Source organism: Streptomyces sp. NPDC002867 (genome assembly GCF_053591895.1).
On the sequence record NZ_JBSFUR010000042.1, the window covers coordinates 1 to 54,124 of the forward strand.

45 protein-coding genes and 2 pseudogenes are annotated in these 54,124 nt (G+C 70.4%); 18 read left to right on the plus strand and 29 right to left on the minus strand.

Annotated elements, in window-relative coordinates; genetic code table 11:
* A pseudogene (locus ACWD0A_RS27975) lies at positions 1 to 250 on the plus strand (MarR family transcriptional regulator); the annotation flags it as partial.
* Between the two features lie 7 nt (positions 251 to 257).
* On the opposite strand, the gene ACWD0A_RS27980 reads toward ACWD0A_RS27975, so the two are convergent.
* Entirely contained in the window at positions 258 to 575 is a 318-nt protein-coding gene (locus tag ACWD0A_RS27980; protein WP_451302506.1) for a hypothetical protein, read from the minus strand.
* A 346-nt stretch (positions 576 to 921) separates the two neighbouring features.
* On the minus strand, positions 922 to 1,872 hold the full coding sequence (locus ACWD0A_RS27985) for a LysR family transcriptional regulator (protein WP_451302508.1): 951 nt from the start codon (positions 1,870 to 1,872) through the stop codon (positions 922 to 924).
* A gap of 62 nt (positions 1,873 to 1,934) precedes the next feature.
* Here ACWD0A_RS27985 and ACWD0A_RS27990 point away from each other — a divergent pair, with 62 nt between their 5' ends.
* The 4 genes from ACWD0A_RS27990 to ACWD0A_RS28005 all read left to right on the plus strand — a co-directional run bounded on the left by ACWD0A_RS27990 (position 1,935) and on the right by ACWD0A_RS28005 (position 5,988).
* Positions 1,935 to 3,209, plus strand: coding sequence for an MFS transporter (locus ACWD0A_RS27990; RefSeq protein ID WP_451302510.1), 1,275 nt, complete (start codon positions 1,935 to 1,937; stop codon positions 3,207 to 3,209).
* Between the two features lie 189 nt (positions 3,210 to 3,398).
* The gene (locus tag ACWD0A_RS27995; protein WP_451302581.1) at positions 3,399 to 4,046 is read left to right on the plus strand and encodes a L,D-transpeptidase family protein; all 648 of its coding nucleotides are present in this window, start codon (positions 3,399 to 3,401) and stop codon (positions 4,044 to 4,046) included.
* 136 nt (positions 4,047 to 4,182) lie between these two features.
* Positions 4,183 to 5,184: a sigma-70 family RNA polymerase sigma factor gene (locus ACWD0A_RS28000; protein WP_451302512.1), complete on the plus strand. Its 1,002-nt coding sequence runs from the start codon at positions 4,183 to 4,185 to the stop codon at positions 5,182 to 5,184.
* A gap of 369 nt (positions 5,185 to 5,553) precedes the next feature.
* Positions 5,554 to 5,988, plus strand: coding sequence for a subtilase-type protease inhibitor (locus ACWD0A_RS28005; protein ID WP_451302514.1), 435 nt, complete (start codon positions 5,554 to 5,556; stop codon positions 5,986 to 5,988).
* A 106-nt stretch (positions 5,989 to 6,094) separates the two neighbouring features.
* Here ACWD0A_RS28005 and ACWD0A_RS28010 read toward each other — a convergent pair whose 3' ends face one another.
* Complete coding sequence (locus ACWD0A_RS28010) at positions 6,095 to 6,217, minus strand: hypothetical protein (RefSeq protein WP_451302516.1); 123 nt, start codon at positions 6,215 to 6,217, stop codon at positions 6,095 to 6,097.
* A gap of 151 nt (positions 6,218 to 6,368) precedes the next feature.
* On the opposite strand from ACWD0A_RS28010, the gene ACWD0A_RS28015 reads away from it, so the two are divergent.
* Positions 6,369 to 7,367, plus strand: a complete 999-nt coding sequence (locus tag ACWD0A_RS28015) for an anion permease (RefSeq protein ID WP_451302518.1) — start codon at positions 6,369 to 6,371, stop codon at positions 7,365 to 7,367.
* Between the two features lie 18 nt (positions 7,368 to 7,385).
* Complete coding sequence (locus tag ACWD0A_RS28020; protein WP_451302520.1) at positions 7,386 to 8,009, plus strand: hypothetical protein; 624 nt, start codon at positions 7,386 to 7,388, stop codon at positions 8,007 to 8,009.
* A gap of 74 nt (positions 8,010 to 8,083) precedes the next feature.
* On the opposite strand, the gene ACWD0A_RS28025 is transcribed toward ACWD0A_RS28020, so the two are convergent.
* The 12 genes from ACWD0A_RS28025 to ACWD0A_RS28080 form a co-directional block, all read right to left on the minus strand.
* Positions 8,084 to 8,542, minus strand: coding sequence for an STAS domain-containing protein (locus ACWD0A_RS28025; RefSeq protein WP_451302522.1), 459 nt, complete (start codon positions 8,540 to 8,542; stop codon positions 8,084 to 8,086).
* Between the two features lie 96 nt (positions 8,543 to 8,638).
* Complete coding sequence (locus ACWD0A_RS28030) at positions 8,639 to 9,916, minus strand: thymidine phosphorylase (RefSeq protein ID WP_451302524.1); 1,278 nt, start codon at positions 9,914 to 9,916, stop codon at positions 8,639 to 8,641.
* Between the two features lie 110 nt (positions 9,917 to 10,026).
* A complete protein-coding gene (locus tag ACWD0A_RS28035; protein WP_451302526.1) occupies positions 10,027 to 10,425 on the minus strand; it encodes a cytidine deaminase in 399 nt (132 codons plus the stop codon).
* Positions 10,422 to 11,690, minus strand: coding sequence for an ABC transporter permease (locus ACWD0A_RS28040; RefSeq protein ID WP_307713821.1), 1,269 nt, complete (start codon positions 11,688 to 11,690; stop codon positions 10,422 to 10,424). Before ACWD0A_RS28040 ends, ACWD0A_RS28035 begins: the two co-directional genes overlap by 4 nt.
* Positions 11,687 to 12,793, minus strand: a complete 1,107-nt coding sequence (locus ACWD0A_RS28045) for an ABC transporter permease (protein ID WP_451302528.1) — start codon at positions 12,791 to 12,793, stop codon at positions 11,687 to 11,689. Before ACWD0A_RS28045 ends, ACWD0A_RS28040 begins: the two co-directional genes overlap by 4 nt.
* Positions 12,790 to 14,352 (minus strand): ABC transporter ATP-binding protein, encoded by a 1,563-nt coding sequence (locus ACWD0A_RS28050; RefSeq protein ID WP_451302583.1) that lies wholly within the window; start codon positions 14,350 to 14,352, stop codon positions 12,790 to 12,792. The genes ACWD0A_RS28045 and ACWD0A_RS28050 overlap by 4 nt, the downstream gene beginning before the upstream one ends.
* Positions 14,353 to 14,558: 206 nt before the next feature.
* Positions 14,559 to 15,608, minus strand: coding sequence for a BMP family lipoprotein (locus ACWD0A_RS28055; RefSeq protein ID WP_451302530.1), 1,050 nt, complete (start codon positions 15,606 to 15,608; stop codon positions 14,559 to 14,561).
* A gap of 232 nt (positions 15,609 to 15,840) precedes the next feature.
* The gene (locus ACWD0A_RS28060; protein WP_451302585.1) at positions 15,841 to 17,109 is read right to left on the minus strand and encodes an amidohydrolase; all 1,269 of its coding nucleotides are present in this window, start codon (positions 17,107 to 17,109) and stop codon (positions 15,841 to 15,843) included.
* A gap of 182 nt (positions 17,110 to 17,291) precedes the next feature.
* On the minus strand, positions 17,292 to 18,338 hold the full coding sequence (locus ACWD0A_RS28065; protein ID WP_451302532.1) for a hypothetical protein: 1,047 nt from the start codon (positions 18,336 to 18,338) through the stop codon (positions 17,292 to 17,294).
* 429 nt (positions 18,339 to 18,767) lie between these two features.
* Positions 18,768 to 19,691: an N-acetylneuraminate synthase family protein gene (locus ACWD0A_RS28070; RefSeq protein ID WP_307713824.1), complete on the minus strand. Its 924-nt coding sequence runs from the start codon at positions 19,689 to 19,691 to the stop codon at positions 18,768 to 18,770.
* 13 nt (positions 19,692 to 19,704) lie between these two features.
* Positions 19,705 to 20,979, minus strand: a complete 1,275-nt coding sequence (locus tag ACWD0A_RS28075) for a cytidylyltransferase domain-containing protein (protein ID WP_451302534.1) — start codon at positions 20,977 to 20,979, stop codon at positions 19,705 to 19,707.
* 127 nt (positions 20,980 to 21,106) lie between these two features.
* Entirely contained in the window at positions 21,107 to 22,453 is a 1,347-nt protein-coding gene (locus tag ACWD0A_RS28080) for a DUF6716 putative glycosyltransferase (RefSeq protein ID WP_451302536.1), read from the minus strand.
* 187 nt (positions 22,454 to 22,640) lie between these two features.
* On the opposite strand from ACWD0A_RS28080, the gene ACWD0A_RS28085 reads away from it, so the two are divergent.
* Positions 22,641 to 23,624, plus strand: coding sequence for a glycosyltransferase family 2 protein (locus ACWD0A_RS28085; RefSeq protein WP_451302538.1), 984 nt, complete (start codon positions 22,641 to 22,643; stop codon positions 23,622 to 23,624).
* Positions 23,624 to 24,940 (plus strand): alpha-2,8-polysialyltransferase family protein, encoded by a 1,317-nt coding sequence (locus ACWD0A_RS28090; protein WP_451302540.1) that lies wholly within the window; start codon positions 23,624 to 23,626, stop codon positions 24,938 to 24,940. The genes ACWD0A_RS28085 and ACWD0A_RS28090 overlap by 1 nt, the downstream gene beginning before the upstream one ends.
* Before the next feature lie 173 nt (positions 24,941 to 25,113).
* Here ACWD0A_RS28090 and leuE read toward each other — a convergent pair whose 3' ends face one another.
* Positions 25,114 to 25,767 carry a leucine efflux protein LeuE gene (gene leuE, locus ACWD0A_RS28095; RefSeq protein ID WP_451302542.1) on the minus strand — a complete coding sequence of 218 codons (654 nt, stop codon included), beginning with the start codon at positions 25,765 to 25,767 and terminating at the stop codon, positions 25,114 to 25,116.
* A gap of 66 nt (positions 25,768 to 25,833) precedes the next feature.
* Positions 25,834 to 27,414, minus strand: coding sequence for an acyl-CoA mutase large subunit family protein (locus ACWD0A_RS28100; protein ID WP_451302544.1), 1,581 nt, complete (start codon positions 27,412 to 27,414; stop codon positions 25,834 to 25,836).
* Positions 27,415 to 27,678: 264 nt separating this feature from the next.
* Here ACWD0A_RS28100 and ACWD0A_RS28105 point away from each other — a divergent pair, with 264 nt between their 5' ends.
* Complete coding sequence (locus ACWD0A_RS28105; RefSeq protein ID WP_451302546.1) at positions 27,679 to 28,530, plus strand: L,D-transpeptidase family protein; 852 nt, start codon at positions 27,679 to 27,681, stop codon at positions 28,528 to 28,530.
* A 244-nt stretch (positions 28,531 to 28,774) separates the two neighbouring features.
* Here ACWD0A_RS28105 and ACWD0A_RS28110 read toward each other — a convergent pair whose 3' ends face one another.
* Positions 28,775 to 29,821, minus strand: coding sequence for a hypothetical protein (locus ACWD0A_RS28110; protein WP_451302548.1), 1,047 nt, complete (start codon positions 29,819 to 29,821; stop codon positions 28,775 to 28,777).
* The gene (locus ACWD0A_RS28115) at positions 29,821 to 30,549 is read right to left on the minus strand and encodes an RNA polymerase sigma factor (protein WP_451302550.1); all 729 of its coding nucleotides are present in this window, start codon (positions 30,547 to 30,549) and stop codon (positions 29,821 to 29,823) included. Before ACWD0A_RS28115 ends, ACWD0A_RS28110 begins: the two co-directional genes overlap by 1 nt.
* 447 nt (positions 30,550 to 30,996) lie before the next feature.
* On the opposite strand from ACWD0A_RS28115, the gene ACWD0A_RS28120 reads away from it, so the two are divergent.
* On the plus strand, positions 30,997 to 31,719 hold the full coding sequence (locus tag ACWD0A_RS28120) for an SMI1/KNR4 family protein (protein WP_451302551.1): 723 nt from the start codon (positions 30,997 to 30,999) through the stop codon (positions 31,717 to 31,719).
* Between the two features lie 53 nt (positions 31,720 to 31,772).
* Here the strand turns inward: ACWD0A_RS28120 and ACWD0A_RS28125 are convergent, their stop codons facing one another.
* The 6 genes from ACWD0A_RS28125 to ACWD0A_RS28150 form a co-directional block, all read right to left on the minus strand.
* On the minus strand, positions 31,773 to 32,669 hold the full coding sequence (locus ACWD0A_RS28125) for a L,D-transpeptidase family protein (protein ID WP_451302553.1): 897 nt from the start codon (positions 32,667 to 32,669) through the stop codon (positions 31,773 to 31,775).
* A 664-nt stretch (positions 32,670 to 33,333) separates the two neighbouring features.
* Complete coding sequence (locus ACWD0A_RS28130; protein ID WP_451302555.1) at positions 33,334 to 33,630, minus strand: hypothetical protein; 297 nt, start codon at positions 33,628 to 33,630, stop codon at positions 33,334 to 33,336.
* A gap of 40 nt (positions 33,631 to 33,670) precedes the next feature.
* Positions 33,671 to 34,579, minus strand: a complete 909-nt coding sequence (locus tag ACWD0A_RS28135; RefSeq protein WP_451302557.1) for a hypothetical protein — start codon at positions 34,577 to 34,579, stop codon at positions 33,671 to 33,673.
* A gap of 105 nt (positions 34,580 to 34,684) precedes the next feature.
* Positions 34,685 to 35,623 carry an SMI1/KNR4 family protein gene (locus ACWD0A_RS28140; RefSeq protein ID WP_451302559.1) on the minus strand — a complete coding sequence of 313 codons (939 nt, stop codon included), beginning with the start codon at positions 35,621 to 35,623 and terminating at the stop codon, positions 34,685 to 34,687.
* A gap of 29 nt (positions 35,624 to 35,652) precedes the next feature.
* Positions 35,653 to 36,105 (minus strand): ATP-binding protein, encoded by a 453-nt coding sequence (locus ACWD0A_RS28145; RefSeq protein ID WP_451302561.1) that lies wholly within the window; start codon positions 36,103 to 36,105, stop codon positions 35,653 to 35,655.
* On the minus strand, positions 36,105 to 36,308 hold the full coding sequence (locus ACWD0A_RS28150) for a hypothetical protein (RefSeq protein WP_177153161.1): 204 nt from the start codon (positions 36,306 to 36,308) through the stop codon (positions 36,105 to 36,107). The genes ACWD0A_RS28145 and ACWD0A_RS28150 overlap by 1 nt, the downstream gene beginning before the upstream one ends.
* Before the next feature lie 176 nt (positions 36,309 to 36,484).
* On the opposite strand from ACWD0A_RS28150, the gene ACWD0A_RS28155 reads away from it, so the two are divergent.
* Both ACWD0A_RS28155 and ACWD0A_RS28160 read left to right on the plus strand, forming a co-directional pair.
* Complete coding sequence (locus tag ACWD0A_RS28155; protein ID WP_451302563.1) at positions 36,485 to 37,339, plus strand: helix-turn-helix domain-containing protein; 855 nt, start codon at positions 36,485 to 36,487, stop codon at positions 37,337 to 37,339.
* Positions 37,320 to 37,610, plus strand: a complete 291-nt coding sequence (locus ACWD0A_RS28160) for a DUF397 domain-containing protein (protein WP_451302565.1) — start codon at positions 37,320 to 37,322, stop codon at positions 37,608 to 37,610. The genes ACWD0A_RS28155 and ACWD0A_RS28160 overlap by 20 nt, the downstream gene beginning before the upstream one ends.
* 22 nt (positions 37,611 to 37,632) lie before the next feature.
* Here the strand turns inward: ACWD0A_RS28160 and ACWD0A_RS28165 are convergent.
* Positions 37,633 to 38,980 (minus strand): annotated as a pseudogene (locus ACWD0A_RS28165) (SMI1/KNR4 family protein).
* A 211-nt stretch (positions 38,981 to 39,191) separates the two neighbouring features.
* Between ACWD0A_RS28165 and ACWD0A_RS28170 the strand changes: the two are divergent.
* From ACWD0A_RS28170 to ACWD0A_RS28185, 4 genes are all read left to right on the plus strand, one after another.
* Complete coding sequence (locus tag ACWD0A_RS28170; protein ID WP_451302567.1) at positions 39,192 to 40,412, plus strand: FG-GAP-like repeat-containing protein; 1,221 nt, start codon at positions 39,192 to 39,194, stop codon at positions 40,410 to 40,412.
* Positions 40,413 to 40,520: 108 nt separating this feature from the next.
* Positions 40,521 to 40,751, plus strand: a complete 231-nt coding sequence (locus ACWD0A_RS28175) for a FitA-like ribbon-helix-helix domain-containing protein (protein WP_451302569.1) — start codon at positions 40,521 to 40,523, stop codon at positions 40,749 to 40,751.
* A gap of 119 nt (positions 40,752 to 40,870) precedes the next feature.
* On the plus strand, positions 40,871 to 41,179 hold the full coding sequence (locus ACWD0A_RS28180; RefSeq protein ID WP_451302571.1) for a type II toxin-antitoxin system VapC family toxin: 309 nt from the start codon (positions 40,871 to 40,873) through the stop codon (positions 41,177 to 41,179).
* Between the two features lie 320 nt (positions 41,180 to 41,499).
* Positions 41,500 to 41,931, plus strand: a complete 432-nt coding sequence (locus ACWD0A_RS28185) for a VOC family protein (protein WP_451302573.1) — start codon at positions 41,500 to 41,502, stop codon at positions 41,929 to 41,931.
* Positions 41,932 to 42,236: 305 nt separating this feature from the next.
* On the opposite strand, the gene ACWD0A_RS28190 is transcribed toward ACWD0A_RS28185, so the two are convergent.
* The 3 genes from ACWD0A_RS28190 to ACWD0A_RS28200 form a co-directional block, all read right to left on the minus strand.
* Positions 42,237 to 42,500 carry a hypothetical protein gene (locus ACWD0A_RS28190; RefSeq protein WP_451302575.1) on the minus strand — a complete coding sequence of 88 codons (264 nt, stop codon included), beginning with the start codon at positions 42,498 to 42,500 and terminating at the stop codon, positions 42,237 to 42,239.
* Between the two features lie 228 nt (positions 42,501 to 42,728).
* Positions 42,729 to 43,256: a hypothetical protein gene (locus ACWD0A_RS28195; protein ID WP_451302577.1), complete on the minus strand. Its 528-nt coding sequence runs from the start codon at positions 43,254 to 43,256 to the stop codon at positions 42,729 to 42,731.
* Entirely contained in the window at positions 43,253 to 50,950 is a 7,698-nt protein-coding gene (locus tag ACWD0A_RS28200; protein WP_451302587.1) for a golvesin C-terminal-like domain-containing protein, read from the minus strand. Before ACWD0A_RS28200 ends, ACWD0A_RS28195 begins: the two co-directional genes overlap by 4 nt.
* A gap of 1,519 nt (positions 50,951 to 52,469) precedes the next feature.
* On the opposite strand from ACWD0A_RS28200, the gene ACWD0A_RS28205 reads away from it, so the two are divergent.
* Positions 52,470 to 54,083 (plus strand): N-acetylmuramoyl-L-alanine amidase, encoded by a 1,614-nt coding sequence (locus ACWD0A_RS28205; protein ID WP_451302579.1) that lies wholly within the window; start codon positions 52,470 to 52,472, stop codon positions 54,081 to 54,083.
* Positions 54,084 to 54,124 lie beyond the last annotated feature (41 nt).

Consider the following 54,124-nt stretch of genomic DNA (forward strand, 5'->3'; position numbering starts at 1 on the left):
CGTGGAGCGCCGGCCCGACCCCCGGGACCGGCGGGCCAAGCTGATCGTCCCCACTCGCCGCGGCCGGGACCAGATGGAGAAGTCGGACGCGATCATGGCCGCCATCGAGCAGCGGCATGCAGAGGCGATCGGCGAGCGGAAGTACGCGGTGTTCAAGGGCGCCTTCCGGGAGATCACCGCACAGCAGCTGGCACAGTTCGACGAGGTCGCGGCCGGCAGGCGGGAGCCGCGGAAGGGCACCGGTCGCTGATCCCTCCTCACAGCGGGACCTCGAAGGCGACTGCCGGCGGCACTCCCGCGCGGCGCCCGGCGTCAGCGGCCTGGCGGCGCAGGAACCGCTCAGGGTCGAGGCCTCCCGCGAGGTTGCGGAGGTACGTCTCGTGCGCCGCCAACGACGCCGCGCCCCGGTCCAAGTGCGCCGTGACGTCGACGCAGTGCTCAGCCCCGACGATTCCGGCGGCGGCGACCTGCGCGAGGGCGGCCTTCTCCGTGGCCTTCGTCCCGCAGCGGCCTGGCGGCGCAGCCCTCGTTACGTGAAGGGCCCGGCGGCGCGAGGCCGCCGCAGCCGGGGGCACGGGGCGGCAGCCCCCTTGACCTCCCCCTGCAGAGGCCTCAGGGCGGAGCCCCCTGGTTACGGGGAGCGGCGGGCCGGCAGCGCTCGAGGCCTCTGCCCCGGCAAGGGGCCTGACCGCGGGAGGCCCGGCGGCGCGAAGCTGCCGCAGCCCGGGGCAGGGGGCGGCGCCCCCCATGGCCTCCGCCCCCGCGAGGGTCTGGGCGCGTAGCCCCAGTTACGGGAAGGGACATCACCGCGGCGCGAAGCTGCCGCAGCCCGGGGCGGGCGGCAGCCCCCAGCGCCCGAGGGGGGCTGGGGGCGGAGCCCCCAGCCACGGGAAGGGGCGGGGTGGGGGAAAGGCCCCCGGGCTACGCCAGCACGTTGCCGCGGCGGGAGAGCAGGAAGCGTTTGAACGCTGCCACCGGTGGCGTGTCCGGGTGGCCGTCCAGCCACGCCACGCCGATCTCGCGGACCGCCCTCGGCGCCGTGACCGTCAGTTCGACGACGCCTGGGCGGGCCACCGCGGGCGGCGGGAGGAGGGCGACTCCCAGGCCCGCCGCCACCAGTCCGCGCAGCGTCTCCGCCTCCTCCCCCTCGAACGCGACGCGCGGCGTGAAGCCCGCCTGCGCGCACAGGTCGTCGGTGATGCGGCGCAGTCCGTAGCCCGGTTCGAGCGTGACGAAGGCTTCTTCCGCGGCCTCCGCCAGGCGGACGCGCCTGCGCGCGGCCAGGCGGTGGTCGTCGGGGACGACCAGCCGCAGGCGCTGTTCGTCGAGGCGGCGCGCGACCAGGTCGGGCGCGTCCGGGACCGGCGAGGTCAGGCACAGGTCGAGTTCGCCGGCCCGGAGCCGTTCGATCATGGCCTCGCCGTAGTTCTGGACCAGGGTGAAGCGGATCCCGGGGTGGTCGGCGCGGAAGGCGCGGATCAGGCCCGGCACCGTCTCGGAGCCCATCGTGTGGAGGAATCCGAAGGCGACCTTGCCCGCGCGCGGGTCGGCGTCCGCCCGGACCGCCTCGGCCGCCCGCTCGATCTCGGACAGCGCCCGTTCCGCCGAGGCGAGGAAGGCGCGGCCGGCCGGGGTCAGCGACACCGTGCGGCCCTTGCGCGCGAACAGCGTGACTCCCAGGTCCTGTTCGAGCCGGACCATGGCGCGCGAGAGCGTCGACTGCGGCACACCCATCTCCTGCGCGGCCCGTGTCACATGCTCCTCCCGCGCGACCCCCGCGAAGTACGCGAGCCGTGGCGCGAGCACCAGCGCGACGTCTTCTTCGTAACTGCCTCGTGACAGGCGAGCCCCTGAACTGTGGTCATGCACCATGGGAACGATTATCGCCGTTTCATGCATTGGACGCATGAAAAAGAGCGGCCTACCTTCGACATATGCCTCCTGCCAGTACCAAGGCGCCCACCACCGTGGGCGCCGCCTCGCCGTCCCCCGCCACCGACACCAGGCTCTCCCCCGGCGCGCCCGGCTACCGCCGCATGAGCTTCGCGCTCTTCGCCGCCGGAATGGCGACCTTCGCCCTGCTCTACTCCACGCAGGCACTGCTCCCCGCCGTCTCCGCCGATTTCGGCGTGACCGCCGGCGCCGCCAGCTGGACGGTGTCCGCCGCGACGGGCGCGCTGGCCCTGTGCGTCCTGCCGCTGAGCGCCCTGTCCGAGCGCTTCGGCCGGCGCACGGTCATGACCGTGTCGCTCGCGGTGGCGGTCGTCCTCGGTCTGCTGGTGCCGTTCGCGCCGAACCTGGAGTGGCTGGTTGCGCTGCGCGCCCTGCAGGGCGCGGCACTGGCGGGACTGCCGGCCTCGGCGATGGCGTACCTCGCGGAGGAGGTCAGGCCCAAGGCGCTGGTGGCGGCGATCGGCCTGTTCGTCGCGGGCAACAGCATCGGCGGCATGAGCGGCCGCATCCTCACCGGCTGGGTGGCCCAGCTCGCGGACTGGCGGGTCGCGCTCGCCGCGGTCGGCCTGATGGCACTGGCGTGCGCGCTCGTCTTCCGGGCGCTGCTCCCCCGGGCACGGCACTTCACGCCGGGTTCCCTCAGCCCCCTCGCCCTGGCGAGGACGGTCCGCGGCCATCTGTCCGACCCGCTGCTGATGCGGCTGTACGCGATCGGCGCGCTCTTCATGACCGTCTTCGGCGCGGTCTACACGGTGATCGGCTACCGGCTGGTGGAGGCTCCCTTCGACCTCCCCCAGGGCGTGATCGGCTCGATCTTCCTGGTCTACCTCGTCGGCACGGTCTCGTCCGCGGCCGTCGGGAAGCTGGTCGCGCGGCTGGGCCGGCGCGGCGCGCTGTACCTCGCCGTCACCACGACGGCCGCCGGCCTGCTGCTCTCGCTCGCCGATGCGCTGGCCGCCGTGCTGCTCGGCCTGGTCCTGATCACCGCCGGATTCTTCGCCGGCCACGCCGTCGCGTCGTCCTCGGTGAGCCGTACGGCGAAGACGGGCCGCGCCCAGGCGTCGGCGCTGTACCAGTCCGCGTACTACCTGGGCAGCAGCGCGGGCGGCACGCTCGGCGCCATCGCCTTCCACGCCGGCGGCTGGTCCGCCACGGTGGCCCTGGGGCTCCTGGCCGTGTTCGGCGTCGTGTCGGTCACGCTGTACGGGACGCACGCCGCGCGGGCGCAGCAGCGGCGCCTCGCGACGGCCGCGTAACGGCGCCGGTCACACCTTTCGGGGTACCGGCCGGAATACGTCGCGAATACGTCCCCCGTCCGTGCAACTACCGCCCCCCTTCGCGTGTCTCAACCGGCAGACCATCCCAACCGGAAGGGATGCGAAGGGGAGTTGGGGGACATGAGGGGCAGAATAGGACGTACGGGAGTGCTGCTCGGGCTGACCGGCATGCTGCTCCCGCTCGGCGTGGCGCTCGGCAGCGGCACCGCGCACGCCGCGTCGTGCACCACGTCGACGGGTCCGTACCAGAAGCAGGTCGAGAAGTTCCTCGGCCGCCCGGTCGACGGGCGCCAGTCGGCAACCGACTGCCAGGCGATCCGCGCCTTCCAGGCCAAGCACGGCATCACGCCCACGATCGGTTACGCGGGCCCGATCACCTGGCGCACGATGAACACGATGCTCGCGCAGCGAGCGGCGGGGACCAACCCGAACAAGGCGGGCAAGTGCCCGACCGACAAGGGCCGTATCGCGTGCGTCGACCTGACCCGGCAGCTCAGCTGGATCCAGGACGGCCGGACGCTCAAGTACGGCCCGGTGCCGGTGCGCACCGGCAAGAACGGCACCGAGACCCGCACCGGCGCGAAGAAGATCTACTGGCGCAACATCAACCACTGGTCGACGCTCTACAACGTGCGGATGCCGTACTCCCAGTTCTTCGACGGCGGACAGGCGTTCCACTCCACGACGAAGTCCATGTGGAACCCGCCCGGCTCCGGCGGCTGCGTGAACATGCGCTCCGCGGACGCGAAGGCATACTGGAACCTGTTGAAGAACGGCGACGACGTCTACGTGTACGGGCGCAAGCCCGGCACCTGAGCCCGTCGGTCACACGCCCCTCCACGGTCCCACGGGAGCGGCCCGGCCGCTCCCGGATTCACCGGCTCGGGCCTGATTGTCAGTGGGCTGCGGTAGCTTTCGAACCGCTGGTGCCGATGGGTGACAGGGTGGACCGATGAGTGACCTCGCTACGCAGGATCTCGACGCGCGGCTGGAGCAGCACCGCAGGGAGCTGACCGGCTACTGCTACCGCATGCTGGGCTCGTCCTTCGAGGCCGAGGACGCGGTCCAGGACACGATGGTCCGCGCCTGGCGCAACATCGAGAAGTTCGAGGGTCGCTCCTCACTGCGCTCCTGGCTCTACCGCATCGCGACCAACGTCTGCCTGGACATGCTCAACGCGGGCAACCGCCGCGCGCGGCCGATGGACCTGACCGACCCCACCCCGGTCGCCCAGGCCCAGCTCAACGCCCGTCCGGAGATCACCTGGCTGGAGCCGGTGCCGGACGGGCGCGTGCTGCCGTCGGTCGTGGACCCGGCGGAGACCGCCGTGGAGCGGGAGACGATCCGGCTGGCGTTCGTCGCGGCGCTCCAGCACCTGCCGCCCAAGCAGCGCGCCGTGCTGATCCTGCGCGAGGTGCTGGCCTGGAAGGCGAGCGAGGTGGCCGAGCTGCTGGGCACCACGGTGGCCTCGGTGAACAGCGCCCTCCAGCGCGCCCGCGCCACGCTCGCCGAGCAGGAGCCGACGGCTGCGGACGCGGCGGCCCCGCTCGACGAGGAGCAGCAGGACCTGCTGAACCGCTATGTCGCGGCCTTCGAGGGGTACGACATGAAGGCCCTGACGGCGCTGCTCCACGAGGACGCGACGATGTCCATGCCGCCGTACGACCTGTGGCTGCGCGGGCACGACGACATCGTGGGCTGGATGCTGGGCGTCGGCGAGGTCTGCCGCGGCTCCCGGCTCGTCCCGACCGTGGCGAACGGCGTCCCGGCGTTCGCGCACTACCACCCGAGCCAGGACGGCGAGGGCTACGAGCCGTGGGCCCTGATCGTCCTGGAGCTGCGGGACGGCAAGGTCGGCGGGATGGACTTCTTCCTGGACACCAAGCGCTGGTTCCCGCTGTTCGACCTGCCGGCGCGACTGGACAAGTCCGGGGCACCGATGACCGACCGGTAAGCCGCCGCCGGACTGCAGCCGGCGTCCACGGCCGGGGCGGCTCTCCGCACTTGGGCCTCGCACGGCCGTCGGGCAGCGGCCGGCAGGGCGAAGGGGGACTTTTCGGCCGAGGTGAGGCAGCCGGTGCGCGAGCATGTGCCCCTTGCGCTGCTGGTAGGAAGAACGCGGCGGCAAGGCGTCAGGCGGGTGGTGCGGTTGTGGCCCCGTGGATCGAAGGAGCCGGCTGTGCTGGTGAGCTGCACCGATGCGCGAATCAGACAGGGCATACCCACAACGCGCGTCCGAAATAGTTGCCTACGGTGTGCTTTTGACTCATGCGTACGCAACGCTGCTCGTATCGGCAGACGCCTTCGAGCAAAGGAGTGCTCCATGCGACACCTCGCAGGAAAGGCCATGGCAACCGCAGGGCTGGTGGCGTGCTCGACCGTCCTCCTTGCGGGCCCGGCCCACGCCGAGTCGGCACGACCGAGCAGCTTGTACGCTCCCTCGGCGATGGTGCTGGCCGTCGGGAAGGGAGAGAACGCGGCGGCAGCGACGATGCAGCGGGCGGTGACGCTGCGGTGCAGTCCGGCACCCGGCGGGGACCACCCCGACGCACGTGCCGCCTGTGCCGAGCTGCGCAGCGTCGACGGCCGGCCGGCTCTGCTCGTCGAGGACAGCAACGAGCGCCTGTGTCCGCAGATCTACGACCCGGTGACCGTCACGATCGACGGCGTGTGGGAGGGCCGCCGCCTCTCCTACGAGGAGACCTTCGCCAACCGCTGTCTGATGGAAGGAAAGGTGCCGCAGCTCTTGCAGTTCTGAGGCGGTCACCTGCCCGGGCCCGGTCTCCACGATCGTGGGGACCGGGCCGCTGTTGTCCAACCGTCGTGATCCCGGTGGTGATCCGCACCGAGCCGCCGCCATGGCGTTACCGGGGCAGCCGCTCCAGCATGCGGAGGAAGCCCTGGTCGACCTCGCCGATCCCATGGGCGCCCGGCACCCTCGCGTCGTTGCAGAACAGCTCCGCGGTGTCGGACTCGGTCTGGCCCACGTGGTGTCCGGGTCGTCGAAGCCGCTGATGTGCGTGTCGCGTGTCCGTGCCCGGCTCCCGGGGGGCTTTTCACGGCAGGATGGAGACAGGGCGAGGGCGCCTGCGGCCGTCCGGTGCCGTGACCGTGTGCGTGGCGAAAGGTGATCCGGCCATGGAGCTCACTCTGGTGGTGCTGATCATCATTGTGGGGCTGACGTTCGACTTCACCAACGGCTTCCACGACGCCGCGAACGCGATTGCCACCTCCATCTCCACCCGGGCCCTCACTCCCCGCATTGCCCTGGCCATGGCCGCCGTGATGAACTTCCTCGGCGCTTTCCTGGGCACCGAGGTCGCCAAGACCGTCGGCAGCGGCATCATCGGTGCGCCTGAGGAACTGTCGGGCCTGCTGCTGGTGATGTGCGCGCTCCTCGGCGCGATCGGCTGGAACATCTTCACCTGGTGGCGGGGGCTGCCGACCTCGTCCTCGCACGCCCTGATCGGCGGACTGGTCGGTGCCGCCCTCGCCGCCTCCGCTACCGTGCACTGGACCGGCATTGTGGACAAGGTCCTGCTGCCCATGCTGCTGTCCCCGCTGGTCGGCGTGGCCCTCGGCTACACACTGCACACGATCATCCTGTGGACGTTCCGCCACTCCGCCCCGCGCCCCACCACCCGCCGCTTCCGTATGGCGCAGACCGTCTCAGCCGCCGCCATGGGCCTCGGACACGGGCTGCAGGACGCGCAGAAGACCATGGGCGTCATCGTCCTCGCGATGGTCACGGCGGGATGGCAGGACGACTTCTCCGTACCCCTTTGGGTGATCGCGGCCGTGGCCGCGGCGATGGCCGCCGGCACCTACAGCGGCGGACGTCGCATCATCACCACCCTCGGCCGGCGCATCGTCCACCTCGACCCGCCGCGCGGCTTCGCCGCCGAGACCGCCGCCACGGCCGTCCTCTACACCACCGCGTTCGTCTTCAAGGCCCCGATCTCCACCACCCAGACGATCACCGCGGCCATCCTGGGCGCCGGCGCGACCCGGCGTATCTCGGCCGTACGCTGGCAGGTGGCCCGTTCCATCGGCACCGCGTGGATCCTCACCTTCCCCGGAGCCGGGCTGCCCGCCGCCGCCCTCTACCTGATCCTGGACGCCATCACTGGCCTGTGACCTCAGCGGAGGCCCACGATGCCCACCCCACCCGCTCCCAAGCCGGGCAGGCCACCACGCGCCGGACTCCCCGACGGCCTCCCCGTGCCAGGCCGCTTCACCCATCTGCACCCCGACGACGGCGCCTGCCTGATGGAGGCGACCTCCCTGCTGGCCACCGGCCGCTTCACCGACCGCCCGCCCGGCACCCATCCGGTACTCGCCGCGCTCGCCCGTGCGGTCAACGACGCCGTCGACGACACGACCCGCCATACGCTGTGGCCGCTGGCCGCCGATCTCGCCGACGCGGACCCCGCCGACCGCGCCTACGGTCCGCTGCTGGTGGGCACGGTCGTGGACGCAGCCCGCCGCGTGCGGCCCGACTCCCGGCGCCTTGAACGCCGCAGCGCGGCCTGCCACGCCCGGGCCCACCGGCTCGCCCGAGCCCGGACCGCGACGACACCCGCCCGCATCGCCGACATGCTGTGGTGGCACGGCCCCGGCCACCACCACCTCGAACACGCCCTCCGCGTCCTGCTCACCGCCCCCGAAGCCGACCAGCGCCTGTCCCGGCTCCTCCATCGGGCCGTGACCGAGGCCCGGGTCCGGACCACCAGGGAACAGGCGCCGACCCGCGCGGAGACCTCCTCGCAGCGCGGATGAATCCCGGCCTGCGAAGCCAGGCCGGCCGACCGGAATCGGGACTGAGGCATTCACTGACCGGCCCACCTGGCAGCTCATCCGCCGCTGTGAAAGGACCCGCCCCGGCGAGACCCGGCCCGCACGGTGGACTCCCCCAGCCCGGCGGGCCCGGACAGCCCGACGACGTCGAGCAGGGCGACGAGGTCGGGCGGGGCGTTCCGCAGGCGGATGCGGGCGCCGTGGCGGCGGGCGGTGAGCTGGAGGCGGGCGAGGGCGTCGACGACGGCGAGGCTTGTCCGGGCGAGCCCGCCGACGTCGCACACCACCTCGGCCGGGCAGCGCCGCGCCGCACCGTCTCCAGCCGCCGTGTCCGGGTCCGGCACAGAGTCCGCCGCCGCTGCGCTGCCGGCCGGCGCCGGGTCGTCTTCCCACGCCGTTCCAGGGGACGACGCCGTCGTGCCGAGGTCCCTCAGGAGAGCGCTCAACTCCTCGCACAGACGTGGCGCATCGCCGGGGGCGACCCTCCCGGCGATGCGCATGACGATCGGCTGCATGGCGTCCACATGGGGATGACCGGCACCGCGGCGGGAACTCATCGCCGCGGCCCGCGCGGACTCGCCCCCCTGCCGGGCGCCGGTGGCTCCCCGGGCTCAGGCGATGCGGTCCAGGATGATCGGGGTCGCCGAGAACTCCGCGCCCGGCGGGGCGATGTCGAACGCGCCCTCCAGGGACTCAAGGGCGTAGTCGAACTTCTCCGGGGTGTCCGTGTGCAGGGTCAGCAGGCGCTGGCCCGCGGTCACCGGCTCGCCGGGCTTGGCGTGGATCTCGATGCCGGCACCCGCCTGGACCTGGTCCTCCTTACGGGCACGGCCCGCGCCGAGGCGCCAGGCGGCCACGCCGACGTCGTACGCGTCCAGGCGGGTCAGGACGCCCGAGGACGGGGCCGTGACGACGTGCTGCTCGCGAGCGACCGGCAGGGTGGCGTCCGGGTCGCCGCCCTGCGCAGCGATCATGCGGCGCCAGACGTCCATGGCGGAGCCGTCGGCGAGTGCCTTCGCCGGATCGGCGTCCTTGATGCCGGCCGCAACGAGCATCTCCTGGGCGAGGGCCACGGTGAGATCGATGACGTCCTGGGGGCCGCCGCCGGCCAGGACCTCGACGGATTCGCGGACTTCGAGGGCGTTGCCCGCGGTGAGGCCGAGCGGGGTGGACATGTCGGTGAGCAGCGCCACGGTCTTCACCCCGCTGTCGGTGCCCAGTGCCACCATGGTGGAGGCCAGTTCGCGGGCGTCCTCGATGTTCTTCATGAACGCGCCGGTGCCGACCTTCACGTCCAGGACGAGCGAGCCGGTGCCCTCGGCGATCTTCTTCGACATGATCGAGGACGCGATCAGCGGGATCGCCTCGACGGTGCCGGTGACGTCCCGCAGCGCGTAGAGCTTCTTGTCCGCGGGGGCGAGCCCGTCGCCCGCCGCGCAGATGACGGCGCCGGTGGTGTCGAGGACGTGCAGCATCTCCTCGTTGGACAGCAGCGCGCGCCAGCCGGGGACGGACTCCAGCTTGTCGAGTGTGCCGCCGGTGTGGCCGAGGCCGCGGCCGGACAGCTGCGGCACGGCCGCGCCGCACGCGGCGACCAGCGGGGCGAGCGGGAGCGTGATCTTGTCGCCGACGCCGCCGGTGGAGTGCTTGTCGGCGGTCGGGCGGCTCAGCGAGGAGAAGTCCATGCGCTCACCGCTGGCGATCATCGCGGCGGTCCAGCGGGCGATCTCCGTGCGGTTCATGCCGTTCAGCAGGATGGCCATGGCGAGCGCCGACATCTGCTCGTCGGCGACCTCGCCGCGCGTGTACGCGTCGACGACCCAGTCGATCTGCTCGTCGCTCAGCTCGCCCCGGTCCCGCTTGGTGCGGATGACGGAGATGACGTCCATGGCATTCCTCCAGAGTCGCTCCACGCGGCCGAGTCGGCTCTAGACGCACAGAGCAAGGGTATGGGAGCGGCCCTCCCACCGGAGCGGAAGGGCCGCGGGGAACAAAGGGGTTACGACAGATGGCCGGGGCCGAAGGCGTGCGGCAGCATCTCGGAGAGCGGCAGGACACCCGCCGGCGTGTCCAGTAGCAACTCCGGCCCGCCGAACTCGTACAACAGCTGACGGCAGCGCCCGCACGGCACGAGCAGCGCGCCCTCGCCGTCCACGCACGTGAAGTGCGTGAGCCGGCCGCCGCCGGTCGCCTGCAGCTGCGAGACCAGCCCGCACTCGGCGCACAGCCCGAGCCCGTACGAGGCGTTCTCGACGTTGCAGCCCGTGACCGTGCGGCCGTCGTCGACGAGGGCCGCCACCCCGACCGGGAAGCCCGAGTACGGGGCGTACGCGTGCGACATCGCCTCGCGCGCCAGCACCCGCAGGGCCTCCCAGTCGAAGCCGTCGGCCGCCGTCACTTGCCCTGGCCCCTGAAGTACGGCTGACCGTTGGCCCTGGGCATGCGCAGCCGCTGTGCGGACACCGCCAGCACGAGCAGCGTGGCGACATACGGCGCGGCGTCGACGAACTGGCTGGGCAGCTCGTCCGTCAGCGCGTACCAGGTGAACAGCAGCGCGGAGAACGCAGCAGAAACCACGGCCTGGACGTACTTCTTCTTGTAGAGCAGCCAGAACACCGCGATCAGCAGCAGGATGGCGAGCAGCAGCAGCATCGCGTGGACGTTCTCCGCGCCGCCGCGCAGCTTGAGGCTGTCGGTGAAGCCGAACAGGCCCGCGCCCAGTGCCATTCCGCCCGGCATCCAGTTGCCGAAGATCATCGCGGCGAGACCGATGTAGCCGCGGCCGCCGGTCTGGCCCTCCTGGTAGATGCCGGTGATGATCGCGAGGAAGGCGCCACCGAGGCCGGCCAGTCCGCCGGAGACGATCACGGCGATGTACTTGTACTTGTAGACGTTGACGCCGAGCGACTCGGCGGCGACCGGGTTCTCACCGCAGGAGCGCAGCCGCAGACCGAAGCTGGTGCGCCACAGCACCCACCAGGTGCCGGGGACGAGCAGCAGCGCGACGACGGTCAGCAGCGACAGGTTGGTGACCAGGCCGCCGAGGACGCCGGCCAGGTCGGACACGAAGAACCAGTGCTTGGCCTGGAGGTCGCCCAAGGCGTCGGAGAGCCCCGGGACCGTGATGCGCTCGATGGCGTCGATGCGCGGCGACTGCTTGGAGGAACCGCCCTCGGTCTCGGCGAAGGTGAAGTTCGACAGGTAGCGGGTGAGGCCGGTGGCCAGGATGGTGATGGCGACACCGGAGACGATGTGGTTGACCTTGAAGGTCACCGTCATCACCGCGTGCAGCAGACCGCCGAGCGCACCGCCGACGATGCCGAGCAGCACACCGGTCCACGGGCCCCACTGGTAGCCCGCCCAGGCACCGAACCAGGTGCCGAGGATCATCATGCCCTCGAGACCGATGTTGATGACGCCGGCCCGCTCGGCCCACAGTCCGCCGAGTCCGGCGAGACCGATCGGCACGGCGAGCTGGAGCGCGCCGGAGACCTGGCCGACGGAGGTGAGGTCGTTCGCGCCGCTGATGACCCGCACCAGCGAGAACAGGGCGAGTCCGCCCGCGATGATCAGGAGGATGACGGGCAGGGACAGCTTGCGGCGGCCGCCGCCCTTCTTGGGCGCGGTGCTCGCCATGGAGACAGTGCTCGTCGACTCGCTCATGCCGCCACCTCCTTCTTCTTCCGGGCCTGCGCGGCGAGCTCCTCGCCGACCTTCTGCTGCTGACGGCGGAGCCCGTACTGACGGACCAGTTCGTAGGACACGACGACCGCGATCACGATCAGGCCCTGCATGATCACCGCGATCTCCTTCGGGTAACCCTCCAGGCCGATGCCTTCCGCCGTCTTGTCCAGGAAGGCGAAGAGCAGTGAGGCGAAGAAGATGCCGATCGGATTGTTGCGGCCGAGCAGGGCGATGCCGATGGCGGTGAAACCGACACCGACGGGGAAGCTCAGGCTGTACGTGTGGGTCTGGCCCAGCAGCATCGGCATACCGGCCAGTCCCGCCATGGCACCGGAGATCAGCATGGCGGTGAGGACCATCTTCTTGGCGTCCACACCGCTCGCCTGGGCGGCTGACTCGCTGGCGCCGGTGGCGCGCAGGTCGAAACCGAAGCGGGTGCGATTCAGCACGAACCAGTAGACGATGCCGAGCGCGAAGGCGACGAAGGTGAAGCCGTAGATGGTGCCGCCGTCCAGCGCCAGGCCGGGGAACCAGCCGGACTCGGCGATGATTCCGGTGTTCAGGTCGTTGGAGCCCTCCGGGCGCACACCGAGGTTCGCCGGCAGGATCATCCAGGCGATCAGGCTGGTCGCGATGGCGTTCAGCATGATCGTGGAGACGACCTCGCTCACCCCGCGGGTGGTCTTGAGGACGCCCGCGATGCCGGCCCAGAAGGCGCCGACGGCCATGGCGACGAGCACGATCAGCAGGACGTGCAGCGGACCGGGTAGTTCCACCGCGGCACCGACGACGGCGGCGAGCATGACCGCGAGGCGGTACTGGCCGTCGACGCCGATGTTGAACAGGTTCATCCGGAAGCCGATGGCGACGGCCAGGGATGCCAGGTAGTAGATGCCGGTCTGGTTGACGATCAGGACCTGGACGTCCGTGAACTCGATCTGGTCGGCCATCAGCCGGTACGGCTCGACCGGGCTGAGGTCGGAGAGCAGCAGCACCACGGAGCTGAGCAGGAAGGCCACGACCAGGGCGAGCGCCGGGCCGGCCAGGCCCAGGATCAGCCGGTCCTTGTCGAACTTCTTCATCGGCTCTCACCGTTCTCGTCGTGCTCGAGGTGGCCGGACGCGGCACCGGTCATGGCGGAGCCCAACTCCTCCGGGGTGATCGTGGCGGGGTCGGCGTCGGCGACCAGACGGCCGCGGTACATCACCCGCAGGGTGTCGGAGAGCCCGATCAGCTCGTCCAGGTCGGCGGAGATCAGCAGCACGGCCAGGCCCTCGTGGCGCGCCTCGCGGATCTGGTCCCAGATCTGCGCCTGCGCGCCGACGTCCACACCACGGGTGGGGTGCGCGGCGATCAGCAGCTTCGGCGCGTGGCTCATCTCGCGGCCGACGATCAGCTTCTGCTGGTTGCCGCCGGACAGGGAGGCGGCGGTGACCTCGATGCCCGGCGTGCGCACGTCGTACTCGCGCACGATGCGCTCGGTGTCCTGGCGGGCGGCCTTGAGGTCGAGCAACCCCTTCTTGCTGTTCGGCTTCTCCGTCACATGGCCGAGGATGCGGTTCTCCCACAGCGGCGACTCCAGCAGCAGGCCGTGCCGGTGCCGGTCCTCCGGGATGTAGCCGATGCCGCCCTCGCGGCGCTTGCGGGTGGCCGCGTGCGAGATGTCGGCGCCGTCGAGCGTGACGACACCGGCGTCGGGGTCGCGCAGGCCCATCAGGGCCTCGATGAGCTCGGTCTGGCCGTTGCCCTCCACACCGGCAATGCCCATGACTTCGCCCTTGTGGATGGTGAATCCGATTCCGGCGAGGACCTCGCGGACCACGCCGTCGGGGTCGGTCGCCGTGAGCCTGAGGTCCTCGACCTTGAGCATCGGCACGTCCGTGACCGTCGACTCGCGGGTCTCCGGCGACGGCAGCTCGCTGCCGACCATCAGCTCGGCGAGCTGCTTGGGCGTGGTGCTCTTCGGATCCGCGGTGCCGACCGTCGTACCGCGGCGGATGACCGTGATCTCGTCGGCGACCGACAGCACCTCGCCCAGCTTGTGCGAGATGAAGATGACGGTCAGGCCCTCGGACTTGAGTTCGCGCAGGTTGTCGAAGAGCGCGTCGACCTCCTGCGGGACGAGCACGGCGGTCGGCTCGTCGAGGATCAGTGTGCGGGCGCCGCGGTAGAGGACCTTGAGGATCTCGACGCGCTGGCGGTCGGCGACGCCGAGCTGCTCGACGAGGACGTCGGGACGCACGCCGAGGCCGTACGCGTCGGAGATCTCCTGGATCTTCTTCCGGGCCTTGGCACCGATGCCGTACAGCTTCTCGCCGCCGAGAACGACGTTCTCCAGGACGGTGAGGTTGTCGGCCAGCATGAAGTGCTGGTGCACCATGCCGATGCCCAGTGCGATGGCGTCGGCGGGGCTCGAGAAGGTGACCTGGTCGCCGCCGACGGTGATGGTGCCCTCGTCCGGCTTCTGCATGCCGTAGAGGATCTTCATCAGGGTCGACTTGCCGGCACCGTTCTCACCGACCAGGGCGTGCACGGTGCCCTGGCGGATCGTGATGTCGATGTCGTGGTTGGCGACGACGCCGGGGAAGCGCTTGGTGATGCCGCGCAGTTCTACGGCGGCAGGAGGGCTGGACGCGTTGATGACGCACTCTCCTTGGCGGGAAGGAGCGGGAGGGCAGGCGGAAGGGGCGGGCTGTGGTGGTCTTGGGGGCGTGGCGAAGTTATCGCGCCGGAACGCCCTCTACGCGCGTAGCGCTCCCGAATACCAAAACCCGGGGGCCGGAAACCGGTCCGCGGGCCGTGGGGCTCACGCCCCGGGCCCGCGGACCTGCGGTACCGGCCGCTCGGTTACGGAGCGGTCTGGACCTTGATCTTGCCGGCGGCGATGTCGGCCTTGGCCTTGTCGACCGCCGCGACGACGTCCGTCATCTTGGTGAAGGCCGGGTTGGAGCGGGACAGGGCGACACCGTCGTCCTCGAGGCCGTAGCGGATCTCACCGGTCTGCGGCTTGCCGTCCTGGACCGACTTGATCAGGTTGAACACGGCACCGGAGACGTTCTTGGTGACCGAGGTCAGGATCTGGTCCTTGTAGGTGGCCAGACCCTTCTGGTTGTACTGGTCCGAGTCGACGCCGATGGCCCACTTGCCGGCCTTGGCGGTCGCCTCGATCGAACCGGAGCCCGCGAGGCCGGCAGCCGCGTAGATCACGTCCGCGCCCGCGTCGAGCTGGCCCTGCGCCGCGGCCTTGCCGAGGTCCGGCTTCGAGAAGCCACCGAAGTCCGGCGGCTGCGTCAGGTACTGGACCTTGACGTTGACGCCCTTCTTGGTGTCCTTGACGCCCTGGACGAAGCCCGCCTCGAACTTCTTGATCAGCGGGGTCTCCACACCACCGATGAAGCCGACGGTGTTCGTCTTCGTCACCTTGGCGGCGGCGACGCCGGCCAGGTAGGAGCCCTGCTCCTCGTTGAACACCAGATTGGCGATGTTCGGGCCGGTCTTGGAGGTGTCGTCGATGAGACCGAAGGTCGTCTTCGGGAACTTCGGCGCGACCTCGGCGATGGCGGGCGCGTAGGCGAAACCGACACCGATCACGGGGTTGTTGCCGGCCCGCGCCAGCGCGGTCAGGCGCTGGATCTTGTCCGGGTCGCCCTCGCCCTCGCTGGGCTCGGCGTCGTTGCCCTCGATGTCGAGTTCCTTCTCGGCCTTCTCCAGACCGGCGAACGCGGCGTCGTTGAAGGACTGGTCGCCGCGGCCACCGATGTCGTAGGCGATGGCGGCCTTGCCGCCCTTGTCGTCCGGACCTGCGGAGGACGACGAGTCGCTGCCACACGCGGTGGCAGACAGTGCGAGAGCCGCGGACGCGATGCCCACGGTGGCGATCCTGGTGATCCGGCGCACTGGGGGGCTCCTTAAACCTGACCGAAAGCGCCACTTCCGGCGCTGGGTTCGCCGCGATCGTAACGCGCGTAGATGTCAGTTAAAGACCCGTTCATCAGTCGTTATCGGATCGTCGCGAACAAGCCACGCACCTGTGCGCCCGTGCCGGGGCGGGCGCGTCGCTCCGCGCCCCGGCGTGTCGTCGACGGGCACCGGATCGGACATCCGTACGGGTCCGGACCGGGCGGGCGCCTCAGCGGGCCCCGAGACCTTCCAGCAGCGCCGCGGCGGTGAACAGCTCGACGCCGGCCGTGATGGCCTCCTCGTCGACGTCGAAGTCCCCGCGGTGCAGGTCGCGTCGCGTGGTGTCGCCGGGGGTCCGCACACCGAGGCGGGCCATGGCGCCCGGCACGTGCTCCAGGTACCAGGAGAAGTCCTCGCCGCCGAGGCTCTGCTCGGTGTCCTCGATCGCATACGATCCGCGGCGCGCGGCGTGCGCGTCGCGCAGCAGTTCGGTGACGGCCGGGTCGTTGACGACGGGCGGCACTCCGCGGATGTAGTCGATCTGCGACTTGGCCCGGTGCAGCGTGGCGACCTCGTCGATCGCGGCGTGCACCACGTCGGGCGCGGCGCGCCAGCCCGCGAGGTCCAGGCAGCGCACGGTGCCGGAGAGCTCGGCGTGCTGCGGGATGACGTTGGGCGCGTGACCGGCCGTGATGCGGCCCCAGGTGAGGGCCAGGCCGGAGCGCGAGTCGACGCGACGTGAGAGCAGCGCCGGGACCTCGATGGCGAGCTTCGCGGCCGCGGTGACCATGTCCGTCGTCAGATGCGGCCGGGCGGTGTGGCCGCCGGGCCCGTCGAGGGCGACCTCGATCCGGTCGCAGGCCGAGGTGATCGGTCCGGACCGCAGCCCGATGGAACCCGCGTCGACCCGGGGGTCGCAGTGAACCGCGATGATCTTGCCGACGCCGTCGAGGACGCCGCATTCGATCGCGTCGGCCGCGCCGCCGGGCAGGACCTCCTCGGCGGGCTGGAAGAGCAGCCGCACAGGCTGCGTCAGCAGACCCTGCCGGTCGAGCTCGGCGAGCACCAGTCCGGCCCCGAGGACCGTGGTGGTGTGCACGTCGTGCCCGCAGGCGTGGGCGCGGTCGGGCACGGTGGAGCGGTAGGGGACCCCGCTCTTGGTGTCCGGGATGGGAAGGGCGTCGATGTCGGCGCGGATCGCGAAGAGGGGCCGTCCGGGAGCGGAGTCCGTGCCGATGTCGCAGACGAGGCCGGTGCCCATGGAGAGGACCCGCGGCTTCAGGCCGGCCTGCTCGAGGCGGTCCTTGATCGCCGCGGTGGTGCGGAACTCCTGGTTCCCGAGCTCGGGGTGCATGTGGAGGTCGCGCCGGAAGGCGACGAGCTCCGTACGCAACGGCTCGGTCAGCCTGCCGGGCAGTGCGGCGTCGCCCGGCAGCGCGCCCGTGCGGGGCGCTGCGTCTGCGCCGGGCGTCTCGGCTTCTTCGGACTCGCGGGACATCAACTGGTTCACCCAGTGAAGGGTATGCCCCTCAAGCCCTCAACTGCCGTGCGATCAACAAAAGATCAGCCTCATAGGCGAAGGAAACCTGGCCTGAGGTGCATAGCTGTTTGCCGTTGTGGGTAAGCTCACTCGCTCTTTTTGTCAGGTCGGCTCTGCTGCCGGACGCCGGTCGCCCCCCTTCAAGCGGGTGCCGGCAGCCGGTACACGTCCCGGGCCGTGCCCGTGACGACAGCCAGGAACCCCTGGGCACGCGGCGACGCGCTCGCTCTGAGCCACTCCGGCGCGATGTCGCAGACCGCCACTTTGATCCCCGTGCCCGCGAGGGCCAGCGGGAGGGTGTGTACGACCGTCGAAGGAAAACTCAGCACCGTTGAGCCTATCGGGCCCCTGCGGGCGATCAGCTCCAGCGGCAGGTCGGGGCGGACGACTTCCAGGCCGGTCTCGGCGGCGAGCCGGTGCAGCTTGTCGGCGCTCTCCCTGCGGTGGGCGAAGTAACGGGTGGCGCCGTGGGCGCGGGCCAGCGTCGCGACCGCGTCCAGGTACTGCTCCAGGTCGACCACGCCCGTCTCCACCAACGAGGTCCCGACCATGTCGGCGCCCCGCGTGAGGGTCGGCGGCCCGAAGCGCTGCCGCGTCCAGGCGAAGTCGTTCGCCGTGACGGTGATCCCCGGCGCCGACTCCACGGGCATCGAGGTGAAGACCTCGACCTTGCGGGACCGGGAGGGGCTCAGCCTGCGCCGGGCCATGAAGGTCACCGGTGCGAGCACCAGCTCGCGCGGGCCGCGGCGCCCGCCGCGGCGGTGCCAGCGCACCAGCTGCTCCCCGCGGGCGACCTGCGCGACGAACTCCATGGTCGCCGTGCCGTCGTCGACCACGGTGAGATTCTTGCCGCCGACGAGCGTCAGCAGGAGCTGGACGTAGCGGGAGAACGGGTCCCCGATCACGATCCGCTCGGCCCGGCGCAGAATCGGGCCGAGCTCGCGGATGGTCCTCAGCGGAGCGCCGGCCCCGCCGCGCGCCTCCTGCCAGCGGACGGTGAACCCCTCGCCGCGCGCCAGCTCCGCCATGCGGCGCAGCTGGCCCCGCGACATGGGGTCGACGGGCGACAGGACGACCACGGTGAGGTCGGCTGCGGGATCACCGGTGGGGGCGGCACCGGAACCGGCGTGGGCCCACTCCAGGACGTTCAGGAGCTGGACCGGGCTCTCGACGAACGCGAGATTCACTGGCTTCACCTCGTGATGCCGGATCGGCGCGCCCGGCGGGGCCGGGGGCCTGGATGGATACGCCCGCGCGCGCCGGACCCGGCCGCGGGGTGCACGCGGTGCGTGCGTGGCCCGGCTGGTGCGGGCATGCGCCGCTGGGGGGCTTGTGCGTACGGGCACGCATGGCCGGCTTGTGCGGCCGCGCGCACCCGCCTGGCCTGCGCGGTCGCGCATCGCTGCGGGGCCTGTGCGCCCGCGCGGACGTGCGGGGCGCGTGCGTACGGGCACGCATGGCCGGCCTGTGCGGCCGCGCGCGCCTGCGAGGCGCGCGCAACGGCGGGCGTGCGCGCCGCGCAGGGCACTGCGTGCGTGCGGGCACCCCGCGCTCCCCGCGCCGGACGCGAGTGGCCCGGCGCGGCGGGAGCGGCACCGCCGTGGCGGCAGGGGCCGTCAGACCGCGGCAGGCTCACGGTCGTCCGCCTCGGCCACGACGCCGGCCACGCGCCGCAGCTTCTTCATGGGGCCGAGCTCGCTCTCGTAGACCTTCTTGACGCCGTCGCCGAGCGACTCCTCCACGACGCGGATGTCGCGGACGAGGCGGGTCAGGCCCTGCGGCTCCACGGAGGCGGCCTGGTCGGAGCCCCACATGGCGCGGTCGAGGGTGATGTGGCGCTCGATGAAGGCGGCGCCCAGGGCGACGGCCGCGAGGGTGGTCTGCAGACCGGTCTCGTGGCCGGAGTAGCCGATCGGGACGTTCGGGTACTCGGCCTGGAGCGTGTTGATGACGCGCAGGTTGAGCTCCTCGGCCTTCGCCGGGTACGTCGAGGTGGCGTGGCAGAGCAGGATGTTCTCGCTGCCCAGGACCTCGACCGCGTGGCGGATCTGCTTCGGCGTGGACATGCCGGTCGACAGGATGATCGTGCGGCCCGTGGCGCGCAGGGCGCGCAGCAGCTCGTCGTCCGTGAGGGAGGCGGAGGCGACCTTGTGCGCCGGCACGTCGAACTTCTCCAGGAAGGCGACGGCCTCGGTGTCCCACGGGGAGGCGAACCAGTCGATGCCGCGCTTCTTGCAGTGCTCGTCGATCGCGCGGTACTCGTCCTCGCCGAACTCGACGCGGTGGCGGTAGTCGATGTACGTCATACGGCCCCAGGGGGTGTCGCGCTCGATGTCCCACTGGTCGCGCGGCGTGCAGATCTCCGGCGTGCGCTTCTGGAACTTGACCGCGTCGCAGCCCGCGTCGGCGGCCACGTCGATCAGCTTGAACGCGTTCTCCAGGTCGCCGTTGTGGTTGATGCCGATCTCGCCGGTGACGTAGACGGGCCGGCCCGGGCCGGCGGTCTTGCTGCCGAGGGTGCGCAGACGGGTGGTGCTCATGGGGGGTATTTCCTTACTTCTCGGGGGAAAGGGGGGTGGTTTCAGGGGTGTGGAGGTGCGGGCCGAGGAGCCAGGCGGCGATCTCGCGGATCGCGCCCTCTCCGCCGGACGTGGCAGTGACGGCACGCGCGGCGGCCCGTACGGAGTCGTGCGCGCTCGCGACGGCCACGGGCCAGCCGACGAGGTGGAAGCACGGGAGGTCGTTGACGTCGTTGCCGACGTACAGGACGCGCTCGGGCGCGATCCCCTTCTCCTCGCACCACTGCTTGAGGGCGAGGTCCTTGCGGTCGATGCCGTGCAGGACGGGGACCTGGAGCTTGCGGGCGCGTGCGGCGACGACCGGGTTCTGCTCGGTGGACAGGATCAGCAGCTCCAGTCCGGCCTTGCGCAGGTGGGCGACGCCGAGGCCGTCGCCGCGGTGGACGGCGACGATCTCGCGGCCGTCCGCGTCGATGAGGACCCGGTCGTCGGTCTGGGTGCCGTCGAAGTCCAGGACGACCGCGTCGACGTCCTCGCGGGCGGGCAGCGCGGCGCTGTCCAGCAGCGGCGCGAGCGCCCGGGCGCGGGCCAGGTCGTGCGGGTCGTCGACCTCGAGGACGCGGGCGGGGTCGGTGCGCACGAGTGCGGTGCGGCCGAAGAACCGGTGGCCGGCCTCGCGGAAGCCGGCGGCGTTCATCGCGTACGCGGCGCCGGTCTCCAGGAAGTCCTGCGGACGGTCCTGGCGGCGGGGCCGGAAGGACGCGTCGTGGTTGACGCCGTAGCCGGAGCCGGTGGCCGTTGCGGTGCCGGCGAGGACGGCCGTGGAGCCGACCGCCTGCGCCACCGCGGGGTCCGCAGCGTCGGCGGGCTCGCTCTCGCGCCACACGAAGCCGTGGAAGGGGGCGACGGTCACCGCGCTGTCCGCGCCCTCCTCGACGACCGCGCGGGCGACGCCCTCGACGTCCTCGCGGGCGATGAACGGGCTGGTGCACTGGACGAGCAGCACCACGTCGACGCGGTCGCCGTGCACGGCCTCGTGCGCGTCCATGGCGTGCAGGACGGCGGACTCGCTGGTGGCGGTGTCGCCGGCGATGGCGGCGGGCCGCGGCACGACCTCGGCGCCCGCGCTGCGCGCGGCCGCGGCGATGTCGGCGTCATCGGTGGAGACGGCGACGTGGGTGACCAGCGGCGCGTCGAGGCAGGCGCGCACGGCGCGGGCGACGAGCGGCACACCGGCGACGGGCGCCAGGTTCTTGGCCGGGACGCCCTTGGATCCGCCCCGGGCGGGGATCACGGCGAGAACGGTCATCGGGGCTCCTGAGCAGTACGAGTGCGGTTCGGCCCCCGAGGGGGCCTCGTGCGGGACGCCGCCGCGTGGGCGAGCGGGGCGGGCGCCGCGGGCGCGGGGCAGGCCGTCGGACGGCCGGGTGCGCGGGTCACAGTTCGCCCATCCGGCGGATGACCGGGGCCACGCGCTGGACGCCGTGGCGGTAGGCGCCGCGCGCCACTTCGCGGACCGCGTCGCGCACCACCCGGCGCAAGCCCGTGACCTCCGCCTTCGGGGCCGCTCCGGGCAGCGGGACACCGTCGGGGGCCAGGTGGTGGCGGGCGAGGATGTTCGGCAGGTAGCCCGGCGCTGTACTCGGCGTGTAGTACGGCGCGATCGGCCCGGGCCCGTCGCCGAGCAGCAGCTTCGCGACCCGCGCCCGGGCCTCGTCGAAGGCGCTCTCGTAGGAGCCTCCCCCTGCGCCGGACGGCGTGGGGGGACCCCCAGCGGCCACGCCCTGACGGGCCAGCCACTCGGCGTCGGGCACGGGACGGTGGCCGCCGTCGAGCCGGTCCCAGGACGTCAGCAGGCCCGAGCCGAGGAAGTGGTGGTTGCCGAGCACCTCGCGCACCCCGAGGTCGCTGAGGATCGCGGTGGGGATGCGGCGGTGCAGGGACTCGAGGGCGGCGGTCGAGGAGACGGTGACCAGCAGGTCCGTGCGGTCCAGGACCTCGCCCATGTTCCCGTAGACCAGGCGGAAGTTGGACGGCAGTCCGCCCGGCAGCCGGTCCGCCAGCTTCTGGTACGGCAGCTCCTCCAGGTGCGTGGTGTGCTCGCCCGGCTTGGACCGGAGCTTGAGCAGGACCTCGCGCCGCGGGTGCAGCCGGGCGTGCTCGACGAGGCGGCGCAGCAGGTACGCACGGTCGGCGCGGCTGTCCGGCACGGAGGGCTGGGCGGCGAAGACGACGGTGTCGCGGCCCTCCTCCGGCCGGTACGGGGCGCCGCCGAGGAAGGGCAGCGCGGCCTCGGTGACGGCCGAGGCGTCGGCGCCCACCCCCTCGTACACGGCACGGAAACGGTCCGCGTCGTGGCGGGAGTTGGCGAGGACGACATCGGCGCCGTGGCGCAGCAGCAGCCCGTCGGCGAGCTTCTCGTAGACGACGCCCACGTAGCCGGTGACGACGACGGGCCGGCGCGGGAGGCCCAGCGCGGCGAGGCCGTGCAGCATGGCCTGCACGCCGCCGCCGACGAGCGCGAGGACGACGACGTCGTACGAGCCGTCCTCGACCGCCCGCAGGAACTCTTTCCCCGTCACCTCGCGCATCGCGTCGGCGCGCACGCCCACTTCGGCGAGCTGGCGGGGTGTCGGGGTGGCCCGGCCGCGCAGCAGGAATCCGCTCAGCTCCACGGAGGTGCTCGGGGCGATACGGCGCGCGGTGAGCGCACCCCATTTCCACCGGGTGTCGGAGTCGGCGAGTACGGCTACCCGTACGGCCTCGCTGGTACGTGTTGGCACGTCGAGGACGCTAGGAAGGCATTTCGTTTCACGGCCCAACTCGACTGCAACAACGGGTTAACAGAGCACCTACGAACGGGGCGATGACCTCGGAAACGGGCGGGTTAACAAAGTCGACGCTCTGCGTTCACCTTCCATCCCTCCGGCAGTCGATACGAATGCCGTGTGGCGACCTAGCGTCGCGCAGGTGGTTAAGCTCTCCGTCATCGTGCCGTTCTACAACGTGCAGACATACGCCCCGGACACACTGAAAAGCCTGCAGGCGAACGCCCGCGAGGACTTCGAGTTCCTTCTCGTCGACGACTGCTCGACGGACGGCACTCCGGAGATCCTGGAGCGGGCGGAGCGCTCGGTTCCGGGCGCTGTCCTGCTCAGACATGAGCAGAACGGCGGGCTGGCCACCGCCCGCAACACCGGTCTGGACGCCGCGCGCGGCGAGTACATCACCTTCCTCGACGGCGACGACTGGCTGGCGCCCGGGCACTTCGAGGCGCTGCTCGCCGCCCACGAGAGCCTCGGCGTCGACTTCGTCCGCACGGACCACGTCCAGTGCACGGGACGCGAGCGCAAGGTGCACCGGGCGCCCGTCGGCCGGCGCGGCGAGGTGCTGCGGCCGCGCGACTGGATCCTGCCCGCCGACCGCTCCACCGGTGTCGACTACCCCTACGCGTGGGCCGGGATGTACCACCGCAGGCTCGTCGACCAGGGGCTGCTGCACTTCACGCACGGGCTGCGCACCGCGGAGGACCGGCCCTGGATCTGGCGGCTGCACCGCGAGGCGGAAACCTTCGCGACGATCAGCCGGCTCGGAATCTTCTACCGGCGCGGAGTCGCTTCCTCACTGACGCAGATCGGCGACATCCGGCAGCTCGATTTCATCAAGGCATTCGACCAGGTGCTCGAGGAAACGGCGAATGACCCGGAGGCCGACCGCCTTCTTCCGAAGGCCGTCCGTACATACTGTGCCGTCATTTCCCACCACTTGGGATCGATCGAAAGGTTCGAGCCCGCCGTGGCACGGAAATTGCGCACCATGAGTGCCGCCGCCCTGAAGCGTATGCCGCAGGACGTTCTCAACGATGCGCTCGACTCGATGGACATCGAGCGCGCCTCCCGGCTCCGCCGGGTGCGCCGCCGCCCCGCCCCGCTCACCGTGGAGGCGGCGGCCTGATGCCCACCACCCAGATCTTCTACGCGTCCTCCCTGTACGGAGCGGCGACCGTGGCCGCCGCGATCGACAGCGGCTGCTTCGCCGCCGCGGACCGGCGGCTCCTGCTCGTCGCCAACAACGCGACCACGCCCGAGACCACGCCGTCCCTGGACGAGATGCCCGGCTTCGAGCGGCTGCGCGGCCGCTTCGACGGGGTGCTGTCGTGGAACGAGGCCATCTCCCCCTTCCACCCGGGCGGCTGGTCGCCGCGCCAGGACGACATCCCGCTGTGGGAGAGGTACCTGCGGCAGCTGTGGGACCTCGGCGACGACCGCATCGAGCTGGCCGTCGAGTCGATCCAGGTCGCGCCCGCGCTGGCGATCGCCCAGCTCTTCCCGGACGCGGCGCTCGACGTGTACGCGGACGGGCTGATGAGCTACGGCCCCACCCGCAACAAGATCGACCCGCTGGTCGGCGAACGGGTACGGCGGCTGTTCCACCTGGACCTGGTGCCGGGCCTGCGGCCCATGCTGCTCGCCGAGTTCGGGGCCGAGCCGCAGCTCGTTCCGACCGAGGCGTTCGTCAAGATCGTCGCGGAACTGTCGGACGTCCTGCCGGAAGCCGTACCCGGTGTCGGCGAGGGGCCGGCGCTTCTGCTGGGCCAGTACCTCGCGGCACTCGGCATCATCACGCCCGCGGAGGAGGAGGCGCAGCACCTGCGCATGCTCAGGTCCGCGGTCGAACTGGGCCACCGGAACGTGGTGTTCAAACCGCACCCGACGGCCCCGGCCTCCTGGACCCGGACGCTGGAGCGCGAGGCGGAGTCGCTGGGCGTCGGCCTCACGGTCGTGGACCGGCCGCTGCTCGCCGAGGTGCTCTACCGGCAGCTGCGGCCGAGCCTGGTCGTCGGCTGCTTCTCGACGGCGCTGTTCACGGCGGCCACGTTCTACGGCATCCCCGTCGCCCGGCTGGGCACGGAGCCGCTGCTGGACCGGCTCACGCCGTACCAGAACAGCAACCGCGTGCCGCTGACGGTGGTCGACGCGCTGGTCCCGGACCTCGCGGAGGGCGCGGCTGGGGCACCGGCGGAGGCGGACGAACGGCTCACGGGTCTGCTGAGCGCGGTGGGCTTCGCGATGCAGCCGCAGATCCGCGCGGATCTGCGGCCGGCGGCGGAACGCTTCCTGAGCACGGCGCTCGACGCGTCGACGGTGCGCTACTTCAAGCGCCGCCGCCTGACGGTGCTGGGCCTGCCGGGCGGCCTCCCGGTTCCGCGCCATGCGGCGGTACGCCGCGTGGTGCGGCGGGCGCGGCGGCTGAAGCGCGCGCTGACCTGACGGTGCGCTGTGGCGCGGGTCGGGGGCGCGCCGCCGGCGTTTGAGGCGCGGGGGCCCGGGGGCGGAGCCCCCGGCTACGGGATGGGGTACCTCCCACGGCCGCCAGGCCGTGGGGGGAGGGCGGGGTGGGGAAGACGCCCCGCGCAGCGGCCCGGCCACCTGCCGGGCCCGCGTCACGCGCTGCTGAGCGAGAGCTTCACCGCGAAGCCGAGGAACAGCGCGCCCGCCGCCGACGTCGCACCGGCCGAGAGGCGCCTGCGGCGGCGGAAGGCGGCGGCGAGCCGCGTGCCGCCGAAGATCAGGGTCGTCAGGTACAGGAAGCTGCTCAGCTGCAGCAGCGTGCCGAGGACCAGGAAGGACACGGCCGGGTACGCGTACGACGGGTCGACGAACTGCACGAAGAAGGAGATCAGGAAGAGGATCGCCTTCGGGTTGAACAAGCTGATGATCAGCGCGCGGCGGTACGGGTTCTCCCCGGAGTCCGCCGCCGTCTCCGCCGTCTCGTCGCCGAACGACTCCCCGCGCGCACGCCACATCGCCCATGCCGCCCGCAGCATGCCGATCGCCATCCAGCTCAGATAGCCGGCGCCCGCGTACTTCACGATCATGAACAGCAGCGGAGTCGTCTGGAGCAGCGAGGCCGCGCCGAGCGCGGCGAGCGTCATCAGGACCGTGTCGCCGGTGAAGACGCCGGCCGCGGCCTTGTATCCGGTCCGGGTCCCCTTGCGGGCGGCGACGGACAGTACGTACAGCGAGTTCGGCCCCGGCAGCAGGATGATGAGGACGAGCCCGGCGAGATAGGTCGGCAGATTGGTGACACCCAGCATGAGGCGGAGTGTCGCACGGGGTGCGACACTCCGCATCGGGGTTTCGTATGCCGGAATACCGGAATATCAGAACGCGTCGGTGGGGACGTACGTGCCCCACACCTCCCGCAGCGCGTTGCAGACCTCGCCGACCGTGGCGCGCGCCCTGAGCGCTTCCTTCATCGGGTAGAGCACGTTGTCCGTGCCCTCGGCGGCCTTCTTCAGCGCGGCGAGGGCCTCGTCCACGGCACGCTGGTCGCGCTCGGCGCGCAGCCGCGCGAGCCGCTCGGCCTGCTGGGCCTCGATCGCCGGGTCGACGCGGAGCGGCTCGTAGGGCTCCTCGGCGTCGAGCGTGAAGCGGTTGACGCCGACGACGACCCGCTCGCCCGAGTCGGTCTCCTGCGCGATGCGGTAGGCGCTGCGCTCGATCTCGTTCTTCTGGAAGCCGCGTTCGATGGCGTTGACCGCGCCGCCCAGGTCCTCGACGCGCTGCATGAGGGCCACGGCCGCCGCTTCGACGTCGTCCGTCATCTTCTCGACCACGTACGAGCCGGCGAACGGGTCGACGGTGGCCGTCACGTCCGTCTCGTACGCGAGGACCTGCTGCGTGCGCAGCGCGAGGCGGGCGCTCTTGTCGGTCGGCAGGGCGATGGCCTCGTCGAAGGAGTTGGTGTGCAGCGACTGCGTACCGCCCAGGACCGCCGCGAGGCCCTGCACCGCGACGCGGACCAGGTTCACCTCCGGCTGCTGGGCGGTGAGCTGCACCCCGGCCGTCTGCGTGTGGAAGCGCAGCATCAGCGACTTCGGGTTCTTCGCGCCGAACTCCTCCTTCATCACCCGGGCCCAGATACGGCGGGCGGCACGGAACTTGGCGACCTCCTCGAGGATCGTCGTCCGCGCGACGAAGAAGAAGGACAGTCGGGGCGCGAAGTCGTCGACGTCCATGCCCGCGGCGACGGCGGTACGGACGTACTCGATGCCGTCGGCGAGGGTGAACGCGATCTCCTGCGCGGGCGAGGCACCGGCCTCCGCCATGTGGTAGCCGGAGATCGAGATGGTGTTCCACTTCGGGATCTCGGCCTTGCAGTACTTGAAGATGTCGGCGATCAGCCGCAGCGAGGGCTTCGGCGGGAAGATGTACGTGCCGCGGGCGATGTACTCCTTGAGCACGTCGTTCTGGATCGTGCCGGTCAGCTTGTCCGCGGGAACGCCCTGCTCCTCGCCCACCAGTTGGTAGAGCAGGAGGAGCAGCGCTGCGGGGGCGTTGATCGTCATCGACGTGGAGACCTTGTCCAGCGGGATCCCGCCGAACAGCACCCGCATGTCGTCGATCGAGTCGATCGCGACGCCGACCTTGCCGACCTCGCCGTGCGCGATGGGGGCGTCGGAGTCGTGGCCCATCTGGGTCGGCAGGTCGAAGGCGACGGACAGGCCCATCGTGCCGTGGGCGATGAGCTCCTTGTAGCGGGCGTTGGACTCGACGGCCGTGCCGAAGCCCGCGTACTGGCGCATCGTCCAGGGCCGGCCGGTGTACATCGTCGGGTAGACGCCGCGTGTGAAGGGGTACGCACCGGGCTCGCCCAGCTTCTCCGCCGGGTCCCAGCCCGCCAGGTCCGCCGGCCCGTAGACCGGCTCGATGGGCAGTCCCGACTCGGACTCGCGCGCCATGTGACTGTGCCTCCCGCTAGAACTTCCGGAACTGCCCGGCTTTTCGTGGCTACTGGCTGGTAACGACCCTCGCGACGGACTGTAGCGGTGCGGCGTGCGACGGGTGGAGGGCCCCGCGCTGGGACCTTCCTCACAGCCGCTGTGTCGTCCTCGTCCCCCAACTGTTACCCCCATGATGCGCGAGATCGCGCAACCGGGCGGGAGGTGAATCTGTCTCACCAGGGACAAGAACAAAAGGGGGCGATCATGCTCAGGGGGGCGATCATGCGTAGGAAAGACGTTGCGGTCAGAGCGCTGGCGGCGGCGGCCGCGCTGGCCGTGGCCGCGGTGACGGCCGGCTGCACGGCTCAGGCGGCGACCACGAAGCCGCAGGCCACCGCCACGCCGAGTGCGTCGCCCACGACGGCCGCGCCGTCGGCGTCGCGGGCGCCCGAGCCGTCGAAGACGCCCTCGGCGTCGCCCAGCACCTCTGCTCCCGCGCCGAAGATCCTCATGGCTGCGGGCGCCAAGGGCGAGCAGGTGCGCGAACTGCAGGCCAGGCTCGCGCAGATCGGCTGGTTCGACGACAAGCCCACCGGGACGTACGGACCGGTCACCACCACGGCGGTCAAGGGCTTCCAGGGCAAGCGCGGCCTGCCGGCCACCGGCAGCACGGACGAGGTCACCTGGCAGAAGCTGCTCGGCATGACGACGAAGCCGACCCGCGACGAGCTGGACGGCAAGGAGGTCGAGAAGCCGAAGGCGAAGCTGGACCCGCGGTGCATGACCGGCCGCGTGATGTGCATCAGCAAGACCACCCGGACGCTGTCCTGGATGATCGACGGCAAGGTCCTGTCGACGATGGACGTCCGCTTCGGCTCGCAGTACACGCCGACCCGTGAGGGTGCGTTCAACGTGGGCTGGAAGTCCCGGCACCACGTCTCGACGATCTACCACACGCCCATGCCGTACGCGATGTTCTTCAGCGGCGGCCAGGCGGTCCACTACTCGTCCGACTTCGCGGCCCGCGGCTACAACGGCGCCTCGCACGGCTGCGTCAACGTCCGGGACAAGGGGAGGATCGCGGCGCTGTTCGCCCAGGTGCGCACGGGCGACAAGGTCGTCATCTACTGGTGAGCCGCCTCGCACGAGCGAGGGCTCTGGGCGTGGAGATCCGGGCCGGAGAAGCCGGAGAAGACCGGGGAAGAGAGGGCGCGGGCGGGACCGGGGGAACGTGTCCCGCCCGCGCCATGTGCGCTGAGCCGTGGGTACGGGGGGAACCCCGGCTCTTCGCGCGGCCGATGACCAGTCGGCTCACTTCTTACTGCGCCACCGGCCGGAAAAACGTCACACCGCCTCCGCGCGGGCGAAAAAGCGCAGTTCAGAGGAGGCTTCCGGTCAAGCTCGCCGGGGTGTCCCCGGGCGCGGAAGCGGTCGGGGACGCGGTCGCCGACGGTTCCTGCGGGACGAGCGTCCAGGAGACGGGCGGAACCTCGACGGGCTCGGCCTCCTGGGAGCCGGAGCCGCCGGAGTCCTCGCCGCCCGCGTCACGGTCGTCTTCGCCCTTGCCGTCCCCGTCACCGGAGCCGTCGTCCTTGCCGCCGCCGCCCGTACCCTCGCCCGTGCCGTCGCCCTTTCCGTCGCCGGCCTTCTCGGGGCCGAGCAGGCGGTCGCAGAACCGCTTCACGCCGTCCGCGCCCTTCGCCAGCTCCTCCAGGCGCTCCTTGCGCTCCGCGGCGAGGGTGCCGTTGCGGTAGTCCTTGCACGCCTCGACGGAGTCGCGGCGCAGCTCCGCGTCGCTGCCCAGACCTCCCGCCGTCGCCTGGCCGCCGTCGCCGGGACCGCCGGAGCCGGTGCCTTCGGCGCCGGAGGACGGGCCGGTGGACTCGCCGCCGAGCGACGGCGGCGCCGGAGGCGTGGTGACGCCGGGGGGCGAGGACACGCCGCCGGTGGCGCCCGGCGTCTCGGACGTCAGGGGGCCGGGCGTCTCGGCGGCCGAGACGGAGGAGGCGGGCAGCGGGTGCTCGTCGCCGCCGAAGGGAGTCGGCAGGACGCCCGTACCGGCCGCGACCGCCACCCCGCCGAGCGCGACGGCGGCCACCGCCGCGGCGAGCCCGAAGCGCACGGGGCGGCCGAAGCGCAGCCCGGAGACCGGCACGGCGGGTCGGGTCACCCGTACCGTGCCGAGGAAGTCACCCGCGGGTGCCGCCGCATCGGCCCTGGCCTTGCGGAACGCGGCCATGGCGGCCGCCTCGCCGGGCAGCTCGCCGTCGTCGTGGCGATATCCGGGATCGGCGGCGCCGTCCAGGACCTCGAAGAGCCGTGCGGCCTGCATACGGGCGTGTTCGTCGTGGGTCTCGACAGACTCGCCGCGCAGCAGCCGCTCCGCCGCGTCCCTGTCAAGCCACTCGTACCGCTCGTCGGCCATCACATGTCCTTCTGCGTCCGCGAGCGGGAATGCGTCACACCGGCCGGCGCGGTCGCGCCACGCCGGCGGCCGCGCTGCGGGGGCACTCCGTCGAGATCCGGAGGGGACCCTTCCTCCGCCGAACCGACCGGGCCACCGTCGGCCACCTGCGGTTTCGCCCCGACGTCGCCGAAGTGACCGCCCTCGTGCAGCAGTTCGGCGAGCCGCTTGAGACCGCGGTGCGCAGCGGTGCGCACGGCACCGGGGCGCTTGCCGAGCGCCTGCGCGGCGCTCTTCGCGTCGAGCCCGACGACGACCCTGAGGACGACGGCCTCGGCCTGGTCCTGCGGCAGCTGGGCGATCAGCGCCATGGTGCTGTTGGTGGTGATCGACTCCATCGCCTCGGCGACGGTGTCGGAGTCGGCGGGCTTGCCCGTCAGCTCGGTCTCGTCGCCGCCGACGGCAGGCCGCCGGCCGCGCATCCGTATGTGGTCCAGCGCGCGGTTGCGGGCGATACGGGCGGCCCAGCCCCGGAACCGGTCGGCGTCGCCGGTGAAGCGGTCGAGATCGCGTGCGATCTGCAGCCACGCCTCGGACGCGACGTCCTCGGCGTCCGTCTCACCGACGAGCGTGCGCACATAGCCGATCAGCCGCGGGTGCACCGTGCGGTACACAGTCCGGAAGGCGCCTTCGTCCCCGTCCTGAGCCGCGAGCACCGCGGCGGTCAACTCCGCGTCGTCCCCCAGCACTACCTCAACCTGTCTGAATCGCAGCTGGTCACCACTGCCGCGCCACCCTGCGCGAACCAGCACGCTACGTCGTCGTCCGGGTGCACGTCCATGCCTAGTACAAGCGGCAACAACCTAACAATGCAGCGCGGTGTGACAGAAAACGCACGCACGGCGCTGAGAGAAGTGCGGGGTACCACTGCGACCCCGCCCGAAGCGACGACCGGGGCCTCTCCTGTGGGGGGTGGCGGCCCCGGTCGTCCTTCTTTTCGCCCCTGCCCGGGGCCTTCGACGGGATGGCCGGGCCTCCGATCCGTAATCGATTCGATACGCAAGGCAGCGCTCGCCACGCCGCGCGCCCACGCGTTCCTCACACACCCGCCACGTGCCGGCCACTCTCTCCACGCCGGGCGAGCGCCGTATGCTCCGCCGATCCGGGTCTGTGCGCCCCGCCGATATGGTCTCCGGATGACACAGGAATTCGAACTCGTCCGGTCGCTCGAGGCGGCCGTCGAAGACCGCCGGGCCGCCTGGGAGTTCGTCAAGGGCTTCGCGGCCGGCTGGAGCGCCGAGCCGCTCGGCGCCGGCGACGGGTGGTCCGAGGCGGAACTCGCCGCCGCCGAGGAGCGCCTCGGACTGCGGCTGCCCGCCGCGCTGCGGGAGGCGTACGCCCTGCTCGGCCGGCGCACGGATCTGACCGGCAACCACGACACGCTCCGCACTCCGGCCGAGTTGTACGTCGACGAGGCGGGCGAGGCGCTCGTCTTCCGCGACGAGAACCAGGGCGCCGCGCGCTGGGGCATCCTGCTCACGGACCTGGCCCGGGAGGACCCGCCCGTGCGCATACGGCCCGACCTGGCCGACAAGAGCAGGGAGAAGTGGGAGGACTGGCTGGCCCGGACCTCGCTCGCGTTCGTGGAGATCGTGCTGTCGGAGTCGGTGCACGCCCCCGACGACCTCGTGGACGTGCTGGAAGCGCTGGAGGATGAGGACCTCGAGGAGCTGGAACAGCGCAGCGCCGGGCTGCCGTTCCCTCGGTATCCCGAGGGGGAGGAGCCGGGCACCCGCTGGTTCCTGCGCGACGGCGTGCTGCTGCGCGACGACGGGGCCTGGCTCATGGTCCGGGGCCGTACGGAGGAAGCGCTGGACGCGGTCCGGGCGGCGATCCCGGGCGACTGGCTGAACGGGTAGCGGCGGGGCGGCCGGTGAGCGGGGCGCGGCTCGCGGCCGCGCCCCGGCACACGTCAGCCGATCGCGATCCGCGGGTTCGCCGACGGCTTGACCCACCCCATGAACAGGTCCATCGTCGCGCGCGGCACCGACACGCAGCCGGCCGTCGCGCCCTTGCCATTGACGTGCAGGAAGATGCCCGCGCCGCGGCCCGGGACGGCCGGCCACCGGTTGAAGTTGATGACCAGCGCCTTGGCGTACTGCGTCGGGTAGTTGATCAGGTGCTCGCTGCCGCGCTCACCGGACTCGGTGAGCGGGAAGTCCGCGCCCTCGGCCGTGTGCATCTGGTTGTAGTACTTCGACTCCGGGTCCTGCACCCACCAGTGGCTGTCGTTCACCTTCGTGTACGGCATCGCGGTGCCGCTCGACTCGACGCCGAAGCCCTCCGTGATCGTGTACGTGCCGGTGGGCGTGGTGTACGTGCTCTGCCTGCGCGTGGCCCCGTCGGTCACGCCGTTCGACCCGACCCGGCCCGCGCTCGTGGAGAACTGCGCCTTCCAGCCCGCCGAACCCTTCTGCCACGCGGTGACCGTGGCGTACGAGCCGCTGGCCTTGACCGTGATGACCTGGGTCGCGTTGCCGACGTTCACGGGCACGGGGAAGTCGGGTGCGGAGGGCGCGGCCGTCTGCTCGCCGGATCCGCTGCCCGAGCCGCTGCCCTTGGCGCCCCCGGCCGTCGCCTTGGGGGTCGCGCTGCCGGACGCCTTGGCGGAGGCGGACGCGGAGGCCGAGGGCGACGCCGAGGCGGACGCGGACGCGGAGACCGAGGCGGACGGGCTCGCCGACGCGGACGCGTCCCCCGACTCGTGCTCCCCCTGGCTCGCACCGGGCGCGACGGAGGCCGCGGAACCGGCCGGTTCCTCGTCCCCGCACGCGGACAGGAGGGACATGGCGCCGACCACGGCGAACACGGAGGCATACCTACGGGAAGAGCGAAGCACGAAGTGATCCTTGGCTCGTCGGAACAGCGCGGCGGAACGGGGCCGCGCCCGTCAAGGCGGCCGGTTATACCCGGCCCTGACCCCGGAAAGCCAGGCGGCGGACATTCCGGACGGGAACGAGCGCCGTTGTCAGCGCCCCGGGGTACGTTCCGTGGCCATGAGCTTCCACATGCACCTGCGCGCCGCGGAGGAATCCGCCGTCCAGGGACGCGACTTCGCCTGGCTGCTGGACTTCATGGGAGCGGCGTGGGACTGGGACGTCCCCGACCGGGCTGACGTCCGCCTGTGGAGCCGGCGGGTCCCAGTGCACGTTCGGGCACCAGAGGAGCTGGAACACATCGGCGTCCTCCGGCCACCAGTCCCCCGGCGCGTCCCGTCGAAAGACCTGCGCCACCGGCACCATCGCGACAGGCGGCAGCCCGGACGGCTCCCGTTCGTCGGGTACGGAGCAGTGCGGCCACGGCTCGTCCGCCGGCCACAGCAACGGACCGGCGACGGAACTCTCGTGGAGCCCCGGCGCCCCCTGCGTCGGATGCAGGACGACCGCCGGCCGGGCGTAAGGGGCGAGGCCGGGTACGGCGGCGAGGATCGCATCGACGGACGGCCTCGTCGAGTAAGGCAGCACGGCCGGATCCTAGGGTGCCCGCAGGCCCACCCGAGGTGGGCCTTGACGTGGGCCGGCAGCAGCCGGTTCCGGAGCCGCGACCGGTGCCGGAGCCCCGGCGTCGCGGAGTTCGCCGACGACATCGTCCTCGGGCCGCCCGAGCAGCCGCACCCCGTGCAGGGTGACGGGGCCGGGCGAGGCGATCTCGATCGCGTGCAGCAGGTCGGCGTCGTCGTACTCGAAGAAGACGCAGGACTCGTCGGCGTACAGGTCCGTCAGCGGCGCGTCGGCGCCCCGCCGGAACGCGGAGTCGGGCCCGCCGCGCACGGCCCGCACCGAGGCGCGTGACTGCCGAAGGCCGCGCCGGTCACGCCGGTGAGGGGGACGATCTCCATCTCAGCGCACGCCCGCGGGGAGCTCGATCTTTCCCCTCGTACGGGCCCTGGTTCTCCTCGGTGACCTGCTGCTCGAAGGCGATGTCCTGGCCGTTGTACGGAATCAGGAAGCCGAAGTCGAGGCGGTGGCTCTTGATCCGGTACGTCTTCGCGTCCAGGACCAGCACCTCCTCCAGGCCGGAGAGCGTCAACTGCCCGTCCTCGACCGGGATGCCCGCCTCGCGGAGCTGGGCTGCCGTGGGGTCGAACTCGCGCTTCGCCTTCTTCGCCCACGCCCGGCCCTGGACGGCGCTCAGCTTCTGCTTGCCGCTCACGACACGGAGTTCGACCGTGCCGCCGCCGTCCGTCTCGGTCACCTTCACCTCGCCGCCGGCGGCCTGCGCGTAGATCCGGAACTCGTCGACGACCACGATCGGGTCCTCGGCCTTGTTCCGCATCTCCGGGCCGGCCGGGGACACGGCCTTCCAGTCGGCCGTGCCCTCCTTCAGAAAGCCCGCTTCGCCGACGACGTAGAGCTCCTCGGTCTTCTTCTTGCCCTTGCTGCTGGTGCTGACGCCCTGCGAGTGCAGCGCCGCCCGCCCGATCGCGCGCCGGACCGTGCCCTCGTAGGTCGCCGCGCTCTTCTGCCCCTGGAGCGTCAGCCCCTCATCGCCCTCCACGGAGAAGGTCCACGCGGACTCCTCGGCCATCGCCTTCTCGGCGAGGTCGAGGAAGTCCTCCGGAGACTCGGGCGCCTCGGACGGCTCGGGCGCCGGGGACGACGGCGCCGCCGCCTGTGGGCTCCCCGCCACGGCCGGCTCCTCCGCCTCCGCAGTGCACGCGGCCAGCGAGAACGCGAGCGGGAGGACGAGCACGGCGGTGCGTCTGGGGCCAGTTCGCATGGACCTTTTCCTTACGTCGCGGCGTGGGCGGCGCGGACTGTACAGCAGCGCCCGGCCCGCGATCACCCCGGCGGACATTCCCGGCAACCCGGCCGTCAGGGGGTGTCACGGCCGGTCCTCGCTCCCGTAGCTCTGGAACCAGTGGGTGTCGAAGTAGCGGGCCGTCGAGAAAGGGTGCTCCCGTTCGGTGAGCATCCGGTGGACGAATTCGGCGGTCGTGCCGTCGAACCGGACCCACGAGTCGGGAATGTCCTCGGTCACGAGGACGGGCCACTCGTCGGGGTCGGGGTCCTCGGTGAGCCAGTAGAACTCGTCCGCCTGCTCGGAGCTCGCCCACTTCAGCAGCCCGCCCGGCGCCGGATACACCGCGTACGGCGCCCACAGATCGCTCCTGCGCGTCCTGGCCCACTCGCCCAGCCACTCGGTGTGCCGGACGATGTCCCCGCTCTCGAAGGCGGCGTCGGGTACCTGGAGCTGGAGGAAGCCGTCGAAGGCGCCCGCCCCGAAGATCTCGGCGAGCCGCTTGTAGTCGCTCGGCAGCGCGGTCCCGAGCCGGGTCTCGACCGCCGCCCAGTCGACCGTGCGCACGCGGGTCGTGTCCCATCCCGTGACGGCGACGACCCCGTCCACCCAGGAAGTCTCCTCCGCCATGTCCGCGGCAGAGTCCTCCCGTTCCGCGACCAGCGCCACGAGCCGGACGCCGTCGCCGTCGCGCGCCGTACCGCAGCCGATCCACCGGTCCGCGAAAGCCCATCCGCGCATCTCGACGATCCGCTCGCCGAACGGCGTCAGAAGCGGGAGCCCGGTCCGCCCGGTCACGGTCGGGTCGGCGTACCCACCCATGGCGAGGTTGCGCGGCTGCCCGTACCGCCCGTCGAGGGCCTCCTGGAGCTCCGGGAGGCCCACCTCCGCAGACGGTGCCAGGCATACGTGCCCCGCCGGATGCCCCGGTGCCGCGCACGCCAGGCCGCCCGTGCCGGGGGCGGCCAGCCGGTGGACCGCCGAAAGGAGTTCTTCCAGGCGGAGCTCTTCACGTTCGTCCATGACCGGAATTGAAACGGACGCCACCGACATCAACCCCCCGCGGTCGCGTCATGAGGTCGCCCGTGACGAACAGCGCCGACCTGATCCCCACCCGGATACCGGACGACGACGGCGTCCCTTCCCGACGGCCGGGCCGGCAACTCGCACCACACGGTCTTGCTGCCGGGCCCCTGGCCCACACCCCATCGCAGAGTCAGCGCCTCGAGCAACGCCAGGCCACGGCCCGTCTCGTCGTCATGTGCGGCCTTGCACAGGACCGGCCGGACCCGGGGGTCGGAGTCGGTCACCTCCAGGCGCGTACGGCCGCCGTCGCAGGACACCCGGACGGTGACGGGGACGCCCTCGCCGACGTGGCGGATCACGTTGGTGACGAGTTCACTCGCGCAGAGCTGGAGGTCGGCGCCGTAGTCCCGGAGCGCGCGACGGACGCCGGCCACGGCGGCCGGGGTGGCGAGCAGCTCCAGCGTCAGGGGTGGTCGCATCACGCGGCTCCCTTGCGGAGGGCGGCGACCAGCGCGCGGGCGGTCAGCACGTTGCAGTTGCCCAGCGCGATCAGCGGCCGGTTCGGGTAGCGGGCCGCGAAGGTCGGCAGGTCGACACCAAGGGACGGCAGCGTGATGCCGTGCGCGGCGAGTGCGGCTCGCAGCTCCTCGGCGCAGTCCTGGGCGTCGGGTTGGTCGTGCATGGGGTTCACACCTTCCAGTGCGCTCTGTGACGAATCACTCACACACTGCCCACCAGGCACGTAGCTTGAAAAGTGTTCAGGCTCCCGGCTCTGAACTGCCCCGATGTGCGGCGAAGTTGGTACGGGCCGGGGAACGCCGGGAAGCGGGCGGTAAGCGGCACCAGGGACGGTGGACGATGGGGCAGCGCAAGGACATCGACGGCTCGGCGAGCGTCCCGACCTTCTACGGCAGCGAGTTGCGCTGGAAACGGGAGGAGGCGGGCCTGACCCTCCAGCAACTGGTCGAGGGCAGCTTCTACGGCCCCAGCCACCTCAGCGAGATCGAACGCGGCACGCGCCGGATGCCGGCGGAACTGGCCGCGCACGTGGACAACGTGCTCGGCACGGACGGCTTCTTCAAGCGCCGGTGCGAGGACGTGCGGAAGGCGAAGCGGCGGGGGCACGCGAGCTACTTCGAGCGCGTGCTGGAGGCGGAGAAGCACGCGGAGACCATCGAGGAGTGGTGCCCGACGCTGATCCCGGGGCTGTTGCAGACGGACGCGTACGCGCGGGCGGTGGTGCGGTCGGCACACCCGCTGGTGCCCGACGACGAGGTGGAGGAGAAGGTCAGCGCCCGGATGGCACGGGCCCGTCTCTTCGAGGACAACCACAGGACCCCTGAGTATTGGGCGATCCTCCCCGAGTCGCTGCTGCGCCAGCCGATCCTTCCGCCGGAGCAGACTGCCCACCAGTGGGAGCGCATCGCGGCGCTGGCGCGACGCCGCCGGATCGTTCCCCAGATCCTTCCGTGGAACTGCGGACCGCACCCGCTCATGCTCGGCACGGCCATGGTCATGACCTTCCCCGACGCCCCGCCCCTGATCTACACAGAGGCGCAGTACAGCGGGGACACCATCGACGATCCGGCCCTCGTGAAGCAGTACCGCAAGGCATACGATCGGCTGAGGGCCGCCGCACTGCCGCCGGAGGCGTCCCTCGCCCTGATCGAGCAAGCGGCTGAGGATGACCGACATGGCAAGCAACGGGATTGATTTGAGTACCGCTGTCTGGCGCAAGAGCAGCTACAGCAACGGCGACGGCGGCAACTGCGTGGAGGTCGCCGAGGCCTTCCCCGGCGCCGCCGCCTGGCGCAAGAACACCTACAGCAACGGCGACGGCGGCGACTGCGTCGAGGTGTGCGACGCCCACACGGGCGTCGTCCCCGTCCGCGACTCCAAGGTCCCGAGCGGCCCGGTCCTCACCGTCACGGCCCCGGCCTGGTCGTCGTTCGTCGCGTCCCTCAAGTCGGCCGCCACCGCCTGACGTCTTCGCCCCTCCGGTCGCCCTACGGCCGCGCCGTGTCCAGGCGGCCTTCGAGGATTGTCCGGGTGATCCGGGGCCGGTCCCACAGGGCGAGGAGTTCGTTGGCGAGGGCCACGATCGGGAGCGGGTGCCGGTCGCCCTGCACCTCGATGACAGCGGCGGACAGACTGCGCGGGACGGCACCTGCGTCGAGCAGGACGCGCCACGCCTCCGGCCCGAGGCCCAGGTACTCCAGTGAGGGTCCGCAGTCGAGGAAGCCCGACGACGGGGGCGAGGCCGAGCGGCTCGCCCTCCCACACGCCGATACCGAGGACCTCCAGCTCGGGGTGGGCGGTGGCCTCCACACTGTCCAGGCTTCGAACGTTCACCCGGGCCACCACGGGCGGCTGGTCTTCCCAGGAACGGCCGGCGTACCAGTCGGTGCGGCGGTTCACCACCATGTCGGTGAGGGAGTCGGCGCGCAGTCCGGCGCCGATGTTCTGTTCGTGGTCGATCATGATGATCTGGCCTGTGTGTCCGCGCGGTCCCGGCGTCAGGTCGACCGCCACCCGGTCGCCGCCGCCGTTGTCGCCGAAGACGATCCAGCCAGGCGAGCCGACCAGCCCCTGCACCGCGGCGTCCGGCGAGGTGACGACCGCCTCCGTCGCCGCGTATCGCCAAGGGCAGGGGCGGGATTTCGCGTCCGCGATGTACAGCCGGTCCAGAGGGAAGAGCTCGCAGCCGACCGCGTCGGCGACGCGATCCTCCGCCTCGTAGTCGTAGTCGTAGTCGTCGCCCCAGTCCTGCCCTCGCGCCCGTGTGACGCGGTAGAGCACCTTGAGCTCGTCGGGCAGCACGACGCCGAGGCGCGCTTCCGTCTCGGCGATCTCCGCCTCGGTGGCACCGATGGCGTCGGGAAGCCGCTCGCGGAGCGTCCGCCCCAGCAGAGTCAGGTCCGCCGACGGCGCCGGTCCCGCACCGGGCACCGGCTCGGGAAGACGACGCCAGGGCTCGGGGACGGCGCCCTCGACCAGGACCAGCGCACCCGGGTAGGGACTGCCGATGTCGGACTCCACTGCCGGATCCGCGTCGAACAGGTTGAGCACGGTCTTTCCGTCGGGCCCGCTCTCCATCATGAAGGAGATGCCGTCCATGCCGTCGGCCCTGAGCGCGTGCTGCACCCGCTCCACGGCATCGAACTCGGCCTGCATGTCCTCGACCAGGAGGGCCTGTCCCGGTCGGGGGTCCGGCCACCGCACGGGCACGCTCCAACTGCCGTGGCTGATATGACCGGTCAGGTAACCACCCGGCGCGGCAAGCCGCTCCGCTTGGTGTGCCTGAACGAGCCGCAGCAAGGGCTCCCAGGTCGCCAAGTCGTGTATCGAGGGCAAGGTGGCCTCCGGTCGCTCCCTCGATCGCAGGGGAAGTGGTCGTCGGGCAAGGTCGCCGCTCGGGTCGGGACGGCTCAGGACCTGGTGGTGGGGCCGCCGGTCAGGGTGCCCCGGTAGGGCAACGCCCGCGATGGCGTGATCAGGTCGGCACGGTATCTTCCTCTCGCGGCGCGTCGAGCGTCTCTCCGCGCCGCGTCAGGGAGGGAAAGATATGCGCGTATCTCTGCTTCGGCGCCTGGCCGCGATGGCCGCGACGCTGGGGCTCACCTCGCTCGGGCTCCTCGGCGCGGGCGCGGCGCCCGCACAGGCCGCGATCAGCGACTGCCCGGCGGGCTATTTCTGTGCCTGGAAGAGCGACAACGGCACAGGCACCATGTTCAAGACGAACACGAACAAGGCGACGCTCGGCACCTGGGACAACACGTTCCAAACCGTCGTGAACCGCACGTCCAAGTTCGCCTGCCTGCACGATGACCCGAACTACGGCCAGGCCGGCGGCGCCTACGTGTGGGCCCCCGACCCCGCGGGTACCGAGTGGGGCCACTCGGACGGCTCCACCAGCTCGGTGAGGCTCGTCCCCACCGAGCGGGAGTGCTACCTCCCGCCCTACCCGGAGTGGTACGCGACGACCGCGCCCCAGGCGGCGGGCTTCGGTGACCTGAACGCCGACCTCCGGGCCGACGTCCTCGTCCGGGACAAGGCGGGCCGTCTGTGGTTCCTGCCCGGCGACGGCACCGGGCGGCTGGTCGGCAACAGCGGCTGGAACGCCATGAACGCCCTCGTCCGGCACGGCGACTTCAGCGGTGACGGCCGCGAGGACGTGATCGCTCGCGAGGCGTCCACCGGGAAGCTGTGGCTGTACCCCGGCGCCGGCACCGGCAGCCTCGGTGCGCGCAAGCTCATGGGCAACGGCGGGTGGAACGCCATGAGCCGGATCGTCGCCTACGGAGACCTCTCCGGCGACGGCCGCTCGGACGTGCTGGCCGTCGAGAAGTCCACGGGCAAGCTGTGGCTGTACCCCGGCACCGGCGCCGGCACCCTCGGTGCGCGCAAGCTCATCGGCACCAGCGGCTGGAACAGCATGAACGCCCTGGTCGGGGCGGGCGACATGAACGGTGACGGCCGTGCGGACCTGATCGCACGCCAGGCCTCCACCGGGAACCTGTACCTGTACCCGGGCAGGACCGGAGCTCTCGGGTCCCGGGTGCTGATCGGCAACGGTGGCTGGAACGTCATGGACACGTTCCTGGGCCTGGGCGATGTCACCGGCGACGGCTATGGCGACCTCGTCACCACGACCAAGAGCAGCTATGTCGGCGAAGCATGCCGTGGCGTCGGCTGCCAGCTCGTCTACCCGGGCCGCGGCACCGGCGCGCTGGCCTCGCGCGTGGAGACGGCCACCGACTGGTGGAACCTGAACGGCTTCTTCTGATCCAACGGCTCCTTGTGATCCAGGGAAAGGGCCTCCGCTTCCGGGCGGAGGCCCTTTTCCACGAGCGCCGCGCTTGCGAAATGCAAGCACTGCGACCAGTTTTGTTGCATGGCCACTCTCTACGTACGCGACCTGCCAGAGGAAGTCCTCACCAAGCTGAAGATTCGGGCCGCACGCAATCACCAGTCGTTGCAGGCGTACGCCCGATCCCTTCTCGAACAGGAGGCGGCCACCCCCGCGATCGAGGACGTAGTAGCCCGCATCCGGGCACGGGCTACGGCACGCCTTTCCACAGACGAGGTGCTCCAGGACATCGACCGCGGAAGGCGTCACGAGTGATCGCCGTCGACGTCGGGGCGCTGATGATGCTGCTGGCCGACTCCGGCCCCGTGGGAGAGGCGCTGCGCGACCGCGTCCAGGGCGAGCGGCTGCTCGCTCCCTAACTGGTCGACATCGAGGTGACGTCGGCACTGCTCGGACGCCATCGCGGCGGCAAGCTGACGGATCGGGAGCTGGAAGACGCGCTTGCCGCGTTCGATGAACTGCCGATCCGACGTCTTGAGCATGTGCCCTTGCTCCCCCGTGTGCGAGAGCTCTTCACCAACCTGTCGGTTTACGACGCCACTTACGTGGCTCTGGCCGAAGGGTTCGACGTACCGCTCGTGACCAGCGACGGGCGGATCAAGGACGGCGCGCGGGCGAAGCAGGCCACGTGCGCGGTCGAGGTGTTCAACGACAAGACGCTGCCCCCTGCAAGGAGCGGCTGAACCACCCGACCGGGAACCCGCTCTCAAGCTGCGCTGCGCCGACGTGGTCGCGCCGGCTCCATTGAAACGGAGACCGCGGCAACTGCGTCGAGGTCTGCCACGCGCCGCTGACATCGCCCCCGTCCGCGACTCCAAGGTTCCCCCACGGCGCGGCCTTGGCCGCTTTAGTACTCCAGCCGTAGATCGTGAGCTTGTTGGGGCCCGTCTTCAAGCGGGTCCCGTCAGCGCGGCGGACATGACATCCAGCCTGGCCACAACGGGCGTGGGCCCGGCCGACCCTACGCAGAGGCCCGTCCGGAGTGTTCTGTGAGACTGTGCGGATGGAACCCCGTCTGTCTCACATCGTCATGGACTGCGCAGACCCGGAGCGGCTCGCGGCCTTCTGGTCGGACCTGGTCGGTGTCCAAATCAAGACGAGATGGAGGCAGTACGTCATCTTGGCGCCCTCCGGGGACGGCGTACCGGCACTTGTGTTCCAACGTGTTGGCGAGGCCAAGATGGGCAAGAACCGCGTGCACGTCGATCTGACCGTGGTGGATCTGGAGGCAGCGACACGTCATGCCTTGGCCCTCGGTGCCCTTGTTATCGATGAGACGACCGAAGACGGTGTCACCGCACGGGTGATGGCTGACCCCGAAGGCAACGAGTTCTGTTTTGTCCGACTTCCGCCGAACCAGGGTACGCATGACCGACGCGTAGCACCTCGGCCACTGGGACTCGCTGACATGGATCGCGGCTGTCGCCACCTCTGACTGCAGATACACCGGGTTCTCGACGTCGCACACGTCGATGGATGCCTCCCGGTAGTCGTCCAGCAGGATCAGGACCTCGTCAGGTACCGGGGTTCCTGACAGGGAGGCTTCGACGACGTCGCGCACCGCGGATTCAAGAGGCGATTCCAGCGCATCCAGGAGTGGTCGTCGCCGACCAGTCGAGCCGCGACGCCCACAGTGTTACTGAGGGGTTGGCATCGCGTTCCTGATCCTCTTGTCCAGGGCCTGGCTTCCGCTTGAATGCTCGGGGCCCGGCGAGGTCCTACTCACAGGTTGCCGTCACGTCACCCGCCCACGCCCGGGAACGACATGTCGTCGATGACAGGATCCGCCCAGGCGACCACTTGGAAAATGGGGCGCTGAGTGACGGAGTTACCGTCCAGATCCACCAGAAGGTGACGCAGGCGTGGGCCGAGACGGATGTCATAGCTCAGCCCTTCCACGGTGACGCGACCGCAGAATTTCGGATACTCCGAGCCCGAGTCCGCCGGGGCGGGAGTGTCGTGGGATTCCACTTGCTCCACGGTCCATCCGGCCTTCTGCGCCATAGGGCCCCAGACCTGCAGAGCAGTCTCCGGGTCCGCCTTTCCGACGCGCGCCACGATGTGCACGGGGTTGCCTCTCTTTGATCACGAGAAGACGCTGCCCCCGGCAAGGAGCAGTTGAACCACACGACCGGGAACCCGCTGCTCATTGCCCGGAGCGGTAACGACAACGGCCCGCCAGTGCGAACTGGCGGGCCGTCACCTTCATGCCGATAAGTCGGCTTCTATTGATCAGTCGGTCGTGATGACCGGGTCAGGACCGGGGAAACCCTGCGGAAGCCCTTCCGCCGGAATGGTTCCGGAAATGAGCCCGGAGAGATACTCGGTCAACGACCCGGGAAACTCGGGCCAGTCGTCCCACGCTCCGCTCACCACGACAGTCCATTCCTCGGGACTTTCCCCACGAGTGCGCCAGTAGAACATGTCGCCCTCGTTGGAGTCCCCCCAGGGAATGAGTCCACCCTTCTCCGGAAAGGGAACATGCCCATGGGACATATCCGATTCCCGCAGGCTCGCAAGGTTTTCGAGAATCCCCTGCGCCACCGAGACGAACTTGTCCTCCTCACCCGGCACCGGCATGTGCAGGGCGAGGAAGTCGTCGATGATCAGAGGCGCGTAGACCTCGGACAGTTCGACGAAATCACTGGGCAGCCGGGTGCCGAGACCGCGTTCGATCCGCGCCCAGTCGATTTCCCTGCGAACGGGTGCCCGGTGCTCGATGAGTCCGGGCAGCGTTCGCTCCAGATGTGACAGACTCAACAGGTCACCTGCGCTCCCGCTCGATTGTGCACCACAACGCCTTGGAACAGCACACCATTTGGTGTCGTCGCCGTCATTGTGATGCTGGTCGGGAGATTGCTTCTCCCGTTTCCGTACTGCAGTTGCGCATGGTACAGCACGGGCTGTTGGGCCGCCAGGGCAGATGCCATCCGGTTCTCACAGCGCTTCATTCCGGGGTCATTCATTTCCCGGAAGCCCGTGAAGACATTTTCGGCACGCCATTCGCCGCCGAAGCGGTCACCGAGGATGTGGGTGCGGTGGTACTTCCAGGCCCCGCCGTCCCGTTCGCTCACCCAGCCCGGCGGCTCCGCCATGCCCCGCGGGCGCGGTGTCCGGCTGTTGGCCCCCTTGAGGTCCGAGGGGCAGATCAGCGCAGTGGCACCGCTGGGCGCACCGTCGACCATCGGATGGTAGTTGAAACGCTGCTCCTTCGGTGTCTTGTCGCACGCACCGCCGGAGCCCGTGTCGGGCAGAAGCGGCGGACGGTCCGCGCCCCGGTCGATCTCGACCCAGGACGTCTCCTTCTCCTCACCGAAGATCGCGTCCGCGGCCCAGTCGATGGCGGCGTCGGTGGGACTCTCGACACCGGCCAGGGCGGAGATACCGCTGACTCCCAGACTGACGAGGTTCCTCTTGCCCGCGGTCTTGAAGCCCCACTTGAAGAAGCCCTTCCAACCGCCGCTCGTCGCTTCCTCGGCCTCGTCCTTCACCGTGTCGACGGCCTTGTCGATCACCGTCTCGCACACGTCACATCCGAAGAAGTGACCGTCGATCTCGACGAAGCTGATGGGGTTGCCACCGGTGAAGGCATAGCGGTTGCCGGTGAACGGGTCGGTGCCAAGACCCATGTCGGCCAAGGCGCCGTTGTACATGTCCCGGGTCAGGAAGCGGTTCAGGCCCGGGTCGTAGTCGCGGAAGCCCATGTCGTACGTGCCGGACTGGGCGTCCCAGCGCTTGGCGTTGAAGCGGTAGGGGTTGTACGCCTCCTTGGTGGGATCGGCCGAGTCGGGCTTGTCGATGCCGGTGAACTCCGACTCGTCGTCGGATCCGTAGGCGGTGTAGCCGTAGGTGGCCTTGGTGTTGCCGTCCTTGTCGGTCAGCGTCTCGACGTCGGTGTGCGAGTTGTAGCCGTAGTAGCCGTCCTCGCTGGTGCCGTCGGTGTTGTGCTTGACCTGGGACAGGCGCTCGCCCCACGGGCTGTACTGGAACGACTTGGTCAGCTGGCCGGCGACCTCCTCGCCCAGGACCTCGCCGGACAGGCCGAGGTAGCTGAAGTCGGTCGTCTTGCCGTCCGACGTCTTGGAGGCGGTGCGGTCGAGCGGGTCGAACGTGAACGTGGTGGACTTCAGCGTGCCGTTGTCGTCCTGCTTCTGCGACTCGACGACGTGATCGAAGCCGTCGTACACGTTGCGTGAGACGACCTGGCCGCCGGCGGTCACGGACTCCTGTCGCCCGAAGGGGTCGTAGTTGTACGAGAACGTGGTGCCCGACGCGGTCGACGACAGCAGCCGGTTGCGGTCGTACGTGAACGTGGTGGTCACGTCCTTGACCGTCTGGCTGATGACGTTGGCGTTGTCGTCGTGGACGTACGTCTCCGTACCGGCCCCGTTGCCCGTCTTGACCGACTTGGTGAGCCGGTCGACCGGGTCGTAGGTGTAGTCGGTGGTGGCGTCGAGATAGGCCGCGTTGTTGTCGGCGTTCATCTTCTTCGCCACGTCCTGCGCCTTGTTGCCGTTGGCGTCGTAGGTGTAGGTGTGGCTGGAGACGAGGGTGCCGTTGGGCTTCTTCTCGGTCGTCGACTTGACCGCGCCGTTGAGGTAGTAGGTGTAGTCGACCGTGTTCTTGTTGTTCTTGGTCTCCTTCAGCGTCTGGCCGCGGTCGGTGTAGGTGTACTCGGTGACCTTCGGGGCCGCGTCCGTGGCGGCCTTGCCGACCGAGACGGTCTTGACCAGCTCGCGCAGATCGTAGGTGTACTTGGAGAACTGGTTCGGGTGCGTGACCGTGTCCGGCTGGCCGTTGGCGGTGTAGGTGTACGCCGTGGCCTTCTTCTCCTGGCCCGCGAGCGCCTCGGTGACCTTCTCCACCTGGTTGAGGCCGGTGTAGGCGATCGTGTAGGCGTCGACCTTGGCACCGGAAGAGGTGTCGTCGATCGAGGTCAGGTTGCCGTTGGCGTCGTAGGCGTAGGCGAAGGACTTCTTCTCCGAGTCCGTCTCACCCGTCGTGTCCCGCACCAGCTTGACGCCGTCGGCCACCACGGTGCCGCCGCTGTTCTGATCCAGCTTCAGCTTGGCGTCGTTGCCCCGCTTGAGGCTGTAGGAACCGAGGCTGACCCAGGTGCCAGTTGCGGCGTTCTGGTCCTTCGTCACCGACGGATGCGTGGTGCCGCCCTGGGACAGCGTGTACTTCGCGGTGGTCGCGGCCCCCGTCACCTTCGGGTACTTGACGTACGCCGTGTAGGTGCCGTCCTTGGGGATGTTCAGCGTCCAGGTGAACGCATCGGTGCCCGCGCCGGCCGCGTGGGTGCGGTGGTCGTAGCCCGCCTGCCCGGTGATGTCACCCTTGGCCCACGTGCCGGTGTAGGAGGTGTGCTGCGTGTCAGAGTTGTCGACGAGCACGACCGACTTGCCCACCGGCACGCCGTCGTCCGCCTTGGACTTCAGCTTGCCGTCGGGGTAGTACGACCACGTCATCGTGCGGTCCGAGGAGCCGCCTGCAGACGTGAGCGTGCGGGCCTTCTGCAGCCCGAGCTCGGTGTAGTCGTAGCTGGTGGTGATGTCCCACGGGTCGGTGGACTGCTTCACCCAGCCGTTGTCGAAGTACTCGAAGACCGTGTCGTTGCGGACGGTCTGGCCCTCCGACGGCGGCGCCGAGGTCTTCTTCACCCGACCGATCTCGTCGTACACGGTCTGCGTGTAGACGTTCGGGCTGTTGTAGCGGGCATCGGCGGGGTCGTAGGGCTGGAACTGCTTGACCGGACGATTCAGCGCGTCGTACTCGGTACGCGAGGTGAAGTCGTCCGCGGCCGCCGTGGCGACGCCCCGCGGCGTGATGACCTTGGTGGTGTTGCCGACCTGGTCGTACTCGAAGCGCGTGGTGCGGAAGGTGGTGCCCGAGTACGGGACCCGGGTTTCCTTGCGCAGGCCGCGCTCGTCGTAGTCGGTGTAGGTGATGTTGTTGTCGGCGTCCTTGGTCTGGACGACCAGGGAGTCCTTGTCGTAGGTGCGCGAGCTGGACTTGCCGGCCGCGTCCGTCACCGTGGTGACCCGGTGGTTCAGGTCGTAGGCGGTCTTGGTGGTGTAGTCGGTGGTGTCGGCCGTCGCGTTCTTCTTCGGATCGATGACCGTGACGACATTGCCGACGTTGTCGTACTCGTAGCTGACCTTGTCACCCTCGGAGTTCACCACCGACATGAGCTGGTGGATCGCGTCGTAGTGGCTGGTGGTGACGTAGTCGGTGAGATCCGACGTGGTCAGCACGCCCTTCGGCTCGGTCGTCGTCTTGAGGTTGCCGACCTTGTCGTAGGTGTACGTCGACCTGCGCTCAGGAGCGGTGTCGGAGTCCTTCGGCGCTGTTGCCGAGGTGAGCTGGTCGACCGCGTCGTAGACCGCCGTGGAAACGGCCCCGTTGGGCGCCGTCGCCTTGGTGACGTTGTCGTTGGCGTCGTACTCGGGGGCCGGGGTGGTGATCAGGACGCCCGCGTTCTGGTCCTTCGGGACGGTGCTGACCAGTGGACGGCCGAACGTGTCGTACGTCTGCGTGGTCTTCTTGCCCAGCGCGTCGGTGACCTCGGTGACCTGGCCGCGCTCGTCGTAGACGAAGGACGTGGACTTGTTCAGCGCGTCCGTGATCGTCTTCGGGTAGCCCGTAGGACCGAAGTCGCTGTTGGTCGTCGGGTTGCCGTTGGCGTCGGTCGCCTTCGTCAGCTGGCCGTAGGCGTCGTACTCGTACTTCGTCGTGTAGTCGTCCGCCGTCGTCGTGGCCAGGCCCTTGGGGTCGGTTACCGACTTCAGGTTGCCGAACGAGTCGTAGCCGAACTGGTACTTCCGGCCCTCTGGGGACGTTTTGGTGAACAGGTCGGCGGAGTAGCCGTCCAGACGTGTCTGGTATTCGTACCTGACCGAGTTCGCCGGGTACGTGCCCGGAGCGCAGTCGGAGGCCGGCGGCACGCCCGCCTTGTTGTTCTCCGCGTCACGCATCCACAGGGGGTAGCCGGTCTTCTGGTCGTAGCAGTAGGCGGTCTTGGCCCCGTTGTCCTCTTCGATGTAGGTGACGTTGTTGTCGGCGTCCCACGCCATCTTCGCGGTATGGGACTTCGCGTTGGTCGTCTGCACCGGACGCTGGAAGTCGTCCGTCACATAGGTGGTCGTGCGCGCCTCGGCGTCGGTGACCTTGGTGTCGGTGAACTTGGCGTTCGTGGCGTTCACGGCGTAGGTGAAGCCCGTGTTGCCGTTCAGACGGTCGGTGATCGTCTTGGTCCACCAGTGGTACTTCGGGTCGTCACCGGCCTGCGGCGCGTAGTACGCCATCGACGTACCGTTGCCGCGCGGGTCGGTCGCCTTGACCAGCTTGACGTTCTTGTTCCCCTGCGTGGCGTCGTAGGTGAACTTGAAGACCTTCGGCTGCGACGAGCCCACACCGTCGGTGAACTGACCGAGCAGGCCCTTGGTGGTGTAGTAGAACTCGATCTTCCGGCCCGAGATGTCCGTCATGGACTTCACGTGGTCGTAGATCTTCGAGTTGTTCAGCGATCCCGTGTCCGTGGTCAGAACACCGGAGTCATTGACGTACTGGTAGCCGGACTGGCCCTTGGTCCAGTAGTCGACGGTCAGCGTCTGACGGCTGGCCGGGTCGGTGATGTACTTGAGGAACTTGGTCGGCTTGTTGTTGGACTTGCGCTCCTCGTACGTGAACGTCTGCGTGTTGCCGTTCTTGTCGACCGTCGACGTCATGTAGCCGTCACAGCCGAAGAGGAATCGGGTCCCGTCCGGGCGGGTGAGCGTCCAGGCGTCCGGGACCGGGTCCTTGGTCGGCTTGCAGTCCAGGCCCGACTTCATCGTGACCTTGAAGTGAACGCCCGCAGGAGCTTTCCAGACGCTGTTGGTCGCGTCCCAGCGGAAGACGTGGGTGGTGCCGTCGCCGTCCGGGAGGCGGATCTCCGTCGGGTTGGGGTTGGGGTGGAAGTCCAGCGGCGCACCGAGCCGGATGGGGCCGGCTGCCTGGAACGACCAGCCGTGACCGGCGACCGTGTCGGAGGTGTCCAGCGAGTTGTAGGCGAACCTGGCGAACGTGTTCAGGCCGCGGCCGGGGTTGTTGAACGCGTTGTAGGACCAGACGCTGTTACCGGAGGCCAGGTTGTTCATGACCGACGAACCGGCGCCGGTGTTCTTACCCGTGTACGAGTAGAACTTCTCCAGACCCAGCGTGTTCGACGTCGGGTCCTCGACCGCCACGTTCTGCTTCAGCGAGGGAATGCCGCCGGTGCCGGCGGACAGCCAGGTACCGTCGGCGATCTTGCGGACGTCCCAGCCCAGCACGTACTCGTTGCGCTTGTTGCCCGAGTCCGAGTTGATCGGGGTGGCGACCTTGGCCTGGATCGTGGCCGACTTGCCCGGCAGCAGGGCCGGGATCGGGGTCTCCAGCTGGTTGCCGCCGGTGGTCACGTCCGTGCCGTCGGGGAGCTTCCAGGTGTAGGACAGCTCCCGCTCACCCGCGGCCCACGCCGTCGACGTGGTGTTGGTGACCGTGAACTCCACGGTGTACGTGGTGTTCGGCGTCATCCGTGCCGGGGTCGTGGGCGCGTAGTACGTGTCCTCCGTGGTGGAGTCGACGTAGATCACGCGCAGCAGCGGGCGCAGCTGGGGGTCGGGTGCGGCGGCGGACAGGAAGATGGAGCGTTCCTGCGGGCCCGTCGTCGACTCGTCCTTCAGCTTGATCAGGGTGCCCTTGTTGCTGGTGGGCGTCTTGACCCAGCCCTGGGTGAGGCTGGTGGCGTCCCACCAGTGGCGGCCGAGATCGGTGTTGAACGCCGGCACGTAGTCGGAGACGACCGAGGAGTGGTCACCGCCGGGCGTGGTCCACGCGGTGGTGGAGTTGGCGTTGTTCCAGGTGGCCTGGGTCTCGGTGAAGTCCCTCGTCAGACCGTGCAGGTTGTACTGGGCCTTGGACGTGGCGACGTCGCGCGTGGTCATCGTGGACCACAGGAAGACCCGGCTCTCCAGCACCGTCGCGGTGGTGGGGATCGTGGTGGTGGGCCACTTGATCACCGAGCGCGTCTTGCCGTAGGTCGCCGAGTTGTTGCCGACCGTCAGCCAGTCCTGGCCGACCGTGCCCTGCTCGATGGTGTTCAGGTTCGTCGTCGGCTTCAGCGAGGACAGCGTGGTGTCGGTGACACCGGCGCCGGCCTGGATGAGGCGCATGGTGCGGCCGGCCTTGGGGATGCCGACCACACGGGTCGGGGAGCCCAGCACCTGGCCGTCGGCCGTCTTGACCGCGATCTGGTAGTAGTACGACTTGCCGATCTCCGCGCTGCTGGAGTCCGGGGTCGGGACCGCGGTGGTGTCCGTGTAGGTGGTCGCCGTCTTGGCGATCGGCGCGACCAGCGTCGCCGCGGAGGGCGTGAACACCTGCTGCGTGGAGCGGTGCAGCTGGTACTCGGCGATGTCGAGGTTGGTGTCACCGGTGGTGTTCTTGTACGCCGCCCAGGACAGCTCCGGACCGGTGCCGTGCACGACGGTCGGCGAGTTCAGCGAGGTGCCGACCTTGCCGAAGGTGACCGTCAGGCGCGGGATCGTGGACGTCTCGCCGCCGTAGTCGTAGTCCCCCGCCTGATACTGCGGGCCGCCCAGCGGCGCGGTCGAGGACTCGTCCACGGCCTTGATCACGAAACCGTAGTTCGGCGAGGTGCCCGAGACCCACTTCTGGACGGTGTCGCCGACCCGGAAGTTGTGCCACTGGTTGTACTCGCCGATGTCCTTGCGGATCTGCGCCGGGTTGACCAGCCGGACCGCGTCGGCGATCGTCCGCCTGGTCGCATCACCGGTGTCCCCGAGGACGATCTTGCCGGTGTTGCCCTTGGCGAAATCGATCTGCGTGGTGCCCAGCTGACGCCAGCCCGTGGTGCCACTCGCCTGGTTGACCGTGAAGTTCGCGGTCGGCTCGGCCGAGGTCACCGTGTAGGGGGCGGCCGTCGCGCCGTCGGTCTGCACCGGGGTGTGGACCTCGACCTTGTAGTCCGTGGCGTCGACGATGTTCGGCTGCCACGTGTACGACTCACCGGTCGCGGTGTTCTTGTTGTACGCGTAGTCACTGCCGTAGCCCGTGCCGGTCACCCGCGGCCACTCACCGACCGCCGCCGTCCCGGTGTCGCCGTCGTCCATGACCACGCTGGTCGCCGACTGCTCACCCACGAACGTACTGGTGTTGTTCCAGTTCGCCCCGGCCTCGGTCCACGAACCCGTCGCCCGGCGGACCTCCACGTCCACATTCGTCGAACCCGAGGTGTGAACCTGGTCGAAATACAGCGACAACTGCGCCGTGTCGACCTTCGACCCGGCCGGGATCTCGTCCAGCGGGAACGAGATCAGCGACCGGGCGATACCCGTACTGCTCGTCTTGCCCGCCGACATGTCCCACGTGCTGTTGAAGTTCGTCGTCGGCGCGTCCGAACGCACCATGACGTCCTGCGACACCGAAGCCGACGGCGCGATCGTGATCGTCGGGTCGATCACCACCGGGTACTGACGCTCGGGCGCCGCCAGCCACTTGGCGTCCGGAGTGACGGTCAGCCGCCACTGCTTGCCGTGCCGGGACAGCTCCTGCGCCACCTTCGCGCTGTACGAGGTGCCGTACGGAGACGCCTTGTCCTTCTTCGCGTCCGTCATGAACGCCGGAGGAATCACCAGCACCGGATTCGCCGGATCCTCGCCGAACAGAGCGATCGAACCATCGCCCCGCTCCTTCGGCTCCAAAGAGCCCGCATCCAGCGTGAAGGTGAACTTCACCGGCTCGGCAGGCTTTTCGGCCAGGGTGATGTTCTCCTTCACCCGGCCCCGGCCCACCCGGTAGGCGACGTCCGCACCCGACGCCAGACCCTTGTAGGTGACCGTGTCACCCTTCACCGACGGCGCGACACCCCTCGCCGCACCCTCCAGCCCGAGCGTGACCGCCTGACCCGCGGCCGTCTCGAACCGCACCAGCCGTGACGGGTCCTTGCCGAACCAACTACGGCCCGTGTTCGTCGTGTTCGCGAACTCGAAACCCTTCGCATCCGACGCACGCACCGTCGTGTCGATCGGCTTCCACGACCCGCCCGACCGGTACGACAGCGGCTTCGCCGACAACTCCGCCTCGACGCGCCCGTCCGACATCTGCCAGAACCGCGCCTGCGGCGTACGCCGCTCGACCAGCTCCTTGACCCGCTTCGCGGGCGGCAGCTTCTCACCCTTCGGCAGCTTCTCGCGGCTCGGGATCTCCAGCTTGCCGCCCACCGGCGGCTTCGCGGCCTTCTCCTCGTCCTCGTCCGAGAACCAGCCCGCTATGGTGTCGACGACGCCCTTGTCGTCGTCCTTACCCGGCGGAGACGGTGGGGCCGCATAGGCGACCTGCGGCAGCAGCGTTCCCGCCACCGCCGACACCACCAAACAGGAGATATATCTCCCGTAGGGGATTTTCACCTCGATACCTTTCCGTACGGCGCACCGCACCCACCGAACGGAATTGCTCCGCAGGCGAAAACGGCACGCCGAATAAGCCCGCCGGGGAATTCCGACGCGCCTGAACAGTGCCGCTCTCCTGCGCGCGAGCAGGGATAGGACCACCTCGCGAGCGCGGCAGCGGATTATGGATCAGGTGACTGATGTCTCGTCAAGCGGACGGACATACAGGGGCAATGGAGCGCTGATTCGCCGTCAGTTCGTCCCTTTCTTCCCCTCACTCGCGCGCGCGTTCCCCTGTGGTGTATAACCGCGGCCTGGTTCCGCGTGAAACCGCTTTCCCGCGTGGGGATCACGGAGCTCCGGAATTCCGGTGTTCCCGGTCGGCAATGCGCGGCGGCGGGACGGAGAGACGGCGGGCGCTGATCCGAGGGGGGTAGGCCTGCCGCCCATCGGAGTGCGGTCGCGGCGGGCGTCCGCGGCCGCATCCGGTGGGGCAACTCCGCGTGGGCGTCGATCACTTGCGTACGAGGGATGGGGCATGAGTCCGAGAAGAGCCCGCGCACCGCGGACGAGTACGGCACAACGCACGGTCTGGCTGGTGGCGGGAGCCGTCGTTCTCGGGGGCGGCGGGGTGACGGCCGTGGCCGTCACCGGTTCCTCCGGGGACGCGGGCGCGGGCGACAGCGGGCGTCCGGCGAAGGCGCACGTCCTGCCGCTGGACGGCAAGGACCCGAAGCAGCGCACGCTGCCGCGTACGGACACGCAGATGTTCTCGCTGGTGGGTGTGTCCTGGGAGGACAGCGCCGACGCCTTCGAGGGCACGGCCCAGATCCGTACCCGCAGTGCGGACGCGGGCACCTGGTCGGACTGGCGCGACCTCGAGTTCGGCATCCAGGCGCCGGAGTCCGCCGAGGGCGACACGTCCGGTGTGCGCGGCGCGTCCGAGCCGCTGTGGGTGGGGCCCTCGGACGCCGTCGAGGCGCGGGTCCTGGCCGACGGCGAGGAGACCGCGGTCCCGAAGGCGCTGCGGCTGGACATGGTCGACCCGGGGACGGTGGACGGCGAGACCGCCAAGGGCGTGAGCGGCGGCGGCAAGGTACGGACGACGGCGAAGCCCGAGCGGTCGAAGTCGCCCGGCGCGCCGGCGGCGGAGCCGTCGGAACCGGTCGCGTCCACCGCGCCCTCCGAGAGCACCGGCGGTGAGCCGACGGAGCAAGCGAGCTCCGCCGCGCCGTCCGAGACGCCGGCCGAGTCGAGCGACGCCCCGGCCGAGCCCACGCCGTCCGTCAGCGCGGAGCCCACCGCCTCCGCCGCGCCCGAGCCGAGCCGGACGCCCGCCGAGCCGTCGGAGCCCGCGCCGTCGCAGGAGCCGACCGTGGCGCCGTCTGCGAGCGAGCCGTCGTCCGAGCCGCCGGCCGAGTCCTCGGCCCCCGCGGAGCCGACGGCCTCACCGTCGGAGCCGGCCCCGTCCACCGGCCCGACGGACGTCCCGACCGCCGACCCGAGCGGCACCCCGGCTCCGGGTGACAGCACGCCCGCGCCGACCGCGCCCGCGATCGTGAGCCGGGCAGAGTGGGGCGCGGACGAGTCGCTCGTCCAGGACCCGCCGGCGTACCTCGGCAAGGTCGACGCGGTGTTCGTGCACCACACGGCCGGTACGAACGACTACGACTGCTCCGAGTCGCCCGCCATCATCCGCGCGATCCTCACGTACCACGTGAAGACCAACCGCTGGAACGACGTCGGCTACAACTTCTTCGTCGACAAGTGCGGCACGGTCTTCGAGGGCCGCGCGGGCGGCGTGGACAAGCCCGTCCAGGGCGCCCACACGTACGGCTTCAACGGCTACTCGTCCGGTGTCTCCGTCCTCGGCGACTACGAGAACGGCGGTACGCCGACGGCCGCGGCCCAGCGGGCCGTCGCCGACGTCTCCGCGTGGAAGCTCGGACTGCACGGCGTCGACCCGGAGGCCAAGGTGACGCTCACCGCGGCCGCCGACACCGGGGTGTGGAAGAAGGGCGACAAGGCCACGCTGTACACGATCTCCGGACACCGTGACGGCTACGCGACCCTGTGCCCGGGCAGGACCCTGTACTCCGCCCTGCCGGCGATCCGCACGGCGGCGGGCGCGTCCCCGTACGCCGCGGGCTGAGCCGACAGGCGCGGCGGCGGCCGGCGCCCTGACGGGGCGCC

Bases quoted from the DNA above. Each gene is read 5' to 3' on its own strand.
- ACWD0A_RS27985 (WP_451302508.1), bottom strand. From the start codon at position 1,872: ATGGTGCATGACCACAGTTCAGGGGCTCGCCTGTCACGAGGCAGTTAC.
- ACWD0A_RS27990 (WP_451302510.1), top strand. From the start codon at position 1,935: ATGCCTCCTGCCAGTACCAAGGCGCCCACCACCGTGGGCGCCGCCTCG.
- ACWD0A_RS27995 (WP_451302581.1), top strand. From the start codon at position 3,399: ATGCTGCTCCCGCTCGGCGTGGCGCTCGGCAGCGGCACCGCGCACGCC.
- ACWD0A_RS28000 (WP_451302512.1), top strand. From the start codon at position 4,183: ATGAGTGACCTCGCTACGCAGGATCTCGACGCGCGGCTGGAGCAGCAC.
- ACWD0A_RS28005 (WP_451302514.1), top strand. From the start codon at position 5,554: ATGCGACACCTCGCAGGAAAGGCCATGGCAACCGCAGGGCTGGTGGCG.
- ACWD0A_RS28015 (WP_451302518.1), top strand. From the start codon at position 6,369: ATGGAGCTCACTCTGGTGGTGCTGATCATCATTGTGGGGCTGACGTTC.
- ACWD0A_RS28020 (WP_451302520.1), top strand. From the start codon at position 7,386: ATGCCCACCCCACCCGCTCCCAAGCCGGGCAGGCCACCACGCGCCGGA.
- ACWD0A_RS28025 (WP_451302522.1), bottom strand. From the start codon at position 8,542: ATGCAGCCGATCGTCATGCGCATCGCCGGGAGGGTCGCCCCCGGCGAT.
- ACWD0A_RS28030 (WP_451302524.1), bottom strand. From the start codon at position 9,916: ATGGACGTCATCTCCGTCATCCGCACCAAGCGGGACCGGGGCGAGCTG.
- ACWD0A_RS28040 (WP_307713821.1), bottom strand. From the start codon at position 11,690: ATGAGCGAGTCGACGAGCACTGTCTCCATGGCGAGCACCGCGCCCAAG.
- ACWD0A_RS28045 (WP_451302528.1), bottom strand. From the start codon at position 12,793: ATGAAGAAGTTCGACAAGGACCGGCTGATCCTGGGCCTGGCCGGCCCG.
- ACWD0A_RS28060 (WP_451302585.1), bottom strand. From the start codon at position 17,109: ATGTCCCGCGAGTCCGAAGAAGCCGAGACGCCCGGCGCAGACGCAGCG.
- ACWD0A_RS28070 (WP_307713824.1), bottom strand. From the start codon at position 19,691: ATGAGCACCACCCGTCTGCGCACCCTCGGCAGCAAGACCGCCGGCCCG.
- ACWD0A_RS28075 (WP_451302534.1), bottom strand. From the start codon at position 20,979: ATGACCGTTCTCGCCGTGATCCCCGCCCGGGGCGGATCCAAGGGCGTC.
- ACWD0A_RS28090 (WP_451302540.1), top strand. From the start codon at position 23,624: ATGCCCACCACCCAGATCTTCTACGCGTCCTCCCTGTACGGAGCGGCG.
- leuE (WP_451302542.1), bottom strand. From the start codon at position 25,767: ATGCTGGGTGTCACCAATCTGCCGACCTATCTCGCCGGGCTCGTCCTC.
- ACWD0A_RS28100 (WP_451302544.1), bottom strand. From the start codon at position 27,414: ATGGCGCGCGAGTCCGAGTCGGGACTGCCCATCGAGCCGGTCTACGGG.
- ACWD0A_RS28105 (WP_451302546.1), top strand. From the start codon at position 27,679: ATGCGTAGGAAAGACGTTGCGGTCAGAGCGCTGGCGGCGGCGGCCGCG.
- ACWD0A_RS28110 (WP_451302548.1), bottom strand. From the start codon at position 29,821: ATGGCCGACGAGCGGTACGAGTGGCTTGACAGGGACGCGGCGGAGCGG.
- ACWD0A_RS28120 (WP_451302551.1), top strand. From the start codon at position 30,997: ATGACACAGGAATTCGAACTCGTCCGGTCGCTCGAGGCGGCCGTCGAA.
- ACWD0A_RS28135 (WP_451302557.1), bottom strand. From the start codon at position 34,579: ATGCGAACTGGCCCCAGACGCACCGCCGTGCTCGTCCTCCCGCTCGCG.
- ACWD0A_RS28140 (WP_451302559.1), bottom strand. From the start codon at position 35,623: ATGGACGAACGTGAAGAGCTCCGCCTGGAAGAACTCCTTTCGGCGGTC.
- ACWD0A_RS28145 (WP_451302561.1), bottom strand. From the start codon at position 36,105: ATGCGACCACCCCTGACGCTGGAGCTGCTCGCCACCCCGGCCGCCGTG.
- ACWD0A_RS28150 (WP_177153161.1), bottom strand. From the start codon at position 36,308: ATGCACGACCAACCCGACGCCCAGGACTGCGCCGAGGAGCTGCGAGCC.
- ACWD0A_RS28155 (WP_451302563.1), top strand. From the start codon at position 36,485: ATGGGGCAGCGCAAGGACATCGACGGCTCGGCGAGCGTCCCGACCTTC.
- ACWD0A_RS28160 (WP_451302565.1), top strand. From the start codon at position 37,320: ATGGCAAGCAACGGGATTGATTTGAGTACCGCTGTCTGGCGCAAGAGC.
- ACWD0A_RS28170 (WP_451302567.1), top strand. From the start codon at position 39,192: ATGCGCGTATCTCTGCTTCGGCGCCTGGCCGCGATGGCCGCGACGCTG.
- ACWD0A_RS28175 (WP_451302569.1), top strand. From the start codon at position 40,521: ATGGCCACTCTCTACGTACGCGACCTGCCAGAGGAAGTCCTCACCAAG.
- ACWD0A_RS28185 (WP_451302573.1), top strand. From the start codon at position 41,500: ATGGAACCCCGTCTGTCTCACATCGTCATGGACTGCGCAGACCCGGAG.
- ACWD0A_RS28190 (WP_451302575.1), bottom strand. From the start codon at position 42,500: ATGGCGCAGAAGGCCGGATGGACCGTGGAGCAAGTGGAATCCCACGAC.
- ACWD0A_RS28200 (WP_451302587.1), bottom strand. From the start codon at position 50,950: ATGGTGCGTTCGGACGCGCCGACGACGAACTTCAACAGCACGTGGGAC.
- ACWD0A_RS28205 (WP_451302579.1), top strand. From the start codon at position 52,470: ATGAGTCCGAGAAGAGCCCGCGCACCGCGGACGAGTACGGCACAACGC.